This window comes from Pseudomonas sp. LPH60 (assembly GCF_030718165.1).
Lineage (GTDB): Bacteria > Pseudomonadota > Gammaproteobacteria > Pseudomonadales > Pseudomonadaceae > Aquipseudomonas > Aquipseudomonas danubii.
In genome coordinates, this window is record NZ_JAVAJH010000009.1 from 112,839 (window position 1) to 170,509 (window position 57,671).

Annotated in this window: 41 protein-coding genes and 2 pseudogenes (2 of these 43 cut by a window edge); 30 read left to right on the forward strand and 13 right to left on the reverse strand. The window is 65.2% G+C overall.

Translation table 11 applies throughout. The features are described from left to right. On the forward strand, nt 1-581 hold the 3' portion of the coding sequence (locus Q8O96_RS27500) for a FecR family protein (protein ID WP_102863465.1). Its footprint begins 421 nt before the window's first position; 581 of the gene's 1,002 nt are visible here — the last part of the coding sequence; the start codon falls outside the window, past its left edge; it ends in the stop codon at nt 579-581. Between the two features lie 52 nt (nt 582-633). Here Q8O96_RS27500 and Q8O96_RS27505 read toward each other — a convergent pair whose 3' ends face one another. Beyond that, a complete protein-coding gene (locus Q8O96_RS27505) occupies nt 634-2,967 on the reverse strand; it encodes an acylase (protein ID WP_207165914.1) in 2,334 nt (777 codons plus the stop codon). Between the two features lie 465 nt (nt 2,968-3,432). On the opposite strand from Q8O96_RS27505, the gene Q8O96_RS27510 reads away from it, so the two are divergent. After that, nucleotides 3,433-3,813, forward strand: coding sequence for a fe2+ zn2+ uptake regulation protein (locus tag Q8O96_RS27510; RefSeq protein ID WP_102863463.1), 381 nt, complete (start codon nt 3,433-3,435; stop codon nt 3,811-3,813). Nucleotides 3,814-3,830: 17 nt separating this feature from the next. On the opposite strand, the gene Q8O96_RS27515 is transcribed toward Q8O96_RS27510, so the two are convergent. Both Q8O96_RS27515 and Q8O96_RS27520 read right to left on the reverse strand, forming a co-directional pair. Then, nucleotides 3,831-4,019: a hypothetical protein gene (locus tag Q8O96_RS27515; protein WP_042941707.1), complete on the reverse strand. Its 189-nt coding sequence runs from the start codon at nt 4,017-4,019 to the stop codon at nt 3,831-3,833. A gap of 205 nt (nt 4,020-4,224) precedes the next feature. Next, a complete protein-coding gene (locus Q8O96_RS27520; protein WP_102863462.1) occupies nt 4,225-5,139 on the reverse strand; it encodes a LysR family transcriptional regulator in 915 nt (304 codons plus the stop codon). 118 nt (nt 5,140-5,257) lie between these two features. Here Q8O96_RS27520 and Q8O96_RS27525 point away from each other — a divergent pair, with 118 nt between their 5' ends. Next, on the forward strand, nt 5,258-6,253 hold the full coding sequence (locus Q8O96_RS27525; RefSeq protein WP_115580120.1) for an aldo/keto reductase: 996 nt from the start codon (nt 5,258-5,260) through the stop codon (nt 6,251-6,253). A gap of 48 nt (nt 6,254-6,301) precedes the next feature. On the opposite strand, the gene Q8O96_RS27530 is transcribed toward Q8O96_RS27525, so the two are convergent. Beyond that, complete coding sequence (locus tag Q8O96_RS27530) at nt 6,302-6,838, reverse strand: hypothetical protein (protein ID WP_102863460.1); 537 nt, start codon at nt 6,836-6,838, stop codon at nt 6,302-6,304. A gap of 551 nt (nt 6,839-7,389) precedes the next feature. Between Q8O96_RS27530 and Q8O96_RS31385 the strand changes: the two are divergent. The 20 genes and pseudogenes from Q8O96_RS31385 to Q8O96_RS27625 form a co-directional block, all read left to right on the forward strand. Beyond that, nucleotides 7,390-8,427, forward strand: a pseudogene (locus Q8O96_RS31385) (cache domain-containing protein); the annotation flags it as partial. Nucleotides 8,428-8,766: 339 nt separating this feature from the next. Next, nucleotides 8,767-9,288, forward strand: a pseudogene (locus tag Q8O96_RS31390) (methyl-accepting chemotaxis protein); the annotation flags it as partial. A gap of 79 nt (nt 9,289-9,367) precedes the next feature. Continuing rightward, nucleotides 9,368-9,823: an SRPBCC family protein gene (locus Q8O96_RS27540; protein WP_102863458.1), complete on the forward strand. Its 456-nt coding sequence runs from the start codon at nt 9,368-9,370 to the stop codon at nt 9,821-9,823. Nucleotides 9,824-9,908: 85 nt separating this feature from the next. Next, nucleotides 9,909-11,660 carry a copper resistance system multicopper oxidase gene (locus Q8O96_RS27545; RefSeq protein ID WP_250330575.1) on the forward strand — a complete coding sequence of 584 codons (1,752 nt, stop codon included), beginning with the start codon at nt 9,909-9,911 and terminating at the stop codon, nt 11,658-11,660. Continuing rightward, nucleotides 11,650-12,579 carry a copper resistance protein B gene (locus Q8O96_RS27550; RefSeq protein WP_305949775.1) on the forward strand — a complete coding sequence of 310 codons (930 nt, stop codon included), beginning with the start codon at nt 11,650-11,652 and terminating at the stop codon, nt 12,577-12,579. Before Q8O96_RS27545 ends, Q8O96_RS27550 begins: the two co-directional genes overlap by 11 nt. 154 nt (nt 12,580-12,733) lie before the next feature. Further along, on the forward strand, nt 12,734-13,183 hold the full coding sequence (locus Q8O96_RS27555; RefSeq protein ID WP_102863455.1) for a DUF411 domain-containing protein: 450 nt from the start codon (nt 12,734-12,736) through the stop codon (nt 13,181-13,183). Next, nucleotides 13,180-13,617 carry a YqaA family protein gene (locus tag Q8O96_RS27560; RefSeq protein WP_102863454.1) on the forward strand — a complete coding sequence of 146 codons (438 nt, stop codon included), beginning with the start codon at nt 13,180-13,182 and terminating at the stop codon, nt 13,615-13,617. Before Q8O96_RS27555 ends, Q8O96_RS27560 begins: the two co-directional genes overlap by 4 nt. A 501-nt stretch (nt 13,618-14,118) precedes the next feature. Further along, the gene (glgA, locus tag Q8O96_RS27565; RefSeq protein WP_305949776.1) at nt 14,119-15,687 is read left to right on the forward strand and encodes a glycogen synthase GlgA; all 1,569 of its coding nucleotides are present in this window, start codon (nt 14,119-14,121) and stop codon (nt 15,685-15,687) included. A gap of 14 nt (nt 15,688-15,701) precedes the next feature. Then, complete coding sequence (treZ, locus tag Q8O96_RS27570; protein WP_305949777.1) at nt 15,702-17,498, forward strand: malto-oligosyltrehalose trehalohydrolase; 1,797 nt, start codon at nt 15,702-15,704, stop codon at nt 17,496-17,498. Then, nucleotides 17,495-19,576, forward strand: coding sequence for a 4-alpha-glucanotransferase (gene malQ, locus Q8O96_RS27575; protein WP_305949778.1), 2,082 nt, complete (start codon nt 17,495-17,497; stop codon nt 19,574-19,576). Before treZ ends, malQ begins: the two co-directional genes overlap by 4 nt. Beyond that, the gene (locus tag Q8O96_RS27580) at nt 19,573-22,359 is read left to right on the forward strand and encodes a malto-oligosyltrehalose synthase (RefSeq protein ID WP_305949779.1); all 2,787 of its coding nucleotides are present in this window, start codon (nt 19,573-19,575) and stop codon (nt 22,357-22,359) included. Before malQ ends, Q8O96_RS27580 begins: the two co-directional genes overlap by 4 nt. A 21-nt stretch (nt 22,360-22,380) precedes the next feature. After that, nucleotides 22,381-22,680, forward strand: coding sequence for a DUF2934 domain-containing protein (locus Q8O96_RS27585; RefSeq protein ID WP_102863449.1), 300 nt, complete (start codon nt 22,381-22,383; stop codon nt 22,678-22,680). A gap of 115 nt (nt 22,681-22,795) precedes the next feature. Next, the gene (gene glgX, locus Q8O96_RS27590) at nt 22,796-24,955 is read left to right on the forward strand and encodes a glycogen debranching protein GlgX (RefSeq protein ID WP_207816126.1); all 2,160 of its coding nucleotides are present in this window, start codon (nt 22,796-22,798) and stop codon (nt 24,953-24,955) included. Nucleotide 24,956: 1 nt separating this feature from the next. Next, entirely contained in the window at nt 24,957-25,970 is a 1,014-nt protein-coding gene (locus tag Q8O96_RS27595; protein ID WP_305949834.1) for an acyl-CoA dehydrogenase family protein, read from the forward strand. Beyond that, entirely contained in the window at nt 25,967-26,725 is a 759-nt protein-coding gene (locus tag Q8O96_RS27600; protein ID WP_305949780.1) for a PIG-L deacetylase family protein, read from the forward strand. Before Q8O96_RS27595 ends, Q8O96_RS27600 begins: the two co-directional genes overlap by 4 nt. Then, nucleotides 26,722-27,321, forward strand: coding sequence for a class I SAM-dependent methyltransferase (locus Q8O96_RS27605; RefSeq protein WP_115580133.1), 600 nt, complete (start codon nt 26,722-26,724; stop codon nt 27,319-27,321). The genes Q8O96_RS27600 and Q8O96_RS27605 overlap by 4 nt, the downstream gene beginning before the upstream one ends. Next, nucleotides 27,318-27,971 (forward strand): glycosyltransferase family 2 protein, encoded by a 654-nt coding sequence (locus tag Q8O96_RS27610; protein WP_305949781.1) that lies wholly within the window; start codon nt 27,318-27,320, stop codon nt 27,969-27,971. The genes Q8O96_RS27605 and Q8O96_RS27610 overlap by 4 nt, the downstream gene beginning before the upstream one ends. A 291-nt stretch (nt 27,972-28,262) precedes the next feature. Further along, complete coding sequence (locus Q8O96_RS27615) at nt 28,263-29,021, forward strand: PIG-L deacetylase family protein (protein ID WP_102863443.1); 759 nt, start codon at nt 28,263-28,265, stop codon at nt 29,019-29,021. Between the two features lie 84 nt (nt 29,022-29,105). Next, complete coding sequence (locus tag Q8O96_RS27620) at nt 29,106-29,924, forward strand: endonuclease/exonuclease/phosphatase family protein (protein WP_305949782.1); 819 nt, start codon at nt 29,106-29,108, stop codon at nt 29,922-29,924. A 402-nt stretch (nt 29,925-30,326) separates the two neighbouring features. Beyond that, nucleotides 30,327-31,304, forward strand: a complete 978-nt coding sequence (locus Q8O96_RS27625; RefSeq protein ID WP_207816122.1) for an autotransporter outer membrane beta-barrel domain-containing protein — start codon at nt 30,327-30,329, stop codon at nt 31,302-31,304. 57 nt (nt 31,305-31,361) lie between these two features. On the opposite strand, the gene glgB is transcribed toward Q8O96_RS27625, so the two are convergent. From glgB to Q8O96_RS27640, 3 genes are all read right to left on the reverse strand, one after another. Further along, entirely contained in the window at nt 31,362-33,596 is a 2,235-nt protein-coding gene (glgB, locus tag Q8O96_RS27630) for a 1,4-alpha-glucan branching protein GlgB (protein ID WP_305949783.1), read from the reverse strand. Beyond that, complete coding sequence (treS, locus tag Q8O96_RS27635) at nt 33,593-36,943, reverse strand: maltose alpha-D-glucosyltransferase (protein WP_305949784.1); 3,351 nt, start codon at nt 36,941-36,943, stop codon at nt 33,593-33,595. Before treS ends, glgB begins: the two co-directional genes overlap by 4 nt. A 156-nt stretch (nt 36,944-37,099) precedes the next feature. Then, nucleotides 37,100-39,094, reverse strand: a complete 1,995-nt coding sequence (locus Q8O96_RS27640; protein ID WP_305949785.1) for an alpha-1,4-glucan--maltose-1-phosphate maltosyltransferase — start codon at nt 39,092-39,094, stop codon at nt 37,100-37,102. A 204-nt stretch (nt 39,095-39,298) separates the two neighbouring features. On the opposite strand from Q8O96_RS27640, the gene Q8O96_RS27645 reads away from it, so the two are divergent. The 7 genes from Q8O96_RS27645 (at nt 39,299) to Q8O96_RS27675 (ending at nt 46,236) form a co-directional block, all read left to right on the forward strand. Continuing rightward, nucleotides 39,299-39,478 (forward strand): hypothetical protein, encoded by a 180-nt coding sequence (locus Q8O96_RS27645; RefSeq protein WP_102863437.1) that lies wholly within the window; start codon nt 39,299-39,301, stop codon nt 39,476-39,478. 172 nt (nt 39,479-39,650) lie between these two features. Beyond that, complete coding sequence (locus tag Q8O96_RS27650) at nt 39,651-39,884, forward strand: DUF3203 family protein (protein WP_102863436.1); 234 nt, start codon at nt 39,651-39,653, stop codon at nt 39,882-39,884. 208 nt (nt 39,885-40,092) lie between these two features. After that, entirely contained in the window at nt 40,093-41,508 is a 1,416-nt protein-coding gene (gene ccoG / locus Q8O96_RS27655) for a cytochrome c oxidase accessory protein CcoG (protein ID WP_102863435.1), read from the forward strand. A gap of 155 nt (nt 41,509-41,663) precedes the next feature. After that, a complete protein-coding gene (gene mapR / locus Q8O96_RS27660) occupies nt 41,664-43,073 on the forward strand; it encodes a GntR family transcriptional regulator MpaR (protein ID WP_053151441.1) in 1,410 nt (469 codons plus the stop codon). 697 nt (nt 43,074-43,770) lie between these two features. Then, a complete protein-coding gene (locus Q8O96_RS27665) occupies nt 43,771-44,826 on the forward strand; it encodes a hypothetical protein (RefSeq protein ID WP_305949786.1) in 1,056 nt (351 codons plus the stop codon). A 14-nt stretch (nt 44,827-44,840) separates the two neighbouring features. Next, nucleotides 44,841-45,635: a PoNe immunity protein domain-containing protein gene (locus tag Q8O96_RS27670; protein WP_102863433.1), complete on the forward strand. Its 795-nt coding sequence runs from the start codon at nt 44,841-44,843 to the stop codon at nt 45,633-45,635. Nucleotides 45,636-45,681: 46 nt separating this feature from the next. Then, nucleotides 45,682-46,236: a hypothetical protein gene (locus tag Q8O96_RS27675; protein ID WP_207165935.1), complete on the forward strand. Its 555-nt coding sequence runs from the start codon at nt 45,682-45,684 to the stop codon at nt 46,234-46,236. Between the two features lie 109 nt (nt 46,237-46,345). Here Q8O96_RS27675 and Q8O96_RS27680 read toward each other — a convergent pair whose 3' ends face one another. From Q8O96_RS27680 to Q8O96_RS27705, 6 genes are all read right to left on the reverse strand, one after another. After that, nucleotides 46,346-47,092 (reverse strand): SDR family oxidoreductase, encoded by a 747-nt coding sequence (locus Q8O96_RS27680; protein ID WP_305949787.1) that lies wholly within the window; start codon nt 47,090-47,092, stop codon nt 46,346-46,348. Between the two features lie 126 nt (nt 47,093-47,218). Then, entirely contained in the window at nt 47,219-49,294 is a 2,076-nt protein-coding gene (locus Q8O96_RS27685; protein ID WP_102863430.1) for a bifunctional diguanylate cyclase/phosphodiesterase, read from the reverse strand. A 221-nt stretch (nt 49,295-49,515) separates the two neighbouring features. Continuing rightward, nucleotides 49,516-51,009 (reverse strand): efflux transporter outer membrane subunit, encoded by a 1,494-nt coding sequence (locus tag Q8O96_RS27690; protein ID WP_102863429.1) that lies wholly within the window; start codon nt 51,007-51,009, stop codon nt 49,516-49,518. Next, nucleotides 51,006-54,113 carry an efflux RND transporter permease subunit gene (locus tag Q8O96_RS27695; RefSeq protein ID WP_102863428.1) on the reverse strand — a complete coding sequence of 1,036 codons (3,108 nt, stop codon included), beginning with the start codon at nt 54,111-54,113 and terminating at the stop codon, nt 51,006-51,008. Before Q8O96_RS27695 ends, Q8O96_RS27690 begins: the two co-directional genes overlap by 4 nt. Before the next feature lie 37 nt (nt 54,114-54,150). After that, nucleotides 54,151-57,249, reverse strand: a complete 3,099-nt coding sequence (locus Q8O96_RS27700; RefSeq protein ID WP_102863427.1) for an MdtB/MuxB family multidrug efflux RND transporter permease subunit — start codon at nt 57,247-57,249, stop codon at nt 54,151-54,153. Further along, nucleotides 57,246-57,671, reverse strand: the end of a protein-coding gene (locus Q8O96_RS27705; protein ID WP_115580141.1) for an MdtA/MuxA family multidrug efflux RND transporter periplasmic adaptor subunit. Its footprint extends 897 nt past the window's final position; the window shows 426 of its 1,323 coding nt (coding positions 898-1,323); its start codon lies beyond the right edge, outside the window; its stop codon occupies nt 57,246-57,248. The genes Q8O96_RS27700 and Q8O96_RS27705 overlap by 4 nt, the downstream gene beginning before the upstream one ends.

Here is a 57,671-nt window from a genome sequence, read left to right on the forward strand (position 1 = left end):
GCCTGACCTACAGCAACTACAAGGATCAGCGCCGGGTCACCCTGAAGAAGGGCGAGGCGTTCTTCAAGGTCAGCCACGACAGCAGCCATCCGTTCGTGGTCAAGGCCGCCCAAGGCCAGATCAAGGTCACCGGCACCCAGTTCAACGTGTGGATGTATGAGGATCAGGTACGGGTCACCCTGCTGCAGGGCTCGGTGCTGGTCACCAGCAATACCGCGCTGCCCGGCGAAGGTTTCCGCCTGGAACCGGGCATGCAGGCTCACTACAAGGATGGCGATTACGCGCCGCAGATCAGCCAGACCTACAGCAACGACAGTTCACTGGCCTGGCGCAACGGCAAACTGGTGCTGGACAACCTGGCCCTCAGCGATGCCCTGCCACTGATCAATCGCTACCTGGACACTCCGGTGCAGCTGGCTGACAGCTCGACCGGCAAGATCCGCGTGGGCGGCATCTACAACACCCGGGAAATCAGGAGCCTGCTGACTTCGTTGCCCAAGGTGCTACCGGTCTACCTGACGCGCAATCGCGACGGCAACCCGGTGATCAATTCGTTGCCCCAGTCCCCGCCAAAAAGCTGAAGGCCGCCCCGTTACGGGGGCGGCCTCGATTCCAGTCAACCTCTGACACCCACTACTTGGCCAATGGCTGCGAATCCCGGCGCGGCTCCTGGATCAGTTGCGACTGATACTGGCCATCGGCGCGGATCTGCGCCTCGGTAAAGGGCAGCACACTCCACTGATTCCGGGCAAAGGCCTCGGTCTGGTCGCGAAAGTGCGGCGACGCCGGATCGCTGGACAGGGAAAACGCCAGCAGGCCCAGGGCCCGCGGCCCCTGCTCATCGAAACTGACCACATTCAGGTAGCTGGTGCCGCTCACCACCTCGCGCTTGCCATCGGCACCCGGCACGCTCTGGATAGCGTTGTACACCCCCAGGCTTTCCGGGCCGCCAGGCACCGGGGTCGGCCGCCCGCCCTGGCTCACCTGCTGGATATCGCCCCAGCGCACATCGGCACCCAGCCCGGCCTGCGCCACTTGCTGCGCCGAGGCCAGCATCGCCTCACGCAGGGCCTGGGCCACTGCTGGACGGCTGATGGCCAGGCCCCGTGGCGTGTGCTGCGGGTCCTTGGGGTCGAAGGCGACACGCCAGATATCCGGACGCTGCAACAGCGGCTGCATGATGCCCTGGAAATGCACGAAGCCCAGGCCCGTCTGCAACCCGGCGCTGCGGTCCCAGGACTTGAGGCTGGCGCACAGCGCGGCCAGTCGCTGGGCGTCGGGGCCCAGGTCCTGCGCGCAGAATTGCAGCAGGTCCGGCATCACCTGACCGGCCAGGTACACCTGATCATCGGTGACCATATGCTGCAGATCGCTGACCTGGGCCTTGGGCATCCGGCTCAAGCGATCCAGGGCGAAACGCGCACGCATCTTCAGGGGTACGTCCTGCTGGCTGATCACCGGCGAGAAGCCCTGCAGCGGCGCCGCCGGGTTGACCATCCAGGCCGAGTCATTGGAGTGCTGCAGGTAATCGTTGCGCGCCAGTTGCGGCAATTGGCCAGCGGCAAAGATCCCCGGCTGGGCCGCCGCCGGGTCGATGTCCCAGGCGCAGGTGCTGCGGGAACCATCAAGGACGATGACCTGGGTGCCGACCCGCGGATCGCTGCACTGGGCGAGCTTGGCCTGGGTGACGTTGGGCACCACCGACTGGTTCATGTACAGCGCACGGCCCTGGTCATCTGCCGCCAGGGTGTTGACCCAGGGAATGCCCTGCAGCTGATGCACGCTGTCTTGCAGGCCCGTCACGCTGTCGGCCTGGTTCATCGCGTACCACTGGGCCAGCACCCGGGTGTTGTCGAGGTTGGCATCACGCAGGCTGTAGGCATGTTCGCGGTCCCAGTCCAGCTCCCCCGGCCACTGCACCACCGGGCCGAAGACCGAGCTGTAGAGGGTCCGCGACTCGCTATGCAACTGGCCATCCGCGCCTTTGACCTGCACCGTCACGGTCTGGCGCTCCAGGGGTTGCGAGCGGCCATCGAGCAGATAGCGGGTCGGGTCCTTGGGGTCCAATTGCAGGCGGTACAGGGTGAAATGCTTGGACGCATCCACCGTGTGGGTCCAGGCCAGGTGCTGGTTGAAGCCGATATTGATCAGCGGCAGGCCGGGCAAGGCGGCCCCCATCACATCCAGCTGGCCGGGGATGGTCAGGTGCATCTGATAGAAACGCATGGCGCCGCCCCAGGGGAAATGCGGGTTGGCCAGCAGCAGACCGCGACCGTTGAACGAACGCTCGCTGCCGATGGCCACCGCATTGCTGCCACGGTCCAGGGCGAAACCTTGCTGGCGGGCTGCCGCCAGTTGCCAGTGCCCCTTGCTCAGTGCCGCCTGGGCCGTGACGCCCGGGGGCGTGGCTCCCGCCAGGGCCTCGGCGAACTGCCCGGCGCCGCCTTCCACCAGCAGGCGCCGGGTCAGCTTCACCAGGTCCGAGGTGGCCAGCGGCCGTACCCAGTCACCCTGGCACTGCTCGGGCAGCCCCCGAACCCGGCGCTCCGCCAACTGGCGGTTGTAGCCCTCGACATAACCCTGCATGCGCTCACGCACCGCCGGGGTCTGTGCCTGCCAAAAGCCGGCCACCGCCTGGGGCGTGTTCAGCCAACTGAAAAACACATCGCTGCTCAGGTTGTCCCGCTGCTCCAGAGTCTGACCTTCGGCACCGAAGTACCTGGCCCGCTCGGCGTTCACCGTCAGCACTTCATTGGCCATCAGGCACAGATTATCCTGGGCATAGGCGTAACCGATGCCATAACCCAGGCCGCGCTCGTCGCTGGCACGGATATGCGGGACACCAAAGCTGGTGCGGCGAATCTCGGCACGGGTCGGTTCGGGCTGCGCCTGTGCATGGGCACCGCAACTGAGACTTAGAAACAGGGCTGCAAGGCAAAAATGCGGTAACTGCCTGGAAATGATCACGCCGACTCCTGATGCAAAAATACAGAACCAGGACTGGTGTGCAGGAAGGGTTTGGCAACGCCGCCAGTCTGGGAATCCGGCCGCGCACGGATCAACCGACGCCTGCCTGCCCCTATGGACGAATGGCCGCTGAAAAAATTACCCCCCGCAGGACAACACCGACCTGGCGATGACAGGTCAGTGACTTGATACCGACAATTTTTCTACATCCCGGGCTTCATGATTCGCCGTGCTCGTTCGTCTAGTTACTAGGATCTGTACGAAAGCTCACCGAGCAAAGATCAGGCAAGGCAAAAACAGGCGAGGAAGCGGAGTGTAGGGACCTACATGAGCATTCCGAGCCTGTTTCTACGTCGCGCCGAAGGCGCGAAGTGCGCAGCATGATCGAAGCGCAGGTCGTTTTCGGACAGAACCTAGAGCACCCATCATTCTTTTCCTGATACGGCTCTGCTAAGGAGTTTTTGCATGTACAACCCGCAACTGCCAATGGACGGCATCACCGTGAACAACACGCCTTCCCTGAATGCCGGCGCCGGTGTCTTCGGCAAGAACGCCGAGCGCAACAGTAACGAACGGATCAAGCAGCTGCTGAAAAGCTTTGGCCTGCGCACCAGCCTGATTCGCCTGAAAGTCATCGACGCCCTGCTCACCGCCGCCCAGAGCGAGCGCTCCCTGGGTGTGCGGGGGGTCCACAGTCAACTGCTGGAACTGGATATTCCGCTGTCGTTTCTAAGCGTGCGGGAAGTCTTGAAGCGCCTGTGCAGCGAGGGCGTGCTGACCCTCAACGCCGACAAGAGCTACAGCCTGCACCAGCAGGCTGCGGCAGTGCTCGACGGTCTCTCCTGAGACGGTCGAGCCACGGCTCAGGGCTTGACCTTGCGGCGCATCACGCCATTGATCACCACCACGACCACCGCCACACCAATGGCGATGTACTGGAACAGTTTTTCACTGATGACGCCGTGGTTCTGCAGGTAGGAAAGGCCAAGCATGATCCCCAGTACCACCAGGGAAATCAGGATCGAGTATTTCAAGCGTTGTGACTGGGTCATTGCGGGGTCCTGAAGCTGAAAATGTATCCGCCGTGTATCAAGAACGATGCCAAGCACCTACCCGGATTCGGGGATGCGCCGGGGAAATCGGGGTCACATGGTACAGGCGCGAAAGAGATTTTTCTCCTTCATCGTCCTGTCGAGTTCCCTGTGCCCCAACCAACGCCCGCCCTGCCGCGGGCGTTCTGCTGTCTGTGGCCCGCCTTCAGGGGCGCGAGGTGCCATTGCCAGGGCGGGCGAACAGCTCCAGCAACCAGTCGACGAAGACCCGCACCCGGGTCGACAGATGACGCTGGGGCGGATACATCGCGGTCAGCGGTAGCGACGGCACCGGAAAGTCCTCCAGGACCTCGCGCAAGACCCCGGCCCGCAACTGTCGGGCTACGTTGTAATACGGCGTCTGCACCAGTCCGTAACCGGCTTCGCAGGCCGCCAGGTAGCCGTCGGCGCTGTTGACCGCCACCTGCTTGGGCAACTCCATCGGGCGCAACTGACCATCGATGTAGAACTCCAGGCCATAACGCTTGCCGCTGACACTGGAGAAATACTCCACCATCCGATGCCCTTGCAGGTCGGCCAGCGATTGGGGCGTTCCCTGTTGCTGCAGGTAGCCCGGGCTGGCGCACGTCACTTGCTGCAACTGCACCAGCGGCCGGGCCACCAGGCTGTCATCCAGGGTCGGGCCGCCCCGCAAGGCGCAATCCACGCCCTCACGGATCAAGTCCACGGGACGGTCATTGAGGCCGATCTCCAACTCGATCAGCGGGTAGCGGGCAGAAAACTCCGGTAACGCGGGAATCACGATCAGCCGACCGATGCCCACCGGCATATCGATGCGCAAGAGCCCCCGAGGGTTGTGCCGGGTCACGGAAAATGCCGCTTCGGCCTCCTCCAGGTCCGCCAGCAGGCGCACGCAGCGCTGGTAATAGGCGGCGCCGTCCAGGGTCGGGCTCACCTGACGGGTGGTGCGGTGCAGAAGCTGCACGCCCAGATGAGCTTCCAGTTGCTTGATCAGGATGGTGACCGAAGCCGCCGGCATGTGCAGATCCTCGGCGGCCCTGGCAAAGCCGCCCAGCTCGACAATCCGGGTGAAGACACGCATGGCATTGAAACGGTCCATGAAACAGGCTCACGATTATTTAGATAATGATAATAGTGATAGCGCTTTTAGCCTGTTTATACAGATTTTGTCGAGTAGCACACTGAGCGCTCTTTCCCCCTCATCGGAGTATTGAGCGATGCACACTCGACAACTGGGCCATCAGGGTCCGCAGGTTTCCGCCATTGGCCTGGGCTGCATGGGCATGAGCGATTTCTACACCACCGGCAACGACCCCAAGGAGGCCGTCGCCACCCTGCACCGCGCCCTGGAACTGGGGATCAACCTGCTGGACACCGCCGATATGTACGGCCCCCACAGCAACGAGGAACTGATCGGCCAGGCGATTCGCGGCAAGCGCCAGCAAGTATTCCTGGCCAGCAAGTTCGGCATCGTCCGCGATCCGGGCGATGCGCAGGCTCGCGGCGTCAACGGCCGTCCCGAATACGTGCGCGCCTCCATCGACGGCAGCCTGCGGCGCCTGGGCGTGGACACCCTGGACCTGTATTACCTGCATCGGGTTGACCCGGACGTGGCCATCGAAGAAACCGTCGGCGCCATGGCGGAGCTGGTCCAGGCCGGCAAGGTGCGCTATTTGGGCTTGAGCGAAGCCTCGGCCAGCACGCTTGAGCGCGCTCATCAGGTGCATCCCATCAGCGCCCTGCAAAGTGAATACTCGCTGTGGAGCCGGGATCAGGAAGACAACGGCTGCCTGGCCGCCTGCCAGCGCCTGGGAATCGCCTTTGTCCCTTACAGCCCGCTGGGCCGTGGCTTTCTGACCGGCGCCCTGAACAGCCCGGAGGACTTTGCCGCCGACGATTTCCGGCGTTCCAACCCGCGTTTCCAGGGCGAGAATTTCCAGCGCAACCTGCAACTGGTGAAGCAGGTGCAGCAACTGGCGGCGGACAAACAGGTCAGCGCCGGGCAACTGGCCCTGGCCTGGGTGCTGGCACAGGGCGACTACCTGATCCCGATTCCCGGAACCAAGCAACGGCGCTATCTGGAGGAAAACGTGGCAGCGCTGCAGATCCGCCTGAGTGCTGCGGAGCTGGCTTCGCTGGAGGGCATTTTCAGCCCGCAGGCCACCGCCGGTCTCCGGTACACCGAGGAGGTGATGGCGCTGCTGGATCGCTGACGCAAAAAACGCGGCGCGGGCTCGGCAAGAGCGCGCGCCGCGGCTGGATCAGGCTTTGGCGGAGACGTTCTTGTCGGTCACCGTAGTGCCGTTGCCCTTGCCATAGTTCTGCAGGCTCTGCAGAACGTAGATGGCCTTCTTGTACTCGGGAACCAGGTAGTTGGCGTACTTGTTGCCCTTGATGTTGTTGTTCTGGATGTCATCGAGCTTCATCGCGAAGTATTCCAGGGCATTGAACGGCTCATCCGGGTTCTTCGGAATGCCGAAACGGTCGAACTTGTCGCCGGCGTTGATCAGGTTCAACGCGGTGATGTCGGAAATCAGGCCGTTGTTCTTGAGGAAGGTACTCATGCCACCCAGGGACTTGGTGGTCACGTTGGTCGGGTCGAAACCCTTGATCTGCTTGTGAAGCTTCAACTGGTCCATCTTGCGGATATCCAGCACGGTGGGGTTGCTTCCCACCAGGCTCAACATCTGCCGTACCTTGGCACTTTGCGAGACCGGCTTGGAGGAACCGCTGCCACCGCCGTCCTGCACCAACAGACCCGCCTTGCTGGTCCAGCCTCCAACGTATCCGATTGCCATGCTGACACTCCTGTAGTCCGGCTTGCCAATCCTCCTGTTCAGCCTGGCCCAGAGAGGACCGAAAAAGTCTTATCTGGCGTCTGAAACTGGGTGCAAGCCGTGTTGAATCATCTGAATGGGCGCAAGTATCAACGCCAGGACGACCTCCCAACAACGCTTTATTTCCACAAATTACAATTTCTGTACAAACTCGACACAATTAGCCGGAAGGCCCGATTTAAGCGGCGCCGGCTGTTTGCAGCACCCGCAAACCGTGATCTTTTCCTGCTGGCGATCGAACCGTTCAGCGGCTGCCTGCCCCTCCTCTGTGTCACCTGAGACACTTTTCAACGACATCGAAGTTTTTTTGGACGATCGTACTAAAGAGCAGAAAAACCGCGCCGACATCCTGAGGATGCCCCGACAAGGCTCCCCCCTCTCCAAATAATAAAAAACGCTCGGTAAGGACAGGTCCCATGCCCGCTTTGCGCACGATTCAAGCCCGCTACACGCTCTTTCTGGTCCTGTTCATTGTCCTGATGCTGGTACTCACGGTCGTGGGCATCAGCCAAATGGTGGCGCCCAAGCTGCGCCATACCGAGGAACAGGTGGTCCTCAATCGCATCGCCGAAGTGGCGCAGCGCATCCAGGGCGAGTTGAACAAGGTCCAGGCCCAGCAACGCAGCATCACCCAGACCGTGCCCCTGCTCGACAGCGACAGCATCGACAAGGTCCTGCCCGGCCTGGTGGACCAGTACGGCGAGCAGAAGGTCTTCGGCGGCGGAATCTGGCCCCTGCCCGGCCAGCGCACTCCGGGGCGCAACAAGCACAGCACCTTCTGGCACCGTGATGCGTCGGGCAAGCTGGTGGTCAACACCTTCTGGAACAGCGACCCGGCCCCCAACTACTACGACCAGTCCTGGTACAAAGGCGGCCTGCAGAGTGCTCCCGGCCAGTGCGCCTGGGCCGCGGCCTACAAGGACGACGCCAGCGCCGAGCCACGCACCAACTGCGCCATGGCCATCCGCCGCGACGGCCAACCCTGGGGCGTGGCCACCATCGACGTCACCCTGGGTTTCTTCAACGACCTGGTGGCCCGCCAGGAGAAAGAGCTCGACGCCCAGATGCTGATCGTCGAGGCCGACGGCAAGGTCATCAGCAACAGCTCGCGGATCAATGGCCCGATCGTGCTGAAGAACATCCGGGAACTGGCCGCCGGCTCGCCCTTCGCGGCCCAGGTGCAGAGCGCCCTGGAACGTCGCGACAACAGCGCCCAACGTATCGAGTTCGATAACGCCGGGGTGCCCAGCACCTTCTTCATGCGCGCCATCGAAGGCACCCCCTGGTTCCTCGCCAGCGCCCTGCCCACCCAGCTGATCACCGCACAGCGCGACGATGTGCTGAGCACCCTGAGCCTGTTGCAGATCCCCATGGTGATCCTGCTGGTGCTGCTGCAGGTCTATGCGATCCGCCAACTGGTGCAGCGGATGAAGATCCTCAAGGGCAATATCGATGCCCTGGCCACCGGTGACGCCGACCTGACCCGGCGCATCGTGATCCGCGCCGAGGACGAACTGGGGGCCATCGGGCACTCGGTCAACCACTTCATCCAGTACCTGCAGAACATGATCGGCGAAGTCACCCAGGCCACCGAAGCCATGGCCGGCAGCCTGGCGCAGTTGCAGCAGACCTCGGCCCACAGCCAGCAGATCCTGATGCGCCACGCCTCGGAAACCGACCAGACCGTGACCGCCATCACCCAGATGAGCAGCACGGCCGACAGCGTCGCAGCCAACGCCGCCCAGACCGCGGACTTCACCCGGCGCGCCAACGAGCATGCCGAACACTCGCGGGTGGTGGTGGGCGAAGCCTCCGGCAGCGTGATTGCGCTGATCGACGAAGTGGCCGATGCCACCCACAAGGTCGAGGCCATGCAAGCCGACGCCCAGCGCATCACCGAGATCCTCGGGGTGATCGGCGCGATCGCCGGGCAGACCAACCTGCTGGCCCTCAACGCCGCCATCGAAGCAGCCCGGGCCGGGGAACAGGGACGCGGCTTTGCCGTGGTCGCCGATGAGGTCCGGGCCCTGGCCGCGCGGACCCAGGACAGCACCTCGCAAATCAACGAAATGCTCAGCCGCCTGACCCAGGGCGTGAGCTCCTCGGTCAGCGCCATGGAAAACACCCAGGCCAGTTGCCAGTCCGCGGCGGACGCCACGGCCCGGGTCAACAGCGGCCTGGATGAAATGGCCGACTCGGTGAACCAGATCAACAGCCTGAGCACCCAGATCGCCACCGCCGCCGAACAGCAGAGCGCGGTGACCGAGGAGATCAACCGCAGCATGGTCAGCATCCGACACATGGTCGAGGAACTGGTGGAGAGTGCCCGGGCCGGTGAAAGCAATACCCAGAGCCTGTTGCAGGCCAATGCCCAGGTCAGCCACCTGATGAGTCGCTTCAAAGTCCGCTGAACGGTCTGCCGCCGCCGCTGGCACCCCCAGGCGGCGGGACTATATTGGAGGCTCCGGTCACAAGGAAGTGGGGTGCATCATGGGCCAGCGCCAATCACATCTGCTGCAAGAGCGGCTCAGCCACGAGCTGTATATCCAGGCCGATATCGACACTGTCTATTACTACGTGACCCAGCCGGACCGCTGGCCGGAGTGGCAGCCCTCCTGCCTGCGGGCCGACACCGGCTTTTGTGGCTCGCTGCCGGCGGGTCACCGCTTCAGCGAAGTCATGAATCTCCTCGGAATACAGATCCCCATGAGCTATCGCGTGCTGAACGCGGTATTTCCCAAGGAGTTCAAGGCCGTCTTCAGCTCCGCAGCGCTGGACGGCACTGTCCATTACCAACTGAACAAGCACAGCGACGGCACGCTGTTGCGGCACACGCTGGACTATTACACCGACCTGCAACTGAGCGGCCTGCGGGCGCGCATGGAACAGCTGTCGGCCCAGGCCCTGGACAATCTCAAGCAACATCTGGAGCATCCGGGCGACTGACAAATCTGTAATGCCCGCCTCAGTTTCCTGACAGCCAGCGCTGATTAGAGTCCCCTCCAATCCGCTGACCGACTGGAAGCCTGCCATGCCGTTCCCCCCATCAAGACACAGCCCGTCCCGCCGCACCTTCGTCAAGGCCCTGGCGGCCGGAGGCGCTCTCGCCGGTCTGGGGCTGTGGCGCAATCCGGTCTGGGCCATCAGCAGTCCGGGTCAGCCCGAGGTCGCGGCAGGCACCGATTTCGACCTGTCCATTGGCCAGTTGCCGGTGAACTTCAGCGGCCAGCCGCGCCAGGCCATGACGGTCAACGGCAGCCTGCCCGGCCCCCTGCTGCGCTGGCGCGAGGGCGACCGGGTCACCCTGCGGGTGCGCAACCGGCTGCACCAGATGACGTCGATCCACTGGCACGGGATCATCCTGCCCGCCGACATGGACGGCGTACCCGGCCTGAGCTTCGAAGGCATCGAGCCCGGCGGTCTGTATCGCTATTCATTCCCGGTCAAGCAGCACGGCACCTACTGGTACCACAGCCATTCCGGACTCCAGGAACAACTGGGGGTGTACGGGGCACTGGTGATCGACGCCCGGGAGCCGGAGCCCTTCACCTACGACCGCGACTACGTGGTGCTGCTATCGGACTGGAGCGACGAGGCGCCGGAACAGATCCTGCGCACCCTGAAAAAGCAGTCCGACTACTACAACCGGCACAAACGCACCCTCGCTGACTTCATCGAAGACGTCGGCCGCGACGGCTGGGCCGCCACTGTGGCCGAACGCACGATGTGGGCGCAGATGAACATGACCCCCACCGACCTTGCCGACGTCAGCGGCGCCACCTACACCTACCTGCTCAACGGCCAGGCACCGGACAACCACTGGACCGGGCTGTTCCGCCCCGGCGAACGCCTGCGCCTGCGGCTGATCAATGCCTCGGCCATGACCTACTTCGACCTGCGCATTCCCGGCGTGAAAATGACCGTGGTGGCCGCCGATGGCCAGCACGTGGAGCCGGTATCGGTGGATGAGCTGCGGATCGCCGTGGCGGAAACCTTCGACGTGCTGGTGCAGCCCAGCGCCGGTGCCCATAGCCTGTTCGCTCAGGCCATGGACCGCAGCGGCTATGCCCTGGGCACCCTGGCCAGCGCCCCCGGGCTCAAGGCCACGGTGCCGCCCATGGACCCGCGCCCGTTGCTGAGCATGGCGGACATGGCCATGGGCGCCATGGATCATGGGGCCATGCCGGGCATGAACCACGGAACCATGGCCGCGATGGAGCACAACGCGGTGAACGCCGCGATCCGCCACCCGGCCTCGGAAACCAACAACCCGCTGGTGGACATGCAGACGCTGAACCCCACGCCGCGCCTGAACGACCCCGGCCTCGGCCTGCGCCACAACGGCCGTCGGGTGCTGACCTACGCCGATCTGAAAAGCACCTTCGCCGACCCCGACGGCCGCGAACCGAGCCGTACCCTGACCCTGCACCTGACCGGCCATATGGAAAAGTTCGCCTGGTCTTTCGACGGCATCGCCTTTGCCGAGGCCGAGCCCCTGCGCCTGGAGTATGGCGAGCGGGTGCGGATTGAACTGGTGAACGACAGCATGATGAGCCACCCCATCCACCTGCATGGCATGTGGAGCGACCTTGAGGACGAACACGGCCGTTTCCAGGTGCGCAAGCACACCATCGACATGCCGCCGGGCACCCGCCGCTGCTACCGGGTCACGGCCGATGCCCTCGGGCGCTGGGCCTTCCACTGCCATCTGCTGTACCACATGGAGAGCGGCATGTTCCGCGAAGTCCGGGTCGAAGAACGGGAGGTGCCCCATGCCGATTGAGACGCCCCTGCTGCCACTGCTGCCGGGCGGGCTGACCGGTCTCGGCCTGGGCATCGTCCTGCTGGCCTGGCCCGGTATCCCGGCCCATGGTCAGTCCATGCCCGGCATGGACCACGACACCCGGGCACCACAACAGATGCCCGGGCACGACATGCGCGGCATGGATCACTCCGCGATGCCGGACCTGCCAGTCACAGCCCCCTTGCAAAGCCGTACGCCGATTGCGCCGTTGACCGATGCCGATCGCCGGGCGGTCTATCCAAGCGCGGCCGGTCACGTCCTCCACGGCAAGTCGCTGAACAGTTTTTTCCTGGTGGAGCGGCTCGAATGGCAGGACGCCGAGCGCGGCACGAGCCTGGGCTGGGAGGTCAATGGCTGGATAGGTGGCGACCGTGACCGGCTGTGGCTGCGCAGCGAAGGTGAACGCACCCGGGGCGTCACTGAGCATGCCGAGCTGCAAGCCCTCTGGGGCCATGCCATCAGCCCCTGGTGGGATCTGGTCAGCGGCCTGCGTCAGGACTTCAAGCCCGGCACGGCCCAGACCTGGGCAGCCCTGGGCCTGCAAGGCATGGCGCTGTACAACGTCGAAAGCCAGGTCACCGCCTATCTTGGAGAAGGCGGCCAGAGCGCCTTGCGGGTCGAGGCCGACTACGACCTGCTGCTGACCCAGCGCCTGATCCTGCAGCCGTCGGCGCAACTCAACCTGTATGGCCGCAACGATCCGCAACGGGGCCAGGGCGCCGGCCTGGCCGACAGCGAAATCGGCCTGCGGCTGCGCTATGAACTGCGCCGGGAATTCGCACCTTATATAGGTGTGACCTGGAACCGCAGCCACGGGCGGACCGCCGACTACGCCCGCAACGACGGCGAACCGGACAACGGCGCCCGCCTGGTGCTGGGGCTGCGAATGTGGTTCTAGAACCCTTGCTGCGCGCCCGGGGCTTGGTATCAACTTGAAACAAAAGCCGTCGGCAGCTGGCAAAAAAAGCCGCAAAATGCACCACCCCCAGCGTGTCCCCACAAGGGCCGGCCCTGCCAGCGCCCCTTATTCAACAGCGACAACGAGACTTTCGATGAAAACTTCACTGCGTCTGGCGGCCCTGTCCGCCCTGCTGATCGGCTCCCTGGCTCAGGCGAGCGAACTGATCCCCATCGACGTGCACCGCGACGCCAACTGCGGCTGCTGCAAAAAGTGGATCGAGCACCTGCAGGATAACGGCTTTGCCGTCACCGACCACGTGGAAAGCAACATGAGCGCGGTCAAACAGCGCTTGGGCGTGGCCCCGCGCCTGGGCTCCTGTCACACCGCAGTGATCGACGGCAAGTTCGTCGAAGGCCACGTGCCCGCTGAACAGGTCCTGGCCTTGCGCAAGCGCGACGACCTGCTGGGCATCGCCGCCCCGGGCATGCCCATGGGCTCCCCCGGCATGGAAATGGACGGCATGGGCGCCGACGCCTTCCAAGTCATCGGCCTGACCCGTGACGGCCAGGATGTCGTGGTAGCGGACTACCCGGCCCGTTGATCGCCAGCGCCTACCTCGGCCTGTTTCTCGCCGCCTTCGCCGCCGCCACCCTGCTGCCCCTGCAGTCGGAAGCGCTGCTGGTGGGCCTGCTGCACAACAGCCAGCTGACGGTACTCGGGCTCTGGCTGGTAGCAACCCTGGGCAACGTCCTGGGCTCCCTGGTCAACTGGTGGCTGGGGCAGCGCCTTGACACCTACAAGGAGCGTCGCTGGTTTCCCGTTAGTCCGAAGCACCTGGAGCGGGCCCGGGTGCACTACCAGCGTTACGGCCACTGGACGCTGCTGCTGAGCTGGATGCCGGTGATCGGCGATCCGCTGACCCTGGTGGCAGGCGTCATGGGCGAACCCCTCAAGCGTTTCCTGCTGATCGTCAGCCTGGCCAAGGGCGCCCGCTACGCCGTGCTGGTGTGGCTGACCCTGGGCTGGCTCGGCTGAGCCGCTCCGTGCTCAACCGGGCCTTGGGTCGCCAACAGATCCCCGGGGCCCTGCCCATTTTCGGGCAAGGCCACCAACGATCTGCACCAACCCCTGGCGCGCCCTCACCGTTTTCGCGCCGAGGCCATTTCAGCCGCGCTCTGCTGCGGTGCACGGCCGACCTTTCGTCGGGATGGATCCGTCGCCCTGCGCCCACGCCAAATCAACGCCCCGCCCTGCCCGACGCCGCTCTAGGTTCTGTCCTAGACTGATTTTCGCATTGTGACCGAGCGGTCACTTTGGCATTGAAAAAGTCGAAACTTTTCGCGTCGGCCCAAGGTCAGGTTAAAGGTAGGGTCGCTGCCACTGGTGCATTCCTTGCAACGGCTCCTCCACCCTTTCTGCTGCAGCGCTCGAGCAGCTCAGGCTGATCGATGTGTGGCGCAATTGCGCCCGGCCACAGGAATGGCCCGACAGTAGCGTTTGAGACAGCAGAACAGATCAATAAAACGGGAGAGACCTATGATCAGCGCCGCATTGGACACTCAGGGAGAGCATCCTCAACAGCAGGCCGGTGAACGTGCCCCCCAGGCGATTTCCATCCCTGGAGGCAAGACCCTACTGCCGCTGGCTCGTCAGAATCCCAACCGCAAGCGGGTGCTGTTCGTCACTTCGGAAATCGCCGATCTGGTGAAAACCGGCGGCCTGGGCGACGTCTCCGCCGCCCTGCCCCGGGCCATGGCCCACCTGCACGATGTGCGGGTGCTGATTCCCGGCTATCCCCAGGTGCTGCACAGCGAGAACCCCATCCATATCATCGGCGAGCTGGGGGGCCACGCGGCGCTGCCGGCCTGCAAGATCGGGCGCATGGACATGCCCGACGGCCTGGTGATCTATGTGCTGATCTGCCCGGAGCTGTACGAGCGCGAAGGCACGCCCTACGGCGCCAACAATGGCCGCGACTGGCCCGACAACCACATTCGCTTTGCCCGCCTGGGGCTGGCCGCCGCCGACATCGCCGCCAACCTGGCTCAGATCCACTGGCGCCCCGACCTGGTGCACGCCCACGACTGGCCCGCCGGGCTGGCCCCGGCCTACATGCACTGGCGCGGGCAGCGCACCCCGACCCTGTTCACCATCCATAACCTGGCCTACCAGGGCGTGGTCAGCCTGGCCTCGTGCCCGGAGCTGGGCATCCCCGAACACGCCCTGCAACAGGAAGGCATGGAGTTCTACGGCAAGCTGTCGTTCCTCAAGGCCGGCATGGCCTACGCCAGCCACATCACCACGGTGAGCGCCACCTACGCCCAGGAAATCACTACCCCGGCCTTCGGGTGCGGCCTCGACGGTTTTCTCGCCAGCAAGACCCAGCAAGGCTTGCTCAGTGGCATCCCCAACGGCATCGACGAAAGCTGGGACGCCGCCACCGATGCGCACCTGTTCTGCCCCTTCAGCATGGGTGATTGGGACGGCAAGGCGGCCAACGCCGCCCATGTACGGCAGATGTTCGGTCTCGACCCCAGCAACGGCCCGCTGTTCGCCGTGGTCTCGCGGCTGGTCTACCAGAAGGGCCTGGACCTCACCGAAGGCGTGGCCGAATTCATCGTCGCCAACGGCGGCCAGATCGCCATCATCGGCCGCGGGGAACCGGAAGAGGAACAATCCATGCGCGCCCTGGCCCGGCGTTTTCCCGGGCGCATCGGGGTCAATATCGGCTTCAATGAAACCGACGCCCGGCGCATGTTCGCCGGCAGCGACTTTCTGCTCATGCCGTCACGCTACGAGCCCTGCGGGCTGAGCCAGATGTACGCCCAGCGCTTCGGCTCGCTGCCGGTGGCGCGCAACACCGGCGGCCTGGCGGACACCATCGAGAATGGCGTCACCGGCTTTCTGTTCGACGAATCCACGGTGGCCAGCTACCAGGAGGCGCTGACCCGGGCGTTCAAGGTCTTCGCCTATCCAGCGCTGCTCAACGCCATGCGCTGCCGGGCCATGGCCGCCCCGTTCAACTGGTGCAAGGCGGTGGAACCCTACGCCGAACTCTACGAACAACTGGTGGCCAAGGCCCTGGGGCAGGCCACCCGACAATAAAGGGGCCTGGACCCATGCCATCAAGCACCCTGCACAGCTGGAGCCACGGCGCAGTGATGCTGGATAGCGAGCACACCCGGTTCGCCCTGTGGGCACCGGATGCCCGTGAGGTCAGCGTTGCACTGGCGGACGGCCGGTCATTGCCGATGCGGCCCGAGGCCGACGGCTGGTTCGTGATTCAGGCCCGCTGCCCGGCGGGCAGCCGCTACCGCTACACCATCGATCGACAGATCCAGGTGCCGGACCCGGCCTCCCGAGCCCAGGACGGTGATGTGCATGGCCCCAGCCTGGTGGTCGACCACAACGCCTACGCCTGGCAGCAGCCCCAGTGGCGTGGCCGGCCCTGGCACGAGGCGGTGATCTACGAACTGCATGTCGGGGTCATGGGCGGCTACCTGGCGGTGCAGCAGGCCCTGCCGGCCCTGGTGGACCTGGGGGTGACCGCCATCGAGCTGATGCCCCTGGCGGAGTTCCCCGGCGAGCGCAACTGGGGCTACGACGGCGTCCTGCCCTACGCCCCGGAAGCCTCCTACGGTGCTCCCGACGACCTCAAGGCCCTGATTGACGCCGCCCACGGCCTGGGCCTGGCGGTGATCCTCGACGTGGTCTACAACCACTTCGGCCCCGACGGCAACCACCTGCAGCGCTACGCCAAGGGCTTCTTCCGCGAGGATCTGCACACCCCCTGGGGCGCGGCCATCGACTTCCGCCGGCGGCAGGTACGCGACTTCTTCATCGACAACGCCCTGATGTGGCTGCTGGAGTACCGTTTCGACGGCCTGCGCCTGGACGCCGTGCACGCCATCGACGACCCGGACTTTCTCCATGAACTGGCCCAGCGGGTACGCCAGGCGGTGCCGGCGTCGCGCCAGGTGTGGCTCAACCTGGAAAACGAGTTCAACCAGGCCAGCCTGCTGCAGCAGGGTTTCGACGCCCAGTGGAACGACGACGGGCACAACGCCCTGCACGTGCTGCTCACCGGGGAGACCGACGCCTACTACGCCGACTTCGCCGACGACCCCACCGCGCAACTGGCCCGCTGCCTGAGCCAGGGCTTCGCCTTCCAGGGCCATGCCAACCGCCACGGCCAACCCCGGGGTGAACCCAGCGGCCACCTGCCCCCCAGCGCCTTTGTGCTGTTCCTGCAGAACCACGACCAGATCGGCAACCGGGCCTTTGGCGAGCGCCTCAACCAGCTGGCGCCGACCCAGGCGCTGCAGGCAGCCACGGTGTTGCTGCTGTTGTCACCGATGATCCCGCTGCTGTTCATGGGCGATGAAGTGGCGGCCCAGGAGCCGTTCCTGTTCTTCACCAGCCATCAGGGGGAACTGGCCGAAGCCGTGCGCCAGGGCCGGCGCAACGAGTTCGCCGCCTTCAGCGCCTTTGCCGACGCCGCCCAGCGCCAGCGCATCCCCGATCCCAACGCCCCCTCGACCTTCCAGGCATCACGGCCCCGCCCCCAGTCGCAACAGGCCGAGACGACCCGTGAGCTGTACCGCAGCCTGCTGCGTATCCGCCACCGCGAACTGATCCCGCGCCTGCCCGGCGCCCAGGCCCTGGATACCCGGGTACTGGCCGAAGGCGCCCTGAGCGCACGCTGGCGCCTGGGTGACGGCAGCCTGCTGCGCATCGACCTCAACCTCAGCCCACACCGGATCGAACTGGAGCCCGAAGCAACAGCACAACTGTGGTTTGAACACCCACCGCGAGCCCTTGAACACTGGCAGCAGGGCTGGTTACCCGCCTTCAGCGCAGTGGTGCAACTGCACAGCGGGCCTTGCCCCACCGCCCCCCATGGAGAACGCCGATGAGCGATGCGCAACTGGAAATACTCGCCAGCCGCGCCGGCCTGGCAGTGGACTGGATCGACGCCAACGGCCGACCGCAAAAGGTTGAGGCCCGGGTGTTACGGGCCGTGCTGGCGGGCCTGGGCCACCCTGCCGACAGCGACCAGGAAATCGCCGACAGCCTGCAGCAGTTGCATCAGCTGCAGCAAAGCCGGCACCTGCCACCGCTGCTGACCGCCGACGTCGGCCAGGGCCTGGACCTGGCCCGGTACTTCGCGCCCGGGACCCGCTGTGCCATCGAGCTGGAAAACGGCGCACCGCTGTCGTTGCAGCTCGATGAAAGGAGCGTGCTGCCAGGACAGATCCCGGTGGGTTACCACTCGGTGCGCATCGAGGAGGAACACTTCACCCTCGCGGTGGCCCCCGCACGCTGCTACAGCGTGGCCGACGCCGTGGGCCAGCCGACCCCGCGAGCCTGGGGCCTGAGCGTACAGCTGTATGCCCTGCGCCGCCCCGGTGACGGTGGATTCGGCGATACCCAGGCACTGGAAGAGCTGGCCCGGCAAGCCGCCGAGCGCGGCGCCGATGCCCTGGCCATCAGCCCGCTGCACGCCATGTTCAACAGCGATCCTGAGCGCTACAGCCCCTACTCGCCCTCCAGCCGGCTGTTTCTCAACAGCCTGTACGCCGCTCCCGGGGCCATTCTCGGCGACCGGGCCTGGCGCAGCGCCATCGAATCCTGTGGCCTTGGCCAGACCTTGCAAGCCCTGGAACAGCAACCACTGATCGACTGGCCCCAGGCGGCCCAGGCCAAGCAACAAGCACTGCGCGCCCTGTACGAAGGCTTCTGCCACGGCCAGCACCCCCTGCACGAGGACTTCGCCAGCTATCGCCGCAGCGCCGGCGAAGCCCTGGAAAACCACTGCCGGTTCGAGGCCATCCAGGCCGAGCGCGCCGCCCGCGGCGAAGACCTGGACTGGCGTCACTGGCCGCAACACTGGCGTAACCCGGCGAGCCCGGCCCTGGCCCGGTTCGCCGAGGAGCAGGCCCATGAGATCGGCTTCCATGCCTTCTGCCAGTGGCTGATCGCCCGCAGCCTGGAACGGGCCCAGAGCGCGGCCCACAGCAGCGGCATGGGCATCGGCCTGATCGCCGACCTGGCGGTGGGCGCCGACGGCGGTGGCAGCCAGGCCTGGAGCCGCCAGGAACAGTTGCTGGCGTCCCTGACCGTGGGTGCGCCACCGGACATCCTCAATCGCCAGGGCCAGGGCTGGGGCATCTGCGCCTTCTCTCCCGAAGGTTTGCAGCGCCATGGTTATCGCGCCTTCATCGAAATGCTCCGGGCCAACTTCGCCCATGCCGGCGGCTTGCGCATTGACCATGTGATGGGCTTGCAACGGCTCTGGGTGATCCCGTCGGGAGCGCCGCCCTGCGACGGTGCCTACCTGTACTACCCGGTGGACGATCTGCTGCGCCTGCTGACCCTCGAATCCCATCGGCACCAGGCCATTGTCCTCGGCGAGGACCTGGGGACGGTGCCCGACGGCCTGCGGGAAAAGCTCGCCGCCCGGGCCATGCTCGGCATGCGCGTGCTTTTGTTCGAACAGGACCACAACTGCTACTTCAAGCCGATCCTGGACTGGCCGGACAACGCCCTGGCCACCACCAGCACCCACGATCTGCCCACCCTCAACGGCTGGTGGCAGGGCCGCGACATCGACTGGAACCTGCGCCTGGGCATGGTGGATGAACAGGGCGCGCGGCAATGGCGCGAACACCGCCTGCGCGAGCGTGACGGCCTGCGCCAGGCCCTGGCCCAGGACCCACAGAACGTTCACCAAGAGGCCCACGAAGCCGACCAAGTGCTGGACGCCAGCGTGCGCTTTCTTGGTCATACCCGTGCGCCCCTGGTGCTGCTCCCCCTGGAAGATGCCCTGGGCATCGATGAACAGGCCAACCTGCCCGGCACCCTCGACAGCCACCCCAACTGGCGCCGGCGCCTGGCCAGTGCCAGCCGGCGCCTGCTGGACGACAGCGATGCCGCGCGGCGCCTGGAACTGCTGGCCTGTGCCCGGCAACAAGCCCTAGAGCGTGACCGATGAACCTGCCGTCCCTGCCCTTGCTGCGGGCCAGCCTGCGCCTGCAGTTTCATCAAGGCTTCACCCTCGACGACGCCGTCCCCCTGGTGCCCTACTTCGCCCGCCTGGGCATCAGCCATCTCTATGCCTCACCCCTGCTCCGGGCCCGGGCCGGCTCCCAGCACGGCTATGACGTGGTGGACCCGACCCAGATCAACCCGGAGCTGGGGGGCGAAGCGGCCCTGCGGCGCCTGGTGGCGGCCCTGCGTCAACAAAGGATGGGGCTGATCCTCGACATCGTGTCCAACCACATGGCCGTGGGCGGCAGCGACAACCCCTGGTGGCTGGACCTGCTGCAATGGGGGCGACTGAGCCCCTATGGCGAATTCTTCGATATCCAGTGGCACTCCGCGGACCCGCTGATGGAAGGTCAGTTGCTCCTGCCGTTCCTCGACAGCGACTATGGCGTGGCGCTGCAGGAAGGCCGCTTGGAGCTGCGCCTGGACGACGACCTGGGCGGCTTTCACGTACAGCACCACGAACATTGCTTTCCCATCTGCCCCTGGGACTACGCACCACTGCTGCGACTTGCGGAGCCGCTGGACGCCGAGTCCAGCGGCGCCCTGAAATCCCTGGCCGACGGTTTTGCGGCGTTGCGCTTCAACGGCGCCGCCCATGCCCAGGCCCGGCCCCTGCAACAAGCACTGGCACAGCAACTGCGCCAGCCGTCAGTGCGCCAGGCCATCGACGCCCACTTGCAAGGCTACGACTCGCGCCAGGCCGACGGCTTCACGCGTTTGCATCAGTTGCTGGAACAACAGAGCTACCGCCTGGCCAGCTGGCGCACCGCGGCCGATGACATCAATTGGCGGCGTTTCTTCGACGTCAATGAACTGGGGGCCCTGCGGGTCGAACGCCCGGCCGTGTTCGAAGCCACCCACGCCAAGGTCTTCCAGCTGATCGAAGAAAACCTGGTGGATGGCCTGCGCATCGACCACATCGATGGCCTGGCCGATCCCCGGGGTTACTGCCGCAAGCTGCGGCGCCGGGTCGACCGCCTGCGTCCGGGCCAGCACCTGCCGATCTACGTCGAGAAGATCCTCGGTGCGGGCGAGACCCTGCATCGCGACTGGGGCGTGGACGGCAGCACCGGCTACGAATTCATGAACCAGCTGTCGCTGTTGCAACAGGCCCCCGCCGGCCAGGCGCTGCTGGCAGAGCTGTGGAGCCGGCACAGCCAGCGGTCGCCGCAGTTCGGCGAGGAAGCCCTGCAGGCACGCCAGCAGATCCTCAACGGTTCCCTGGCCGGTGACTTTGAAAACGTGGCCCAGGCGCTGCTGCAAGTGGCGCGGCTGGACCTGATGAGCCGCGACCTGACCCTGGGGGCCATCCGCCGGGCGCTGCAGGAGCTGATCGTGCACTTTCCGGTGTACCGCACCTACATCGGTGCCCAGGGCCGCGGCCCCCAGGACCAGCGGTTTTTCCAACAGGCCATGGCCGGCGCCCGAGGCCGCCTGAGCGAGATCGACTGGCCGGTACTCGATTGCCTGGAGCGCTGGCTCGGCGGCCAGGGCTGGCGCCGGCAACCACCGGGCCGGGCGCGCAAGCTGCTGCGCCACGCCTGCGTGCGCTTCCAGCAACTGACCTCGCCGGCCGCGGCCAAGGCCGTGGAAGACACCGCATTCTACCGCTCGGCGGTGCTCCTGGCGCGCAATGACGTGGGCTTCAACAGCGAACAGTTCAGCGCGCCGATCTCGGCCTTCCACAGCGCTTGCCAGCAGCGCCTGGACAGCTTCCCCGACAACCTGCTGACCAGCGCCACCCATGACCACAAGCGTGGCGAAGACAGCCGCGCGCGCCTGGCCCTGCTCAGTGAGCGGGCCCCCTGGTATGCCCGCCAAGTGGCCAGCTGGCGGCTGTTGGCTGCCCCCTTGCACCAGCACCCCGACGTCCCTTCGGCAGGCGATGAACTGATCCTCTATCAAACCCTGCTGGGCAGTTGGCCCCTGGATTTGCGGGCCGAGGATCAGCCGGGCCTGGAGCGCTATGCCCGGCGCATCTGGCAATGGCAACTCAAGGCCCTGCGTGAAGCCAAGCTGCACAGCAGTTGGGCAGCCCCCAATCCTGATTACGAAGAGGGCGTTCAGGCGTTTGTCAGCGCCGTGCTGGTCTCGCCGCAAGGCCTGGCCCTGCGCCAGTCGCTTGCGGCGGCAGCCAACAGCATCGCCCCTGGCGGCGCCCTCAACAGCCTGGCGCAAACTTTGCTGCGCATGACCGTACCAGGGGTGCCGGACCTGTATCAGGGCAACGACCTCTGGGACTTCAGCCTGGTGGACCCGGACAACCGCCGACTGCCGGACTACCCGGCCCGGCAACGGGCCCTGGACAGCCCGCGCGATCCTCGGCAGTGGCTGGCCCAGTGGCGTGACGGACGCATCAAGCAGGGCCTGATTGCCCGCGTCCTGGGCCTGCGCGGTCAATACCCGGAGCTGTTCCAGCGCGGCAGCTACCAGCCGCTGACGGTGCTGGGGCAGGAAGCCGGCCGGGTGCTGGCGTTCATGCGTGAATACCAGGAGCAACGAGCCGTGGTGATAGTGCCGATCCAGGTCGCCGGCCTGCTGGATGACAGTGCAATCCCCAAGGTGGATGCGCAGCGATGGGGCGATACCCGGGTGCAACTACCGTTCACCGCTTCGGGCCGCAACCTGAATGGACTTTTTTCAACCAGAGCAGTCACACCCCACAAGGAATTGCTGATCAGCGCCGTATTGCAAGACTTTCCACTCAACCTTTTGATTCAACATTGAGTTCAGTCCAGGAGCATTGCGATGAGTACCGACGACAAACGCATACGTGAATTCGCCTATCAGATCTGGGAGTCGGAAGGGAAACCGGAGGGCCACGAAGCCCGACACTGGGAAATGGCCCGCAAGCTCGCCGAGGCCGAGGCCCTGGCCCCGAGCCAGCCGCCCAAGGGCGCCAAGAGCAAATCTGCCGCCGCCAGTGCGCCCAGCAAGAGCGCCAGCAAACCCAAGGCCAAGTCGGCCGCCGCGGTGGTAGTGCCGCCAGGAGAGAAGCCTGCGGCGCCGAAGAAACCCCGGGCACCGCGCAAGCCGCCAGCCCACTGACGACACTCCCGCCTCTCTATCGCCCTGAACCGGTGGCGCGCCCGCACGCCACCCTGGATGGCTTCGCCCTGAAAAACCCACGGCCGGCCCCCTGATCCTTTTTGCAGGAGCAACCATGAGCAGATCCAAGCAGACTCCGCCGACTCCCGAGAACGAACCCTCGCGCATCCGTGAAGGCCTGCCCTTCCCTCTGGGCGCCACCTGGGATGGCCTGGGCGTCAACTTCGCGCTGTTCTCGGCCAATGCCACCAAGGTCGAACTGTGCCTGTTCGACGCCGCCGGCGACGTGGAGCTCGAACGTATCGAACTGCCCGAGTACACCGACGAAATCTTCCACGGCTACCTGCCCGACGCTCACCCCGGGCTGATCTACGGCTACCGAGTGCACGGCCCCTATGAGCCGGCCAACGGCCACCGTTTCAACCCCAACAAACTGTTGATCGACCCCTATGCCAAGCAGCTGGTGGGCCAATTGAAATGGTCCGAGGCGCTGTTCGGCTACACCATCGGCCATCCTGACGCCGACCTCAGCTTTGACGAACGGGACAGCGCGCCCTTCGTGCCCAAGTGCAAAGTCATCGACCCGGCCCACACCTGGGGCCACGACCATCGGGTCAGCGTGCCCTGGGACAAGACCATCCTCTACGAGACCCACGTGCGCGGCTTCACCATGACCCATCCCGCAGTGCCGGAACACCTGCGGGGGACCTTTGCCGGGCTGATGGTGGACGACGTGCTGGAGCACATCCGCAAGCTTGGCGTCTCGTCGGTGGAGTTGCTGCCGATCCATGCCTTCGTCAACGACCAGCACCTGCTGCACAAGGGCATGACCAACTACTGGGGCTACAACAGCATCGCCTTCTTCGCCCCCGACCCGCGCTACCTGGCCAGCGGCAAGATCGCCGAATTCAAGGAAATGGTCGCGCACCTGCACGAAGCCGGGCTGGAGGTGCTGCTGGACGTGGTCTACAACCACACCGCCGAAGGCAACGAACAAGGCCCGACCCTGTCCATGCGCGGCATCGACAACGCCTCCTACTACCGCCTGATGCCCGACGACAAGCGCTTCTACATCAACGATTCCGGCACCGGCAACACCCTGGACCTGAGCCATCCCTGCGTGCTGCAGATGGTCACCGACTCCCTGCGCTACTGGGCCACGGAAATGCACGTGGACGGTTTCCGCTTCGACCTGGCGACCATCCTCGGCCGCTACCACGATGGTTTCGACGAGCGCCACAGCTTCCTCGTGGCCTGCCGCCAGGACCCGGTGCTGCGCCAGGTGAAGCTGATCGCCGAACCCTGGGACTGCGGCCCCGGCGGCTACCAGGTGGGGCGCTTTCCGCCGGGCTGGGTGGAATGGAACGACCGTTTCCGCGACACCGTGCGGGCCTTCTGGAAAGGCGACGACGGCCAGTTGGCGGACTTCGCCGGGCGCATGACCGCCTCCGGCGAGATGTTCAACCAGCGCGGCCGACGGCCCTATGCGTCGGTCAATTTCGTCACCGCCCACGACGGCTTCACCCTGCGCGACCTGGTGTCCTACAACGACAAGCACAACCAGGCCAACGACGAGAACAACCAGGACGGCAGCGACAACAACCTGTCCTGGAACCATGGCGTCGAAGGCCCCACCGACGACCCCGAGATCAACGCCCTGCGCCTGCGCCAGATGCGCAACTTCTTCGCCACCCTGCTGCTGGCCCAGGGCACGCCGATGCTGGTGGCCGGCGACGAATTCGCCCGCACCCAGCACGGCAACAACAACGCCTACTGCCAGGACAGCGAGATCGGCTGGATCAACTGGGAGCTGGATGCCGACGGCAAGGCGCTGCTCAAGTTCGTCAAGCGCCTGATCAAGCTGCGCCTGAACTACCCGATCCTGCGCCGCGGGCGTTTCCTGGTGGGCAGCTACAACGAGGACCTCGGGGTCAAGGACGTCACCTGGCTGGCCCCGGACGGCAACGAGATGAGCACCGAACAATGGCAAGACCCCCACGGCCGTTGCCTGGGCATGCTGCTGGACGGCCGCGCCCAGGAAACCGGCATCCGCCGCCCCGGGGCCGACGCCACGGTGCTGCTGGTGGTCAATGCCCATCACGACATCGTCAATTTCCGCCTGCCCGAGGTGCCGGCCGGCGAGTTCTGGAGCTGCATGCTCGACACCAACCAGCCGGCGGTGCGCGGCCAGGAGCGCTTCGCCTTCGGCCACAGCTACTCGGTGACCGGGCGTTCACTGCTGCTGTTCGAGTTGCAGCATGAGGAAGAAGACTGAAATGGACCTGCAAGCCTTCCTGCGCCATTACCCCGACCTGGGGCACGCCGATGCCCCGGCGCTGGGCCTGTGCCTGGAGGCTCTGATGGCCGCCGGCCTGGATCGCCTGCCGCGGCCGGCGGGCGGTGCCACCCTGCAGCGTTGGCAGGCCCTGGCCCGGGTCGCCGGACATGACCTGGGCCTGTGCAAGCTCTACGAGGGACACACCGATGCCCTGGCGATCATGCAGGAGCTGGACTGCGTCGTCGCCCCCGGCACCACCTGGGGCACCTGGGCCGCCGAACCGCCCCGGGCCCGGGTTCAGGCCGACGCCGACGGCCCGCACTGCCGCTTGCGCGGGACCAAGGCCTGGTGCTCGGGAGCCGCGGTGCTCAGCCATGCCCTGCTCACCGCCTGGGACAGCGCGGGGCGCCAGCGCCTGGTGGCGGTGGCCCTGGACCAGCCCGGGGTGCAGGTCGAGCGCGGCGGCTGGCAGGCGGTGGGCATGGCCAATACCGATAGCCGGCAGGTGCGGTTCGACCAGGCACGGGGCCATTGGGTCGGCGGGCCGGACGACTACCTGCAGCGCCCGGGTTTCTGGCAGGGCGCCATGGGCATCGCCGCCTGCTGGCTGGGCGCGGCCCAGGCCATCGCCCTGCCGCTGCGCGAACACTGCGCCAAGCACGACGAGCCCCACGCCCAGGCGCATCTGGGGGCGGTGGACAGCGCCCTGCATCAGGCCGCCTGCGTGCTGCGCCACAGTGCCCGGCAGCTGGACCAGGCCCCCGACGCCGATTGCCAACTGCTGGCCCGGCGCACCCGGGCCGTGACCGAAGCCAGCGTCGACAGCCTGCTGCGGCATGTCGGTCGGGCCCTGGGCGCGGGCCCCTACTGCCTGGACCGGCACTTCGCCCGGCTGCTGGCCGACCTGCCGGTATTTATCCGCCAGAGCCATGCCGAACGCGACCTGGCCCAACTCGGCCAACAGCTGGCCAGCGAAGCCGCTGCGGCGGACCGGGGAGGATGGTGCCTGTGAAAGCCAATCCGATTGTCGGCCGCGGCACTTCACTGAAGGCATGGCAGGCCTCCTCGCACCTGCGGGCGATGGCCTGCGTGGATATCCAGACCCTGGTTGCGCCCGGTTCGCGGGCGGTGATCGTGGCCCCGCACCCGGACGACGAAATCCTCGGCTGCGGCGGCCTCCTGCAATTGCTGGCGGCCGCGGGACGGGAACTGTTGCTGATTTCGGTCACCGATGGCAGCGCCAGCCATCCCGGCTCACCGCGCTGGCCCATCGAGCGCCTGAGCCTGGTGCGGCCCCAGGAGTCCGCCGAAGGCCTGCGCCGCCTGGACCTGCCACTGGCGCGGATCACATGGCTGCGCGGCGGCTTCCAGGACAGCCGCGTGGCCCGGGACGAAGCGGCCCTGGCGCGCTACATCCAGGCGTGCCTGCGGCCGGACGATGTGCTGTTCAGCACCTGGTGCGAGGACGGCCACTGCGACCACGAGGCCGTGGGCCGGGCCAGCGCCCTGGCCGCCCGGGCCGCGGGTGCGCGCCTCAGGGAGTTGCCCATCTGGGGCTGGCACTGGGCCGACCCCGAGGGCCGCCAGTTGCCCTGGGAGCGCGCCCGCAAGGTGCTGCTCAGCCCCGCCCAGGTGGCACGCAAGCGTCACGCCATCCACGCCTTCACCAGCCAGCTGGAGGGCGACCCGGACATTGGCCTGGCACCGGTGCTGGCGCCACACATCATCGAGCGCCTGCTGCAACCCTTCGAGGTGGTATTCCTATGAGCGTCGACAGTCACTATTTCGAAGGGCTGTTCGCCCGGGACCAGGACCCCTGGGCCTTTCGCCGACGCTGGTACGAACAGCGCAAGCGCGCCATCACCCTGGCCAGCCTGCCGCGGCGCCATTACCGGAGCATTTTCGAACCCGGATGCGCCAACGGCGAACTCAGCGCCGAACTGGCGACCCGCTGCGACAGCCTGCTGTGCTGCGACACCGCACAGACTGCGGTCGGCCTGGCCCGGCAACGCCTGCGCTCGATGCCCCAGGCCCGGGTGGAATGCGCGCGCCTGCCCGAGGACTGGCCCGACGGCCCCTTCGAGCTGATTGTCATCAGCGAGCTTGGCTACTACCTGGACCCCGGCGATCTGGCGCGCCTGGTGACTCGGGCCCTGGGCTCCCTGGCCGCCGACGGTCAGTTGCTGGCCTGTCATTGGCGTCCGCCCATCGCCGGCTGTCCCCTGGAGGGCGGGCAAGTGCATGCAATGCTCCACCGGCAGTTGCAGCTGCCACGCCTGCTGGAACATCAGGACGCGGATTTTCTCCTCGACCTCTGGGGTCGCGACGCGGATTCGGTCGCGACCCTGGAGGGCCTGCGATGATCGGTGTGGTGATTCCCGCCCATAACGAAGAGCAACTGCTGGCCGACTGCCTGCAATGCGCCCTGACAGCCGCCAGCCACCCCGACCTGAAGGAGGACGTGCTGATCCTGGTGGTGCTCGACAGCTGTTCCGACCGCTCCCTGAGCATCGCCCGCCAGTACCCCGTGCAGCACCTGCAATTGCAGGTGCGCAATGTCGGACGGGCGCGCGCCGCCGGCGCGCAATGGCTGCTGCAGGCCGGGGCTCGCTGGCTGTCGTGCACCGACGCCGACAGCCGGGTGCCCGCGGACTGGCTGGTGGCCCAGCTGGCCCAGGGCACCGACGCCGTCTGCGGCACGGTCACCGTCGACTGCTGGAGCGAAGGCTTCGCGCCCCAGGCCCAGGCCCGCTACCACAATGCCTACCAGAGCGCCGATGAGCATCGGCATGTCCATGGCGCCAACCTGGGCATCAGCGCCGCGGCCTATGTTCGCGCCGGCGGTTTCGAAGCCCTGGCGTGTCACGAGGACGTGCAACTGGTGCGACAGCTGCAGCGCAGCGGCGCCAGCATCGCCTGGAGCCGGCACCCGCAGGTGATTACCAGCGGGCGCCTGGACAGCCGGGCCCGGGGCGGCTTTGGCGATTACCTGCAAAGCCTGGTCGAACCTTGAAGGGCGAGGTAGTTGCGCACGACTTTCGTCTTGTGGCCTCCCCCGGGGAGCAATTGCCGTCTACCCTGTGACAGGGTTCGTAATGCTCGAACAAAGCTTGGGCCGCCCCTACGTGGACGGTTCCAGGCTGTGTATGATGAGCCCCGCATCGCGGCGCCCCAAAGGGATGGAGCGCCGGTACTTCACGCTGAGGCGGATGCCAGAATCAGCGTACGTGCAAACCCAGGGTCGCCACTGAACGGATGTTCAGGCCTCATTGCCGTGACCCGGAAAACAGGGATGTGACACCTCATGAAAGCCATAACCGCAATAGACAACAGCTGGCCCAGCCAGATCTGGAACGGCGCCCGCCACCTGGCCGACGTTCCCCCCATCAACCTCGGCAATCTGGTTCCCCCCGGCTCTCGGGCCGTGATCATCGCCCCTCACCCCGGCGATGAAGTGGTAGCCAGCGGCGGCCTGCTGCAAGTGCTGGCCCACCATGGCCACCCCCTGCAACTGATCTCCATCAGCGACGGCAGCGCCAGTCACCCAGGCTCCGAACTGTGGCCCAAGCGCCGCCTCAGCGTGTTCCGGCCCCAGGAAAGCGCCGAGGCCCTGCGCCGCCTGGGGCTGCCCCTGCACAGCCTGAAGTGGATTCGTGGTGGCTTTGCCGACAGTGCCCTGAGCGAGCGCGAACAGCAATTGGCACCATTCATCAGCCGTTACCTGCGCGACAGCGATGTGGTGTTCAGCACCTGGCGCGGCGACGGCAACCTCGATCACGAAGCCGTGGGCCGGGCCGCGGCCAAGGCGGCCGGCCAGGTGGGCGCACGCTTCTACGAGATTCCGATCTGGGCCTGGCACTGGTCCTCGCGCGAGGAGCACCAGATTCCCTGGCAGCGGGCACGCAAGCTGCGCCTGGACACCTGGACCGTGGCCCGCAAGCGCCACGCGGCCCACGCCTACGCCAGCCAGCTGCAGGGCGAACCGGAAATCGGCCTGGAACCGTCGCTGTCGCCGATTCTGCTGGAGCGCCTGCGCCTGCCCTACGAAATCATCCTGATGTAGGCCGGGCCCGGGCGGAAAATAACCTGAACGCGAGTGCCGGCCATCAGTCCCATGAGAAACCGTCACTGATTCACAGGAGTGAGCGTGAGCAGCGAGTCCACCCGCCAGCCCCAGCCGGGAAGCATCCAGCGTCTGCAGATCCTGACCGTCAACACCCACAAGGGTTTCACCGCCCTCAACCGACGCTTCATTCTCCCGGAGCTGCGCGAAGCGGTACGCAGCACCCAGGCCGACCTGGTGTTTCTCCAGGAAGTGCTGGGCGAGCATGAACGCCATGCGTCGCGCCTGGACAACTGGCCGCAGCAATCGCAGTACGAGTTTCTCGCCGACAGCATGTGGAGCGATTACGCCTACGGACGCAATGCGGTGTACCCCGACGGTCATCACGGCAACGCCCTGTTGTCCAAGTACCCGATCCGCCAGTACCGCAATCTGGATGTCTCCATCACCGGCCCTGAGCGCCGCGGCTTGCTGCACTGCGTCCTGGATGTACCCGGATATGCCGAGGTGCACGCCATCTGCGTGCACCTCAGCCTGCTGGAAAACCACCGGCAACTGCAGTTGGCACTGCTCTGCCAACTGCTCGAATCCCTGCCCGAGGAAGCACCGGTGATCATTGCCGGCGACTTCAACGACTGGCAGATGCACGGCAATGTCGCCCTGGGCCGGCGCGACGACCTGCACGAAGCCTTCGAACGCCATCACGGCCGCCCGGCCAAGACCTACCCCGCGCGCTGGCCCTTGCTGCGCCTGGACCGGGTCTACCTGCGCAATGCCAGCAGCCACCGGCCACAGATCCTCGGCAACAAGCCCTGGACCCACCTCTCCGATCACCTGCCCCTGGCGGTGGAGGTGCAACTGCCGCCTGTAGCCGCACCGCGGACATCGAGCGATGAACGCTAAAACCGCGATCGTCCCGGCTCACGGATTGCGGGGCGGTGCCGCCCAGTGGCAGCAGGTCTGGTCGACCTGCTGAACCCTGGCGACGAGCAGATCCACGCGCTGGAGTCGCCCCTGATCCCCCCGCCCGCCGCACATCCCTGGCATTCGGACAAAGTGCCATTTTTCAGTGATTTGGCCGCCCAAAAATAACCCTTCCGTTTGTCAGTCATTTTCTTGACGAGCCCCCTGCTCTCTCCTTAGCTACCAATGACCACCCCTGGAAAAAGTAACCGGGAAAAGGCCGAAAACACCTGCTGCAGAGCGGGTCGGCGGACTTTACCCGATTGAATCCGGCTGCCTCTCGAACGGGGGTGGGAGAGGCGCCCCAACGAGATAAAGCATGCATTTGCAAGGTAGACCTCCATGAATACCTCACTCACCTCAAGCCCTCTGCCATTCGCCTTGTGCAGCCTGTACACATCCTTGCTGTTGTGCTCCATGGAGGTCGCGGCGTCCCCGGGGGAGGACACCGACAACACCGGATACCCCCCAACCCTGAGCAGCCTGCCGATCAGCGCCTCACCCCTGGGCAGCCCGCGCCCGAGCGACTTCGCGGTTCTGGACCGGCCCGGACTGCCGACGCACCTTGAAGTCGGCTACCTGGCGCTGCCCGGCGCTGGCGGCGAACCGCGCAAAGGCCCCCTGCTCTACAGCATCCAGAACAACGGCACCACCCAACAGATCGGCCTGCTGAGTACCCCCAACACCTACACCCTCACCCAAGGCGGCGCCCCGAGCACCGTCAACGACCCACGCAATGCCGGGCTCAGCGTCCAGGGACAAGGCCTGGGCGCCTTCTGGCGCCTGCAGGGTGCCGAGGGCTGGCACCTGGACATGTCCGCCAGCGGCGGCCGGGTCAGCGGTTTCAGTCGCAATGAGCAGGGCCGGGGCATGACCACCGAAGGCAACGCCATGACCTTTTCCGTGCAGGGCGGCGTGGCCATAGGCCTGAGCGACAACTGGGTGATCGAACCCCAGGCCCAGGTGATCAACCAACGCATTCGCCTGGACGGTGGCAATAGCAGTAACGACCTCAATGCCTGGAGCGGCCGGGTCGGCGCGCGCCTGCAAGGGCGCTATGACGTCCATGGCCTGCCCCTGGAACCCTATGTGCGCACCAACCTCTGGCATACGGTCTACAGCGGCGAGACCCTGAGCCTGGACCAGGTGGACAAGATCAGCAGCAGCCGCAAATCCTCCACCGTAGAGGTTGGCCTGGGGCTGGTGGCCAGGGTCACCCCCGCCGTGAGCCTGTACGTCAGTGCCGACTACAGCAGCGATGTGGATGACAACGACCTCAACGGCCTGATCGGCAGCCTGGGCGTGCGCATGCGTTGGTGATGCGCCCCTGAAGGTGCCGGTAATGGCCTGATGTTGACCATTACCGGCCACCCGCGGCTATAGACTGTCGGGGCGCAGGATCAACACCGCCAGGGGCGGCAGGTTGAGCACCAGGGACAGGGCCTGGCCATGGCTGCCCTGTTCTTCACTGAAGGCTTCGCCGCCATTGCCATAGTTGGAACCGGCATAGAGTTGCGAATCGCTGTTGAGCAGCTCGCTCCAGCGTCCCGCCATTGGCACGCCGACGCGGTAGGCCTGGCGCGGTACCGGGGTGAAGTTGGCCACCACCAGCAAGGGCTCGCCGGTTTTGCTCCAGCGCAACCAGGCATAGACGCTGTTGATCGCATCGTCGCCGATCAGCCACTGGAAACCCTGGGGCACGTCGTCCTGGTCATGCAACGCCGGGTACTGGCGATACAGCCGGTTGAGGTCGCCCACCAATTGCTGCACGCCCCGGTGCTCCGGGTACTGCAGCAGGTACCAGTCCAGTTGCTGGTCGTGGTTCCACTCACGCCACTGGCCGAACTCGCAGCCCATGAACAGCAGTTTCTTGCCCGGATGGGCCCACATGAAGCTCAGGTACGCCCGCAGGTTGGCGAACTTCTGCCAACGATCGCCCGGCATCTTGTCGATCAGCGAATGCTTGCCGTGCACCACCTCATCATGGGAGATCGGCAGGATGAAACGCTCGGACCAGGCGTACACCAGGCCGAAGCTCAGTTCGTTGTGGTGATGGGCGCGGTACACCGGGTCCTGCTGGATGTAATGCAGGGAGTCGTGCATCCAGCCCATGTTCCATTTGTAGGCAAAGCCCAGGCCGCCCTGGTCGGTGCGCTGGCTGACCCCGGGCCAGGCGGTGGATTCCTCGGCGATCACCAGGGCGCCCGGCGCTTCCAGGGCCACCACATCGTTGAGGTGGCGCAGAAAGTCGATGGCTTCCAGGTTCTCGCGGCCGCCGTGGCGGTTCGGCACCCATTCACCAGCCTTGCGCGAATAGTCGCGATAGAGCATCGAGGCCACCGCATCCACCCGCAGACCGTCGACATGGAAATGCTTGAGCCAGTGCAGCGCCGAGGCCAGCATGAAACCGTGCACTTCCGTGCGCCCGAGGTTGTAGATCAGGGTGTCCCAGTCCTGGTGAAAGCCTTCCAGGGGGTTGCCGTACTCATAGAGCGCGGTGCCGTCGAACTGGGCCAAGCCATGGGTATCGGTGGGAAAGTGCGCCGGCACCCAGTCGAGGATCACACCGATATCCGCCTGGTGGCAGGCGTCGACAAAAGCGGCGAAATCCTGGGGCGAGCCATAGCGGGCACTGGGGGCGAACTGTGACAGCGGTTGATACCCCCAGGAGCCGCCGAAGGGGTGTTCCATGATCGGCATCAGCTCGATATGGGTGAAGCCCAGGTCCTTGACGTAGGGGATCAGGCGTTCGGCCAGCTCGGCCCAGCGGTACTGGCGGGCCACCTCCCCCAGGTCATCCACTTCGCACTGCCAGGAGCCGGCGTGCAACTCGTAGATGGACAAGGGCGCATCGGTTCGCTGATGTTCGCCCCTGGCCTGCATCCATGCCTGGTCCTGCCAGTGGAATTGCAAGGGCTCGGCGACCCTGGACGCGGTGTCCGGCGGCAACTGGGTGGCCAGGGCCATGGGGTCGGCCTTGAGCGGCAGGATGCCCTGGGGCCCGAGAATCTCGTACTTGTAGGCCTCTCCAGGTTGCAGGCGCGGAACGAACAGTTCCCAGACCCCGGAGGGATGCCGCAGGCGCATGGGGTGGCGCCGCCCGTCCCAGATATTGAAGTCCCCCACCACCGAGACCCGCCGGGCGTTGGGCGCCCAGACCGCAAAGCGCACGCCCTGGACGCCGTCCACGGTGGTCGGTTGCGCCCCCAGGCAGGAGCCGAGGTCACGATGATTGCCTTCGGCGAACAGATACAGATCCATCTCCCCCAGCAACGGGCCGAAGCTGTAGGGGTCTTCACTGACCTGCTCGCCACCGGCCCACTGCACCCGCAGCAGATAGGGCCGGCTCTGGCTGAAATGCCCGGCAAACAGCCCGGGCACTTCGGCGGCGTGGAGGCTGCCGAGCACTTGCTGCTGCTCCCGGTCCAGCACCTGCACGCTCAGGGCGCCGGGCAGATAGGCCCGGATGAATTGCCCGCCGGCACCGTCTCCGTGGGGCCCGAGCACAGCGAACGGATCAGGATGCTCGGCCCGCACCAGGGCATCGATGACCTCGGCTGACGGGAGCAATGCCGGTTGGTTCTTTCCCTGTTCCTTGTTCGAGACACTCATGACTGCTCTCCATCACGCTCAAGATCGGAAAAGGGTTCCAGTTCACGCAACAGCCCCACCAGGCCGTGCAAGGGCACAGGCAGCCAGGTGGGCCGGTTTTCCGCTTCATAGGCCAGCTCATAGGCGGCCTTCTCCAGACTGAACAGGGCCAGTGCGGCATCCGCAGCCGCCGGGTCCTGCCACTCATGGGCAAGACTAGCCGTCGCCAGCCGATACGCCTGGACAAAGGCTTGCCGCGCCTCCTGTAGATAACGACGGACCACCCGTTGCCGGGCCTGCTCGGCCATCTGCGCGCCCTCCACTGCTGGCGTCTCCAGGGCCATGGCGGCAGCGTAGTCGAAGGAGCGCAACACCCCGCTGACATCCTTGTATGGGCTGTGCTTGCCCCGACGCTCTGCCAGAGGCCGCGCCGGCTCACCCTCGAAGTCGATCAGGTAGGCATCGCCCTTGACCACCAGCACCTGCCCCAGATGCAGGTCACCATGCACCCGGATCCGCAGCCCACCCACCAACTGCCTGGCCAGTTGCTGGATGTGACCGAGGATTTTCGTCTTGTGCTGCAACAATCGGCTCACCCGTTTCTGGTCGCCGGGACTCAGCTCGCCCTGACGCTGCTGGAGCAACTGCAACCCCCGTTCCACTTGTGCCGCCACCTGACGATTCCAGGCCTGGGTGTCCTTGAGGGTGCTCACTTGCGGTGCAAAGTCCGGGGGGCTGTCGGGGGCCGCCAGCAACAGGTGCATTTCTCCCAGGCGCTGCCCCAGCAGGCCGGCAAAATCCTCAAGCTCCCCCAGGGCGTTGTAGTGTTGTTCCTGCTCGGACATGGCCTGCGCCCACTCATCGCGGATGGCCCGCTCCAGGTTGTTCTGGGTCCATTCCCAGGCATCCCCCTGATTGCTCAGGTAGCCCTGGGCGATCATCAGCAGATGATCCTCGCCCTGCTCATCGCGGCGCACCACCGAGCCCAGCAAGGGCGAGATATGGCGGAATCCGGCGGCAGTGAGGAAGGCGCCCATTTCCAGTTCCGGGTGAATGCCTGCTTCCACCCTGCGAATCAGCTTGAGCACCAGACTGCCCCCCACCACCACCGAGCTGTTGGACTGTTGCGCCGAGAGGTAGCGCACCTCGGAGTCAGCGCTGAGCCCCGACTCGGCCAGTAACCCGGTGCCGTCGAAGCGGATCTGCCCGGCAGCGCTGTCCAGCCGGGTCTGCGCCTGCAGGGCCAGCAGCACGTTGCGCACGAAACTGTCCTGGGCGAAAGCATCGGTGATCAGCCCGACCTGGCGCCCGCGCCGCACCCGGGCCATGGCCAGTTGCTGAGGCAAGGCACTGCCGAGCGGCTCTTCCCCGAGCAGGCCGAAGGGCAGTTGATAGCGCTGGCGCTGCCCATCGCTGGTGACCTCGATCTCGCTGAGCAGCACGGGATGCTGGGGATCGCCAAAACCTACACCGTAGGCGATCTGTGCCTGCTCGATGGCGCTGTCCTTGCCAGCGAACCAGCGGCGCTTGGGCAGCCAGTGGGGCAAGACGCTGTGCTCCAGCGTGGTGCGCGATGGCGCTTCGAGCAATTCTTCGAGGCGTTTTTTCAGCACCAGGGTGGTGAAGTCCGGCAGGCTCTGGGCCGGTTCCACATGCCAGCTGGGCATCTGGTTTTCTGCCGCTAGAACGAACCAGTAGAAACCGTAAGGCGCCAGGGTCAGGAGGAAATGCATCTGGCCGATAGGGGGAAAGGCATTTCCGCCGAGCATCTCCACCGGCACCATGCCGGCGAAGGCCGACAGGTCCAGTTCCGCCGCCTGGGCACTGCGCGAGACGTTGGCCACGCAGAGGATGATTTCCTGCTTGCCGTCAGGCCCCGTGTATTCCCGGGTATAGGCCAGAATCCGCCGGTTGCTCGGCGACAGCATCTTCAGCGTGCCCCGGCCAAAGGCCTTGGACTGCTTGCGCACCGCCAGCATGCGCCGGGTCCAGTTGAGCAACGAGTGGGGATCGCCGGACTGGGTCTCGACGTTGACCGACTGATAGCCATACAGCGGGTCCATGATCGGCGGCAGCACCAGGCTCGCCGGGTCGGCGCGGGAAAAGCCGCCATTGCGGTCGATGGACCACTGCATCGGCGTGCGCACGCCGTCGCGGTCCCCCAGGTAGATGTTGTCGCCCATGCCGATCTCGTCGCCGTAATACAGGGTCGGGGTGCCGGGCATCGACAGCAGCAGGCTGTTGAGCAGTTCGATGCGCCGCCGGTCGCGCTCCATCAGCGGTGCCAGGCGCCGGCGAATCCCCAGGTTGATCCGCGCCCGGCGGTCGGCGGCGTAGTAGTTCCACAGGTAGTCGCGCTCCTTGTCGGTGACCATTTCCAGGGTCAGCTCATCGTGGTTGCGCAGAAAGATCGCCCACTGGCAGTGGGCCGGAATCTCCGGGGTCTGGCGCAGGATATCGGTAATGGGGAAGCGGTCTTCCTGGGCCAGGGCCATGTACATGCGCGGCATGAGTGGAAAGTGGAACGCCATGTGGCATTCGTCGCCGTCGTCGCCATTGGTTGATTGGCCAAAGTACAGCTGGGTGTCCTCCGGCCACTGGTTGGCCTCAGCCAGGAGCATGCGGTCCGGGTAGTGGGCGTCGATCTCGGCGCGGATCTGCTTGAGCACCTCGTGGGTCTCGGGCAGGTTCTCGTTGTGGGTGCCATCGCGCTCGATCAGGTAGGGAATGGCGTCCAGGCGCAGGCCGTCGATGCCCATGTCCAGCCAGTAGCGCATCACCGAGAGCACCGCCTTCATCACCTGGGGATTGTCGAAATTGAGGTCCGGCTGGTGGGAATAGAAACGGTGCCAGAAGTACTGCCCGGCCACCGGGTCCCAGGTCCAGTTGGACGTTTCGGTATCCAGGAAGATGATCCGCGTGCCGGCGTATTTCTGCTCGTCGTCGGACCACACATAGAAATTGCGCGCCGCCGAGCCCGGTTTGGCCTTGCGCGCCCGCTGGAACCAGGGGTGCTGGTCCGAGGTGTGATTGATCACCAGCTCGGTGATCACCCGCAGCTCGCGCTTGTGGGCCTCGGCGATAAAGCGCCGGACGTCGGCCAGGGTGCCGTAGTCGGGGCTGACCCCGCGGTACTCGGCGATGTCGTAGCCGTCATCACGGCGTGGCGAGGGGTAGAACGGCAACAGCCAGAGGGTGTTGACCCCCAGTTCCTTGATGTAGTCGAGCTTGGCGATCAACCCGGGAAAGTCGCCGATCCCGTCGTTATTGGAATCGAAATAGGACTTCACATGCACCTGGTAGATCACCGCGTCCTTGTACCAGAGCGGGTCCTTGATAAAGGTCGCTGAGCGGGGTTTCTTGGCCATGTCGGTCTCCTGAAAAAATGAATTCGCAGCCGCCACACAGCACGCCCTTGGTTGGGGTTGGCTGGCCAGCGAAGGCGTCGCCCGCCCTGCACAAGGCTCGCGGGCCGATTCGCCGGCAAGCCGGCGCCTATGAGGAAAAACGCGGCAAGCCGCCGTCTACGTGGGGGTGATGCGCCAGATGCCGAAGGGCTGCGCCGGTTCCAGGCGCATGAATTGGGTCTTGCCGTACCAGGTCCAGCGATGGCCGTTCATCAGGTCCTCCCCCTGGGTGGCGGCATCGTCGGCCAGCCCCAGCTCCCACAGCGGCAGTTCGAAATGGGCCTCCTGGGCATTGAAGGGATCGAGGCTGACCGCCACCAGGACGAAGTTGTCGCCCTCGGCGTTGCGCTTGCCGAAGTACAGGATCTGATCGTTCCAGGCGTTGTACAGCTTGAGCCCCAGGTGACTGTGCAGCGCCGGGTTCTGCCGGCGGATGCGGTTGAGCTGGGCGATCTCGGCAATGATGTTGCCGGCGGCGTTGAAGTCCCGGGGCCGGATCTCGTACTTCTCCGAATCCAGGTACTCCTCCTTGCCCGGCACCGGTGCCGATTCACACAGCTCAAACCCGGAGTACATGCCCCACAGTCCCGAGCCCATGCTGGCCAGCACCGCGCGGATCAGAAACCCCGGGCGCCCCGAGTCATGCAGAAACGCCGGATTGATGTCCGGGGTGTTGACGAAGAAGTTCGGCCGGAAGCACTCGCGCCACGGCGACTGATTGAGCTCGCTGAAATAGCTGGCCAGCTCGCTCTTGGTGTTGCGCCAGGTGAAGTAGGTGTAGCTCTGGGTGTAACCGACCTTGCCCAGGCGCGCCATCATCGCCGGGGTGGTAAAGGCCTCGGCGAGGAAGATCACCTCCGGGTACTGGCGGCGCACGTCGCCGATCAGCCATTGCCAGAACGGCAGCGGCTTGGTGTGGGGGTTGTCCACGCGAAAGGTCTTGACCCCCTCCTCGACCCAGCCGATGACGAGGTCCCGCAGCTCCAGCCACAGGCTGGGTATGGCATCAGCGGCATAGAAGTCGAGGTTGACGATGTCCTGATACTTCTTCGGTGGGTTCTCGGCGTACTTGATGGTGCCGTCCGGGCGCCAGTTGAACCAGCCCGGGTGCTGCTTGAGCCAGGGATGGTCCTGGGAACACTGGATGGCGAAATCCAGGGCGATCTCCAGGCCGTGGTCGGCAGCGGCGGCGACCAGACGACGGAAGTCATCCAGGCTGCCCAACTGCGGATGGATCGCCTCGTGGCCGCCCTCCTCGCTGCCAATCGCGTAGGGACTGCCGGGGTCGTCCGGGGCCGCCGTCAACGCGTTGTTGCGCCCCTTGCGGTGGCTGCGGCCAATGGGATGGATGGGTGGGAAATACAGCACGTCGAAGCCCATGTCATGGATCATCGACAGTCGCGAGTGGACGTCGTTGAACGTGCCATGGCGAGACGGATGCTCGGTGATCGAGCGGGGAAACAGCTCGTACCAACTGGCGAACTGCGCCTGTACCCGCTCCACATCCAGGGGGTATTCAGGGCTCAGGCTCAGGTAGGGCCGGTGGTCGGCCTCGGCCATCAGCCGGGCACTGGAATCCTTGAGAAACAGGGCGACCTGCTCGGTCTCCAGCAAGCCGGCAAGCTCTTGTAGCAGCGCCAGCAACCGCTCGCGCAGCGGCCCTTCGCTACGCTCGGCGGCTTGCTGCACCGAAGCCCGCCCCTCTTGCAACTCCAGGCTCACCGGCACCCCGGCCCGGTGTTTTTTCTCCAGTTCGTAACAGAAGCTGGCGAACTGATCGATCCAGGCTTCGATACAAAAGCGATAGCGGCCCACGGTGGGCACGGGAAAGCGCCCCAGCCAGCCATCGTTGCCCTGGTCCTCAAGGGCCTGGCTGCTCCAGGCGTCCTGCTGCTCCTCGCGCCAGCGCACCCGCACGGCCAGTTTGTCGTGGCCGTCGGCGAACACCTTGCACGTCACCTCGACCTGTTGGCCGGCCACCGCCTTGACCGCGAACTGCCCGCCGTCGAGGACCGGGCGGGTGTTCTCGATGGCAATGCGAGGCAGCAACAAGGCCTGAGACAAGGGCAACTGCGCCTGGTATTGCTGTTCAGTCGGTTTTTCTGCAGTCATTGAGCATCACCCCTTTAACGCGCCATGGACGCTCTGGTCGCAGGGCGCCCAGCGCCCCGATGAATCAATGCACCTTGTTTCCGAGCCACCGGCATCGGCGAAAGTTCACCGCGATCGCTGGCCAAATCGACGGGAATCAATTCCCTGCTCCCAGGGTCCACCCAGAGAGCCCGTGCATCGACAAGCACAAAGGAGGCCACAGCGATGAATATCCCGATCCCGGCAGAAACTCCCGATCCGAACATCGACCAACCGACCCTGCCCCCCAGCGAGCCGCAACCGGTTCCCGAGCAGGAACCACCAGAGACCACCCCACCGCCCAAGGGCGATCCTCCCAATACCATGCCGCCGGTGGTGGTCACGCATGGAGCGTCGACCCGCTGACACCACAGCAGCCAGCTTGCCGGCCAAAACGCCCGCCCTCTTGACGGGCCTGTTCGCCGGCAGCCGGCTCCTGCACCCGCCGGCCTGCAACGACCACCGTTGATCGCCGCGACCGAACCCTGGCCAGGCCCTGCAGCCCAATCTGTACGCCCATTGCCAAGAGGTACGCATCATGAGCCTGCGCATCGAAAACCAGACCTGCTACATCGACACCGACACCCTCCACCAACGCCTTCCCGCCAGCGCCCTGACCGTCATCACCGACGCTGCCAAATCCATGTCGGCGGTGGAGCTGGCGGGAGAACGCCTCTACATCACCGAAGCAGAAGCCGATGCTTTGACCGTAGCAGGCGCCACCGACGGTCGGCGCCATCTGAAGGCCACCGACGGTGATTCGGTGATTTGACTGATCTGGATCAGGGCTCGCCGCGAAGGCCTGTGCCAGAGGCCCCTGCGGCCTTCCCTGGTAGCTCTTGAGGGGGTGCAGCAAGTTGTCGCAGGGGCACCGTAAAGGCTCATCTGATACGGTTTTTTATCAAATACCTGAGTCTGTTATGCAAACAGATCCGTGGTCATAGTTGCGCGGCCTGATGGAGGCTGATGAGCGAACGACCATGAGCGAAAGAATCCCCGTCCGATTAGTAGAGACCTTCGAACCTTCACCCCCTAAACAGATGAAGTCGAAGACCACCGACAAACACGTTTACACCCGCAGCTTCACCGGTTTGTTCCGTACCCTGCGCATGACCGGCGCAGGTTTCCTGTTCCTGCTGTTCTTCGGCACGGTCTGGTTGAACTGGGGCGGCCGCCAGGCGGTGCTCTGGGACCTGGCCGAAAGCAAGTTCCACATCTTCGGCGCGACCTTCTGGCCTCAGGACTTCATCCTCCTCTCGGCGCTGCTGATCATCTGCGCCTTCGGCCTGTTCGCCATCACGGTGTTCGCCGGCCGGGTCTGGTGCGGCTACACCTGCCCGCAAAGTTCCTGGACCTGGCTGTTCATGTGGTGCGAGAAGGTCACTGAAGGTGAACGCAACCAGCGCATCAAGCTGCAAGCTGCGCCCTGGGGCCTGAACAAGCTGGCCCGCCGGGCCATGAAGCACACCTTGTGGCTGGGCATCAGCCTGCTCACCGGCCTGACCTTCGTTGGCTACTTCACCCCGATCCGCCCTCTGGCCCAGGAACTGCTGACCCTGCAGATCGGTGGACTGAGTCTGTTCTGGGTGCTGTTCTTCGCCGCGGCCACCTACATCAACGCCGGCTGGCTGCGCGAGGCGGTGTGCATGCACATGTGCCCTTATGCGCGCTTCCAGAGCGTGATGTTCGACAAGGACACCCTGACCATCTCCTACAACCCGGTGCGCGGTGAAAGCCGCGGCCCGCGCAAGCGTGACGTCAAGCCCGCCGACGTCGGCCTGGGCGACTGCATCGACTGCCAGGTGTGCGTGCAGGTCTGCCCTACCGGCATCGACATTCGCGACGGCCTGCAGATGGAATGCATCGGCTGCGCCGCCTGCATCGACGCCTGCGACTCGATCATGGACAAGATGGGCTACGCCCGGGGCCTGATCGCCTACACCTCGGAACACCAACTGCAAGGGGGCAAGACTCACCTGCTGCGGCCGCGCCTGGTGGGCTACAGCGCGGTGCTGCTGGTGATGATCGGCGCCCTGGCCCTGGCCCTGGTGCAACGGCCGATGGTGTCCCTGGACGTGAGCAAGGACCGTGGCCTGTTCCGCGAAAACGCCCTGGGGCAGATCGAGAACATCTACAGCCTGAAGATCATCAACAAGACCCAGGAGCGCCAGAACTACCGCCTGGCCCTGGTGGATGGCGATGGCTTCGAACTGCAGGGCAAGACCGAACTGAGCCTGGCCCCGGGCGAAATCACCGACCTGCCGGTCTCGGTGGCGATGACCCAGGACCGCCCACAAAGCAGCTCCCAGGCCATCAGCTTCAAGGTCGCCGACAGCGATGAGCCAAGCGTTTACGCCATCGCCAAAAGCCGTTTTGTTGCGCCGATGAACCGCTGAGCCTCTAGAATGCCGTGGCCAGGGAGCCTGCTGCCGTCCCTCGGCCACGGGAACCCTGTACTCGACGCCGCCATGGGCACCACCCTGGCCGTCGAGCCTTCCCTTGCGAATCTGAACACCTAGACCCGATGACCAGACTGGATCTTGCACCGCAGATGAAACGCTACGAAAAATTCGCCGACGACATCGCCGAACTGATCCGCTCCGGGGTACTGGGCCCTGGCCAGCGCGTGCCTTCGGTGCGCTACGCCAGCCAGACCTACGGGGTCAGCCCGTCAACGGTGTTCCAGGCCTATTACCTGCTGGAGCGTCGCGGCCTGATCCGTGCCCGCCCGCGCTCCGGCTACTTCGTCAATGCTCACGCACCGAGCCCGTTCTCCGAGCCGGTGATCAGCAGCGAAGTCAACGAATCCACCGAAGTCGATGTCAGCGAACTGGTGTTCTCGGTGCTCGACTCGATCAAGGACCCGAGCACCGTGCCCTTCGGCTCGGCCTTCCCCAGCCCGACCCTGTTCCCCTTGCAACGCCTGTCCCGCTCCCTGGCCAGCGCCAGCCGCGAGATGGACCCGCGGGTGGTGGTCACCGACATGTCCCCGGGCAACCCGCAACTGCGCCGCCAGATCGCCCTGCGCTACATGGTGGCCGGGCTGATGCTGCCCATGGAGGAACTGCTGATCACCAACGGCGCCCTGGAGGCCCTGAACCTGTGCCTGCAGGCCGTGACCGAGCCCGGCGACCTGGTGGCCATCGAGGCCCCGGCCTTCTATGCCAGCCTGCAAGTGCTGGAACGGCTCAAGCTCAAGGCGGTGGAAATACCCGTGCACCCGCGAGACGGCATCGACCTTGGGGTCCTGGCCCAGACCCTGGAGCGGCACCCGATCAAGGCCTGCTGGTGCATGACCAACTTCCAGAACCCCATGGGCGCGAGCATGCCCGAGGCCAAGAAGCAGGAATTGGTGGAACTGCTGCGCCAGCATCAAGTGCCACTGATCGAAGACGACGTCTACGCCGAGCTGTACTACGGCCAGCAAGCGCCAAAACCGGCCAAGGCCTTCGACACCGAAGGCCTGGTGATGCACTGCGGCTCCTTCGCCAAGAGCCTGGCCCCCGGCTACCGCATCGGCTGGGTGGCCGCTGGGCGTTACGCGCAGAAAATCGAACGGCTGAAACTCATGACCTCGCTGTGCGCCTCGATGCCGGCCCAGGCGGCGATTGCCGACTACCTGCAGCACGGCGGCTACGACCGCCACCTGCGCAAACTGCGCTACGCCCTGGAAGAACAGCAGAGCGCCATGCTGGCGGCAATTGCCCGCTACTTCCCGGCGCAGACCCGGGTCAGCCAGCCGGCGGGCGGCTACTTCCTGTGGCTGGAACTGCCACCGCAGATGGACTCGTTGAAACTGTTCCAGATGGCCCTGGCCCAGGGCATCAGCATCGCCCCCGGGCCGATCTTTTCCCCGACCCAGCGCTTTCGCAACTGCATCCGCCTGAACTACGGCAGCCCCTGGAACGAAGCGGCGGAACAGGCCATGGAAACCCTGGGGCGGATCATCCGCTCCTTTTGAGTGGTGCAGGCGCACGGGGAGTCGGGCGATGGGGTGTATCAGGTGCATCGGGGTGGCAGGTTTAGCGCCTGCTGCGTCGGCCGTTCGCAGCCTGCGGCAGCGGCTACAGAGCCCTATATTGTTCTGTAGCCGCTGCTGAGCCTGCGAAGCTGCGAAAAGGTCCGCAGGACCTTGCCTGACGATCGCCCGCCGATCTTGGGCAGCCTCAAGATCCCTGCGTCTCCTGCGGAGCCGTTCGCAGCCTGCGGCAGCGGCTACAGGGCCCTATGTTGTTCTGTAGCCGCTGCTGAGCCACGGCGAAGCTGCGAAAAGGTCCGCAGGACCTTGCCTGACGATCGCCCGCCGATCTTGGGCAGCCTCAAGATCCCTGCGTCTCCTGCGGAGCCGTTCGCAGCCTGCGGCAGCGGCTACAGGGTCCTATGTTGTTCTGTAGCCGCTGCTGAGCCATGGCGAAGCTGCGAAAAGGTCCGCAGGACCTTCGGCCCTGCCAAGCGCAACGTCGCCCTGTAAAGGACAAATGAAACCAGGCCGGTAGGCCGCCGTCTTGCTTAGGCTTTTGATCTGCCTGCCCCTTTAGACACGATGGGCGTTTGTCTGGGTCGGCATTCCAGCCCCTGAAAGAACCAAAACTCCCTTGCCCCACCCCCTCGTTTCCTTCAGCATCCGCACTCCAATTTTCCAGGGAAAGGAACACGTCATGGTCGAAGACCTGTATTACGACGACTACCCAGAGGCCAAGGCCGAACTGCTCAAGGCCATCGAACGCGGCCGCCTGCCCCTGCTGACCCAGGAACTCAACGCCTACGACTGCATCCAGGCGATCTTCGAACTGGACGCCATCAACAACCCCAAGGACGAGGAAGACGCCTTCTTCGACCTGGCCCTGGCCCTGATCGGCTGGATCCCCGGCCCGGGACAAGGCCTGAAGATCCTCCTGCGCCTGATCAACCGCGCGCCCCAGCGCCACGCCGAAAAGCTCTTCGACATGATCCGCTACGCCCTGATGGCCTGCCGCCTGAAAACCAGCCCCGAACAGCTGCTGGAAAAGTGCCTGGACCCAATGCGCCTGGCCGAAGAACTGCCCGAGATCATCCGCGGCGTGAGCGCCTCCAGCACCTTCAACGGCCTGACGCCCCAGCAGCAGCGCCTGGTGCTGCACAACCTCAACGAAGCCTGCGAACACACCGAATTCCTCATGGCCTCGGTGCAAGAGCGCATCGCCCCGTGGATCGCCGAGCAGCGCAACAACTCGGCCGCCGCCCACAGCCGCGGCCCGGCCCTGGTGCCCAAGCCGCAGTCTTCCCTGGAGCCGCGCGCAACCACCCTCTCCCCCGCGCCGCAGCCGGCAAGCCAGGACGCCGCGAGCCTTGCCCAGGACATCAACCAGGGCCTGGAACACCTCACCGGCGAAGGTCACTGGCTGGAGCTGAACCTGCACTACCCCAACCTGGAACCGGTGTCCGGCGCCGCTTACCGAGCGGTGTTCAGTGACGGCTCGCAAGCCGAGGGCAGCCTCGACGAAGAGGGTTTTGCCCGCCTGGAAGGCATCCCTGAGGGCCCGGTGAAGATCTACTACGGCGAAGACCCGCGCCCCTACCTGCGCCAGCCGATCAAGGCCCTGGCGGCCGATGCGCAGCAACTGGAAGAAGAGCTGGAAGCGCTCGACCTGGAGCCCGCCGAAGTCGACCTGGCGACCCTGCTGCTGGAAACCTCGCAGCGCAAGGCGCCCTTCACCCTGATTCCCGTGTACTGAGACAAGGCACCGACATGAACCGCAGACAAGTGTTTCTCAGCCACAAGCAGTACCACGACTTCCTCGAAAGCCTGGCCGGCGAAGAGGCCCATTGGCAGACCCATTCGATGATGGCCGACAGCCCCGAGCAGGAAGCCTCCCTCAAGGCCTCCACGGTGCGAAGCGCGCGCCTGCACCATTTGATCCTGGGCTACACCGGCGGTGCCCCCATGGAGCAACTGGCCCGGGAGCTGGACGGGGTGATCGAAGGCTACGAGGACTACCAGCGCAAGCTGGAGGTTTATGAAGAACGGCCGGATATCGCGCCACTGAACATCGAAGACTACCCCGACGAGTACGAGGAATATGTCCAGGTGATCAGCCTGTGCATCCTCCTGCAACGCAGCGACCTGCTACCGCGTCTGGTGCTGCTGCAGGACCGCGCCGGCTTTGGCGGCCAGGACACCCTGATCGAGGACCTGCTCAAGCCCTACCTGCCGGATCGCGCCGAGCTCGATGAGTGGTACCACAGCCTCTACTCGCCCCTGATCTGGGCGATCTACAGCGAAGACCCGGACGAGCCGCGGCAACTGCTGGTGGAGTACTGCAACCAGTGGTACGAGGCGTTCGAACAGGCTCCCTGGCACGACTCCCACCTGCAAGGCGACGAGGGTTCCTACTTCGGCTACTGGGCCTTTGAAGCCGCTGCCGTGGCCTACCTGTTCGGTCTGGACGACAGCGCGGTCAAGCACATGATCTTCCCCCGGGAGATGCTCGAATACGCCCGACGCTTTACCCCGCCAATTTCCCAAGGGGTGATACCGGACTGATACGCCCCGTTGACCTCCCCTGCTTAAAAAAGGTGATGCACTGCCCATGAAATCCTGGATCAAGACCCTGCTGATCACTCTGCTTGCGGCGGCCTTGTGCCTGCTGTTCGCCCGCGTTGTCCTGCCACTGCTGCTGTCGTTCCTGGTACCGCCAAGCTTGGAAGGCGCCCCCTGGTACTGGATCAATCTGCTGCTGGCCGGTTTCTTCGCCGGGCTGCTGGTGGCGCCCCTGCTGCGCACCCGGCGCTACTACCCGGTGCCTCTGCTGCTGTTGTTGTCGACCCTGGTGGTGGTGGGCAGTTGGGCGCAAAGCCGCTGCAACGACGCCCAGTTGCAGGCCATCGAACAGCTGGAAAGGCGCAGCGCGAGCCATTCGAACCTGGGGTTCTCCGAGGAGCAGCCCGAGCCTTCGGCACCCGTGGACCTGGGCGCCACACCGGACGTCTGGGCCCATGAACAAGGCTACGGATATGGCTACAGCTGCACCCGTCCGGGGGAAACCCTGGGGTACCTGGCGCCGTTGTTGATGGGCTTTGCCATCAACGTGCTGGGGCTGTTGCTGGCGTTGCTGATCGGCCCCGGCCGCCGCCGCGCCAACTGAAGGAACCCGCAGGGACTGGCTTGCCAGCGACGAACCCTGCAAGGTCGGCACAAGGCTCAAGGGCCTCTTCGCCGGCCAGCTGGCTCCTGCAGGGAAGCGCGGTCGGAGCTCAGCGGCCGCCGCCCAGGTCGACGAAGGTGCCGGTGGCGTAGGAAGCCTTGTCCGACAGCAGCCAGAGAATGGCTTCGGCCACTTCGTCGGGACGTCCGCCACGCCCCATGGGAATCGCCGTTTCCAGTTTGCTGACCCGGTCGGCATCGCCGCTCAGGGCATGAAAATCGGTGTAGATGTAACCCGGGCGCACCGCATTGACGCGGATACCCTCGCCCGCCACTTCCTTGGACAGGCCGATGGTAAAGGTGTCCAGCGCGCCCTTGGAGGCGGCGTAGTCGACGTACTCGCCCGGAGACCCCAGGCGCGCGGCCACCGACGACACGTTGACGATGCTGCCACCCTGCCCGCCATGGCGCGGCGACATGCGCAGCACCGCGTGCTTGGCGCAGAGGATCGGCCCCATGACATTGGTCTTCATGATCTTCTGGATACGGAATTCGGACATTTCGTCGAGACGGGACTTGTGCCCCACGGTGCCAGCGTTGTTGACCAGTGCAGTGACCCGGCCCAGTTCGTTGTCGACCCGGTGAAACAGGCCAATGACCTCGTCCTCGATGCTGACATCGGCCCGCACCGCAATGGCCAGGGCGCCCAGAGCGCGGACCTGCTCCAGAACCTGCTGAGCCGACTGTTCATCGGCCTGATAGTTGATGCACACCTTGAAACCCTGCTGAGCAGCCAGCAACGCCGTGGCTGCGCCGATTCCCCGCCCGCCACCGGTGATGACGATGACTTTGTCCATGCTGCCGACTCCCTGACTGATCGTTTCAACGCCCGTCATTAAACACTGCACCGGCAGCGATGAAAACCGCAGTGACATCAATCAGCCCTCATCCAAAGGTCGCAGGAACTGCCGCCAGGGATTCGCTCAGGACTTGTGTTCAGCCAGCTGAATGCCCTGCATGAAGCCTTCGGGCGGCAATGGCTGGCCCAGGTAATAGCCCTGCAACGAATCGCAGCCCAGTTGGGTGAGGAAGGTCTGCTGCACCCCGGTTTCCACCCCCTCGGCGACGATGCGCAGGCCCAGGGCCTGCCCCAGGGCGACAATCGCCGAGACGATGGCGGCGTCGTCGCTGTCGTGCTCCAGGTCGCGGACAAAGCCACGGTCGATCTTCAGCTCGTTGGCCGGCAGGCGCTTGAGGTACATCAGGCTCGAATAGCCGGTGCCGAAGTCGTCGATGGACAGGTCCACCCCCATGTCCGCCAACTGCTGCAGGACGATCATGCTGACGTCGGCGTCGTTCATCGCCGTGGTCTCGGTGATCTCCAGGGTCAGGTTATTGGCCGGCAACTGGTAGCGCTGCAAGGCCTCCTGCACGCTCTTGACCAGCCCCACGTGACAGAACTGCAGGGCCGAGAGGTTCACCGCGATCCGCCAGTGGGTATAACCCAGGACATACCACTCGCGCATCTGTCGGCAGGCTTCCTGGAGCACCCAGTCGCCGATGGCGATGATCAGTCCGCTCTTCTCCGCCAGTTCGATGAACTTGTCCGGCAGCAGCAGGCCGTGCTGCGGATGTTCCCAGCGCAACAGGGCCTCGGCCCCCACCGGACGACCATTGCTGGCATCGAACTTGGGTTGGTAATACAGGCGGAACTGCTGATGTTCCAGGGCATTGCGCAGGTCCTGAAGCAACTGCAGTTGACGCCGGGCATTGGTGTTCATCGATGCGTCGAAAAAACTGTAGCCGTTCTTGCCGGTGGCCTTGGCGTGATACATGGCCGCGTCGGCGTTCATCAACAGTTCCTGGGCGGTCAGGCCATTGCCCGGATACACCGCGATGCCGATGCTGGCGGAAATCTGCAAATCGTGGTCGGCCACGCGGAACGAACGGGACACCAGGCCCACCTGGCGTGCCGCCAGCCGCAGGGCATCTTCCGGCTCGCCGAGCTGTACCAGCAGCACGAACTCGTCGCCACCGATCCGCGCCAGGGTGTCCTCAGTGCGCAGGTCCTCGCGCAGGCGCTGGGCCACTTCTCGCAGCAACTGGTCGCCCATGTGGTGACCGAAGGCGTCATTGACCGGCTTGAAGCCGTCCAGATCGATGAACATCAGCGCAAAGCAGCCACCATGGGCGGTGACCCGGTGCATGGCCTGATCGATGCGGTCCGCCAGCAGGATGCGATTGGGCAGCCCGGTCAGGGTGTCGTGCAGGGCCAGCTGGGTCAGTTCTTTGTTGGCCTCGGTCAAGGACTGCGCCAGCACCGCGGTGCGGGCTTCCAGCCGCGCATCCAGCACCGAGGTCAGCAAGGCAATGATCAGCACCGCCAGGGTGGTGATCAGCACCAGATTGTCCAGGCCGTTGCCGCTCAAGCCATTGCCCAGCGCACCGCAGAAGCTGCCATCGGCGAAACGCGCCGCGGCCATGCCGGTGTAGTGCATACCGACAATGGCAAAGCCCATCACAATCGCCGCGCCGGTACGGGCAAGACGCACATGGGGCGTGTTCTGGCGCAGGTGAAAGGCGATCCACAGCGCCGCCAGCGAAGCACCAAAGGCAATCAGCAACGAGGCGCTGAACAGGCTCGGGTCGTAGTCGATACCCGGCTGCATGCGCATGGCCGCCATGCCGGTGTAGTGCATGCCGCTGATGCCGGTGCCCATGATCAAGGCACCGAACAGCAATTGCCCCAGCGGCAGGCGCGGCTGGCTCACCAGCCACAGGGCAAAACCACAGGACAGGATGGAAATCAGCAACGACAAGGCGGTCAGCACGATGTCGTAGCCCAGGTCGATGGGCAGCGAGAACGCGAGCATGCCGATAAAGTGCATCGACCACACACCAACGCCCATGGCCAGGGCTCCGCCGCACATCCATAGATAGGCTGCACGGCCTTTGGTGGTGGCAATGCGACCGGTGAGATCAAGGGCGGTATAGGAAGCGAGGATCGCCACGAAAATGGAAATCACGACCAGTGCGGGGGAGTAACTACCGATGAGCATGGGGCATCTCTTGGTCGTTGTGCCGACAGTTTGCTCGGCGGGAAAAAGCGCAGATTGTACTGATTGCGTAGAAGAACGCATCTACAAAGTGAGCAAAAAGCCAGTAGCCAGACAGAACGTCTGGCACCGGCCCTTAATACCCCTACAGCCCTTGTGGCCAAAGGCTTTGCCCATGTCGCAGGGGGCATGCATCTGCCCCTGCGCAAAGCCCTGGCGGCGGCCTATTTCTGCCCTTCGCCCTGCACCTGACCATCCCAGCCACCCCCCAGCGCGGCGATCAATTGCACGCTGGCAATCAACCGGCTCTGCAGCAAGCTGAGGACGCTGCGCTCGTTGCTCAGGGCAGTGGCCTGGCTGGTGACCACGTCCAGGTAGGCGATCAATCCGGCCTTGTACTGGTTCTCGGTCAGGCGCAGGGCCTCACGCGCCGAATCCAGGGCCTGCTGGCGCACCTGGGCTTCGTCTTCCAGAACCTTGAGCTGGATCATGTAGTTCTCCACCTCGCGGAAACCGTCGAGCACAGTCTGTCGGTACTTGGCCACAGTCTGGTCGTAGGCGGCTTCAGTGCGATCCACTTCCGCCGAGCGCTGGCCACCATCGAACAGGGTCATGGCCAGTTTCGGCCCCACCGACCAGAACCGGTTCGGCACGCTGATCCAGTCGGCGTAGGTACTGCTGCTGTAGCCTCCGGCCAGGCTCAGGGTCAGGTCCGGGTAATAGGCGGCCTTGGCCACGCCGATATTGGCGTTGGCCGCGATCACCGAACGCTCCGCCGAGGCGATGTCCGGACGCCGCTCCAGCAACTGCGAGGGCAGCGCCAGGGGCACCTGGGGCAGCGCCGGAATCTGCGGGGTTTCTGCCAGGTTGAACTGCGCCGGCGGCACGCCGATCAACACCGCGATGGCGTTCTCGAACTGCGCCCGCTGCCAGATCAGGTCGATCAGGTCGGCCTGGGTGCTTTTGAGCTGGGTCTGGGCCTGGGCCACCGCATCCTTGCCGGATACCCCGGCCTGATACTGGTTCTGCGTCATGGTCAGGGAGCGCTGGTAAGCCGCCACCGTGGCTTCCAGCAAGCGCTTCTGCTCATCGATCACCCGCAGTTGCAGGTAGTTCTGCACCAGCTCCGACTGCTGGCTCAGGCGCATGGCCGCCAGATCGGCGAAGCTCGCCTCGGCACTGGCCTGGTTGGCCTCCAGGCCGCGGCGCAGCTTGCCCCAGATGTCCGCCTCCCAGCTCACCCCCAATTGGGTGTTGTAGGTGTCTCGAATGCCGCTGCTGGAACTGCTCAGCCCCGAGTTGCTGCTGCCGGTGCCCTGGCTGGCCCGGGTCTTGCCGGCGCTCAAGTCGACACTGGGAAAGAACGCTCCCCGGGAGCTGCGCACCAGGGCCTGGGCCTGACGGTATTGCGCTTCCGATTGGGCGACGCTCTGGTTGGAGTTGTTGAGCTTCTCGATCAGGCCATTGAGCTGAGTGTCACCGTACAGCTCCCACCAGGCGCCACGGGCCAGGGCATCGCTGGGGTTGGCCTGACGCCAGCCCTGGGCCTCCTTGTACTGCACCGGTTCGGCCACCTGGGGGCGCTGATAGTCGGGACCGATGGCGCAGGCACTGAGCAGCGCCACGCACAGGCCCAGGCTCAAGGCCCGCGAACCCCGGGCCATGGCCAGGCGCTGGGCGGACAGCGGAGAAACAGGACGGGACGATTGGTCGGTCATAGCGGCGTTTCCAGAGCAGCATCGGTACGGACCCCACGCCAGTGGTTGAACTTGTGGCGCAGGCGATCGAGGTAGAGGTAGACCACCGGGGTGGTGTAAAGGGTCAGGATCTGGCTGAAGACCAGGCCGCCAATGATGGTCAGGCCCAGGGGCTGGCGCATTTCCGAGCCTTCGGCGTTGCCCAGCAACAGGGGCAAGGCACCCAGGATCGCCGCCAGGGTGGTCATCAGGATCGGCCGCAGGCGTTGCAGGCAGGCGCTGCGGATCGATTGCAGCGGGTCCAGGCCCTGGTGGCGCTCCAGTTGCAGCGCCAGGTCGATCATCAGGATCGCGTTCTTCTTCACCACCCCGATCAGCAGGAACAGCCCCAGCAGCGAGATCAGGCTGAACTCGCCGCCCAGCACGTAGATCGAGAGCAAGGCGCCGACCCCGGCCGACGGCAGCGTGGAGAGGATGGTCAGCGGGTGAATGTAGCTTTCATAGAGCACCCCAAGCACCAGGTACACCGCCAGCAATGCCCCGAGAATCATGAACGGCTGGCTCTTCTGGGTGGCGGCGAAGGCGTCGGCGGTGCCGGCCATCTTGACGATCACGTCCTCGGGCATGCCCAGCTTGGCAATCGCCCGCTCGATGGCCGCGGTGCCCTGCTCCACCGTCACGCCTTCGGCCATGTCGAAGGAAATGCTTTCCGAGGCGAACTGCCCTTCGTGGCTGACCCGGTCGTCTTCCAGGCTGTTTTCATAATGGGCGATGGTCGACAAGGGAATCCGCGCGCCCTCGCTGGTGATCACCTGCACCTGATTCAGGGTAATCGGGTCCCGGGCGTATTTCGGGTTGACCTCCATCACCACCTGATACTGGTTGAGGCTGTCGTAGATGGTGGAGATCTGCCGCTGGCTGTAGGCGTTGTTGAGCACGGCGGTGACCATGTCCATGTCCACCCCCAGGCGCTTGGCCTGGTCACGGTCGACGATCAGAGTCACTTGCTGGGCGCCGTGGCCTTCGCGGGCGTCGATGGCGGTCAGCTCAGGCAAGGCGCGCAGCGCGGTCACCACTTTCGGGTACCACTGGCGCAGCTCGCCCAGATCGCCGCTTTGCAGGATGTAGGAATACTGCGAGGTGGTCTGCTCGCGGCCGCCGCCGAACTGCAGGTCCTGGTCGGCCATCAGCATCAGTTGCGCGCCGGGCACCTTGGGCATTTCCTTGCGCAAACGCTCGATGACCTTCTGCGCCGAGATGTCGCGCTCCTTGATCGGCTTGAGGCGCACCAGCATGAAGGCGTTGTTGGTGCCGTTGCTGCCGCCGATAAAGCCGGCCACGCTTTCCACCGCGGCGTCCTTGAGCACCGCGCGGCGGAAGATCTCCATCTTCGGCTGCATCACGCTGAAGGACAGGCCGTCGTCGCCGCGCACGAAGCCGATCAACTGGCCGGTGTCCTGCTGCGGCATGAAGGTCTTGGGCACCACCACGTACAGGGCCACGTTGACGCCGATGGTGACCAGCAGGCTGAGCAGGGTCAGGCGCTTGTGCCGCAGCACCCAGTCCAGGCTGGTGGCGTACTTGCCCACCATCCACTCGTTGCTGCGCCGGCTCCAGCGTTGCAAGGCGTTTTCCTGGCCCGGGGTGTGGGGCTTGAGCCAGCGCGCGCAGAGCATCGGGGTCAGGGTCAGGGACACCACCAGGGACACCACGATGGCCGCTGCCAGGGTGATGGAGAACTCACGAAACAGGCTCTCGATGATCCCGCCCATGAACAGGATCGACAGGAACACCGCCACCAGCGACACGTTCATCGACAGCAGGGTGAAGCCCACCTCCTTGGCCCCCAGGTATGCCGCCTTCATCGGCGCGATACCTTCGTCGATGTGCCGGGAAATGTTCTCCAGGACCACGATGGCGTCGTCCACCACCAGCCCGGTGGCGAGGATCAGCGCCATCAGCGACAGGTTGTTCAGCGAAAAACCGTACAGGTACATGATGGCGAACGTGCCCACCAGGGACACCGGCACCGCCAGGGTCGGGATCACCGACGCGCGGAAATTGCCAAGGAACAGGAACACCACCAGGATCACCAGGGCCACGGCGATCAACAGGGTCATCTCCGCCTCGTGCAGGGTGGCCTTGATCACCGGCGAGCGGTCCATGGCCAGGTTGAGCTTGACGCTGGCCGGCAGCACCGCCTGCAACGCCGGCAGCTGGGCCTTGATCTCGTTCACCGTCTCGATGATGTTGGCCCCGGCCTGACGGTTGATCACCAGCAGCACCGCCGCATCGTCGTTGAAGAAACCGCTGTTGTAGCGGTCCTCCACGCCGTCGCTGACCTTGGCCACGTCTTTCAGACGCAGGGCCGCACCGTCCTTGTAGTGGATGATCAGCGGCTCGTAGTCGCGGGCCTTTTCCAGCTGATCGTTGGCCTGGATCTGCCACAGCCGCTGGTCATCCTCCACCGAGCCCTTGGGCCGACGCTGGTTGGCGTTGGCAATGGCGTTGCGCACGTCGTCCAGGGCCACGCCGTACTGGTTGAGCAGTTGCGGCTCCAGCTCGATGCGCACCGCCGGCAAGGAGCTGCCGCCGATCTGCACTTCGCCCACGCCCTGCACCTGGGACAGGCTCTGGGACAGGATGGTCGAGGCCAGGTCGTAGAGCTGGCCCTTCTCCAGCACATCGGAGGTCAGCGACAGCACCATGATCGGCGCCTGGGACGGGTTGACCTTCTTGTAGGTGGGCATGCTGCGCATGCCGCTGGGCAGCAGGTTGCGCGAGGCGTTGATGGCCGCCTGCACTTCCCGGGCCGCACCGTTGATGTCGCGGTCCAGGTCGAACTGCAGGATCACCCGGGTCGAGCCCTGGCTGGAGCGGCTGCTCATGGTGTTGACCCCGGCAATCGCGCCGAACGAGCGCTCAAGCGGCGTGGCCACGGTGGACGCCATGACCTCGGGGCTGGCTCCGGGCAGGCTGGCCTGGACCACGATCACCGGGAAATCCATCTGCGGCAGCGGCGACACCGGCAGCAGGCCGAAGCTGACCCCGCCCAGTAGCATGATCGCCAACGACAGCAGCATGGTCGCCACCGGGCGTTTGATGAAAGGTCCGGACAGGTTCATGGCTGAACGCCCCGGGCTGGAGGCTGGCTGCGGCCCTTCATGCCTCCACCTCTTGGGCGTCTTCACCTTTGCCGAAGCGCCGACCCAGGCGGTCGAAGTACAGGTAGATCACCGGCGTGGTGAACAGGGTCAGCACCTGGCTCACCAGCAGGCCGCCGACCATCACCAGGCCCAGGGGCTGGCGCAGCTCGGCACCTGAACCCGTGGCCAGCATCAGCGGCACGGCGCCGAACAGCGCCGCCAGGGTGGTCATCAGGATCGGCCGGAACCGCAGCAGCGCCGCCTGGTAGATCGCCTGCTCCGGGGCCATGCCCTGGTGGCGTTCGGCGTCGAGGGCGAAGTCGATCATCATGATCGCGTTCTTCTTGACGATGCCGATCAGCAGGATGATGCCGATGATCGCGATCATGCCCAGGTCATTGCCGCTGAGGATCAGCGCCAGCAAGGCCCCCACCGCCGCCGAAGGCAGGGTGGAGAGAATGGTGATCGGGTGGATGTAGCTCTCGTAGAGCACCCCCAGGACGATGTACATGGTCACCACCGCCGCCAGGATCAGCAGCAAGGTGCTCGACAGCGACGCCTGGAAAGCCTCGGCGGCGCCCTGGAAGCGGGTCTGCACTCCCACTGGCATGCCAATGTCCTGCTGCACCTGCTCGATGACGTTAACCGCCTCCCCCAGGGCCACACCGGGCGCCAGGTTGAAGGACATCATCACCGCCGGGAACTGGCCGATATGGGCGATGGCCAGTTGCGCCTGGCGCTCCTCGACATGGGCCAGGCTCGACAGCCGCACCTGCCCGCCGTCGGTGGTCTTGACGTGGATCTGCTCCAGGGCCTGGGGTCCGATGCGCTCGCCAGCCTGGGCCTGGAGCACCACCCGGTACTGGCTGGCCTGGGTGTAGATGGTGGAAATCTGCCGCTGGCCGAAGGCGTCATACAGGGCGTCGGTGATGTTGGCCACCGAAACCCCGACCCGGGACGCCGCATCGCGGTCGATCACCAGGTACACCTGCAGGCCCTTGTCCTGCAGGTCGCTGGCCACGTCGGTGAGTTCCGGGCGCTGGGCCAGGGCTTCGCTCAGGCGCCCGCTCCACAGGGCCAGCAGCTCGGCGTCCGGCGAAGACAGGCTGAACTGATACTGGGTACGACTGACCCGGTCCTCGATGGTCAGATCCTGCACCGGCTGCATGAACAGGCGGATGCCCAGCAGTTTGTCCACCTCGGGCTGAATCCGTGCAATCACCTGGGCCGCGCTCAGGTCACGCTGGTTGTGGGGCTTGAGGTTGATCAGCAGACGGCCACTGTTGAGGGTCGCGTTGTCGCCGTCGACGCCGATGTAGGACGACAGGCTTTCCACGGCCGGGTCCTGCAGGATGATCTTCGCCAGGTCTTGCTGGCGTTGGCTCATGGCGGCGAAGGACACCGACTGCGGCGCCTCGGAAATGCCCTGGATGACCCCGGTATCCTGCACCGGGAAGAAGCCCTTGGGCACCACCAGGTACAGGAACACGGTCAGGCCCAGGGTGCCGACGGCCACCATCAGGGTCAGGAACTGGTGCTTGAGCACCCATTGCAGCTTGCGCCCGTAGCTTTCGATCAACCAGTCGATCCAGGCGCCGCTGGCGCGGTAGAAGCGCCCCTGCTCCTCAGGCTTGGGCTCACGCTTGAGCAACCGCGCACACATCATCGGCGTCAGGGTCAGGGACACCACCAGGGAAATCAGGATCGCCACCGCCAGGGTGATGGCGAACTCGCGGAACAGCCGGCCCACCACATCCGCCATGAACAGCAGCGGGATCAGCACCGCAATCAGCGACAGGGTCAGGGAGATCAGGGTGAAGCCGATCTGCTTGGCGCCCTTGAGCGCCGCCTGCATCGGGCTGTCGCCCTCCTCGATAAAGCGCGAGATGTTCTCCAGCATGACGATGGCATCGTCCACCACGAAACCGGTGGCGATGGTCAGGGCCATCAGGGTCAGGTTGTTCACCGAAAAACCGGCCAGGTACATCACCCCGAAGGTGCCGATCAGCGACAGCGGCACGGCAATCGAAGGAATGAGGGTGGCGCTGGCCCGACGCAGAAAGAGGAAGGTCACCATCACCACCAGGGCGATGGCGATGAACAGCTCGTGCTGCACATCCTTGACCGAGGCGCGGATGGTCTGGGTGCGGTCGGTGAGCACCGTGACGTCCAGGCCCGCCGGCAGGTTGTCGGTGATGCTCGGCAGCAGCGCCTTGATCCGGTCCACCACCTCGATCACGTTGGCCCCGGGCTGGCGCTGGATATTGAGCAGCACTGCCTGGTTTTCGTTGGCCCAGGCCGCCAGGCGCTCGTTCTCGGCGCCGTCGACGATCTCGGCGACATCCTTCAGGCGCAGCGGTGCACCATTTTTGTAGGCCAGGATCAGCTCGGCGTAATCCTTGGGCGAGGTCAGCTGGTCGTTGGCATCGAGCATCGAGACCCGGGTCGGGCCGTCAAAGTTGCCCTTGGGCTGATTGACATTGGACGCGGCAATCAAGGTGCGCACGTCCGCCAGGTTCAGGCCGTTGGCCGCCAGGGCCTCGGGATTGACCTTGATCCGCACCGCCTGGCGCTGGCCGCCGGCAATGCTGACCATGCCGACGCCGCTGATCTGGGCGATCTTCTGTGCCATGCGGGTGTCCACCAAGTCATTGAGCTTGGGCAGCAGCATGGTCTTGGAGGTGATGGCCAGGGTCAGCACCGGGGTGTCCGCCGGGTTGACCTTGTTGTACACCGGCGGCGCCGGCAGGTCCTTGGGCAGCAGGTTGGTGGCGGCGTTGATGGCCGCCTGCACCTGTTGCTCGGCCACGTCCATATTGATGTCGAGGCTGAAACGCAGGGTCAGCACCGAGGCGCCACCGGAGCTGGTGGAGGCCATCTGGGTCAGGCCGGGCATCTGTCCGAACTGACGCTCCAGGGGCGCGGTGACCGCGCTGGTCATCACGTCCGGGCTGGCCCCGGGGTACAGGGTCATGACCCGGATGGTCGGGTAGTCCACCTGGGGCAAGGCCGAGACCGGCAACAGGCGATAGGCGATCAGGCCGGCCAGGACAATGGCCAGCATGCTCAGGGTGGTGGCTACCGGACGCAGGATGAACAGTCGCGAGAAATTCATGCGCCGACCTTTTGCGCCTTGCCATCAACCGGCTTGCCATCCGCGGCCGGCGCAGCGGCGGGCTTGCCCTGCAGGTGTTCGGTGGGGCTGGTGGGCACTTCACTGCTGTCGTTGACCACTTCCACCTCGCTGCCGTCCTTGAGGCGGTCGGTGCCTTCCATCACCACCCGGTCGCCGGCCTTGAGGCCGTCCTTGATCACCGTCAGGTCGCCGTTGCTGTCGCTCACCTGCAGTTGGCGGATCTTCACCTTGTTATCACCATCCAGGGCGTAGACGAAGGTGCCGTTGGTGCCGAACTGGATCGCGGCCGAAGGTGCCAGCACCACATTCTTCAGGGTGTCGGCCAGCAGCCGCACATTGACGAACTGATTGGGAAACAGGCCCTGGTCGCGGTTATCGAAGCGCGCCTTGAACTTCAGGGT

What these genes read in the sequence shown, in the direction of transcription:
- Q8O96_RS27670 (WP_102863433.1), top strand. Translation starts at nt 44,841, where the DNA reads ATGAACCGCAGACAAGTGTTTCTCAGCCACAAGCAGTACCACGACTTC.
- Q8O96_RS27610 (WP_305949781.1), top strand. Translation starts at nt 27,318, where the DNA reads ATGATCGGTGTGGTGATTCCCGCCCATAACGAAGAGCAACTGCTGGCC.
- Q8O96_RS27615 (WP_102863443.1), top strand. Translation starts at nt 28,263, where the DNA reads ATGAAAGCCATAACCGCAATAGACAACAGCTGGCCCAGCCAGATCTGG.
- Q8O96_RS27515 (WP_042941707.1), bottom strand. Translation starts at nt 4,019, where the DNA reads ATGACCCAGTCACAACGCTTGAAATACTCGATCCTGATTTCCCTGGTG.
- Q8O96_RS27625 (WP_207816122.1), top strand. Translation starts at nt 30,327, where the DNA reads ATGAATACCTCACTCACCTCAAGCCCTCTGCCATTCGCCTTGTGCAGC.
- glgA (WP_305949776.1), top strand. Translation starts at nt 14,119, where the DNA reads ATGATCAGCGCCGCATTGGACACTCAGGGAGAGCATCCTCAACAGCAG.
- glgX (WP_207816126.1), top strand. Translation starts at nt 22,796, where the DNA reads ATGAGCAGATCCAAGCAGACTCCGCCGACTCCCGAGAACGAACCCTCG.
- treS (WP_305949784.1), bottom strand. Translation starts at nt 36,943, where the DNA reads ATGGCCAAGAAACCCCGCTCAGCGACCTTTATCAAGGACCCGCTCTGG.
- Q8O96_RS27555 (WP_102863455.1), top strand. Translation starts at nt 12,734, where the DNA reads ATGAAAACTTCACTGCGTCTGGCGGCCCTGTCCGCCCTGCTGATCGGC.
- Q8O96_RS27550 (WP_305949775.1), top strand. Translation starts at nt 11,650, where the DNA reads ATGCCGATTGAGACGCCCCTGCTGCCACTGCTGCCGGGCGGGCTGACC.
- Q8O96_RS27690 (WP_102863429.1), bottom strand. Translation starts at nt 51,009, where the DNA reads ATGACCGACCAATCGTCCCGTCCTGTTTCTCCGCTGTCCGCCCAGCGC.
- Q8O96_RS27595 (WP_305949834.1), top strand. Translation starts at nt 24,957, where the DNA reads ATGGACCTGCAAGCCTTCCTGCGCCATTACCCCGACCTGGGGCACGCC.
- Q8O96_RS27700 (WP_102863427.1), bottom strand. Translation starts at nt 57,249, where the DNA reads ATGAATTTCTCGCGACTGTTCATCCTGCGTCCGGTAGCCACCACCCTG.
- Q8O96_RS27530 (WP_102863460.1), bottom strand. Translation starts at nt 6,838, where the DNA reads ATGGCAATCGGATACGTTGGAGGCTGGACCAGCAAGGCGGGTCTGTTG.
- glgB (WP_305949783.1), bottom strand. Translation starts at nt 33,596, where the DNA reads ATGAGTGTCTCGAACAAGGAACAGGGAAAGAACCAACCGGCATTGCTC.
- Q8O96_RS27585 (WP_102863449.1), top strand. Translation starts at nt 22,381, where the DNA reads ATGAGTACCGACGACAAACGCATACGTGAATTCGCCTATCAGATCTGG.
- Q8O96_RS27685 (WP_102863430.1), bottom strand. Translation starts at nt 49,294, where the DNA reads ATGCTCATCGGTAGTTACTCCCCCGCACTGGTCGTGATTTCCATTTTC.
- Q8O96_RS27645 (WP_102863437.1), top strand. Translation starts at nt 39,299, where the DNA reads ATGAATATCCCGATCCCGGCAGAAACTCCCGATCCGAACATCGACCAA.
- mapR (WP_053151441.1), top strand. Translation starts at nt 41,664, where the DNA reads ATGAAACGCTACGAAAAATTCGCCGACGACATCGCCGAACTGATCCGC.
- malQ (WP_305949778.1), top strand. Translation starts at nt 17,495, where the DNA reads ATGAGCGATGCGCAACTGGAAATACTCGCCAGCCGCGCCGGCCTGGCA.
- Q8O96_RS27525 (WP_115580120.1), top strand. Translation starts at nt 5,258, where the DNA reads ATGCACACTCGACAACTGGGCCATCAGGGTCCGCAGGTTTCCGCCATT.
- Q8O96_RS27665 (WP_305949786.1), top strand. Translation starts at nt 43,771, where the DNA reads ATGGTCGAAGACCTGTATTACGACGACTACCCAGAGGCCAAGGCCGAA.
- Q8O96_RS27640 (WP_305949785.1), bottom strand. Translation starts at nt 39,094, where the DNA reads ATGACTGCAGAAAAACCGACTGAACAGCAATACCAGGCGCAGTTGCCC.
- Q8O96_RS27545 (WP_250330575.1), top strand. Translation starts at nt 9,909, where the DNA reads ATGCCGTTCCCCCCATCAAGACACAGCCCGTCCCGCCGCACCTTCGTC.
- Q8O96_RS27510 (WP_102863463.1), top strand. Translation starts at nt 3,433, where the DNA reads ATGTACAACCCGCAACTGCCAATGGACGGCATCACCGTGAACAACACG.
- treZ (WP_305949777.1), top strand. Translation starts at nt 15,702, where the DNA reads ATGCCATCAAGCACCCTGCACAGCTGGAGCCACGGCGCAGTGATGCTG.
- Q8O96_RS27680 (WP_305949787.1), bottom strand. Translation starts at nt 47,092, where the DNA reads ATGGACAAAGTCATCGTCATCACCGGTGGCGGGCGGGGAATCGGCGCA.
- Q8O96_RS27675 (WP_207165935.1), top strand. Translation starts at nt 45,682, where the DNA reads ATGAAATCCTGGATCAAGACCCTGCTGATCACTCTGCTTGCGGCGGCC.
- Q8O96_RS27650 (WP_102863436.1), top strand. Translation starts at nt 39,651, where the DNA reads ATGAGCCTGCGCATCGAAAACCAGACCTGCTACATCGACACCGACACC.
- Q8O96_RS27695 (WP_102863428.1), bottom strand. Translation starts at nt 54,113, where the DNA reads ATGAACCTGTCCGGACCTTTCATCAAACGCCCGGTGGCGACCATGCTG.
- Q8O96_RS27520 (WP_102863462.1), bottom strand. Translation starts at nt 5,139, where the DNA reads ATGGACCGTTTCAATGCCATGCGTGTCTTCACCCGGATTGTCGAGCTG.
- ccoG (WP_102863435.1), top strand. Translation starts at nt 40,093, where the DNA reads ATGAGCGAAAGAATCCCCGTCCGATTAGTAGAGACCTTCGAACCTTCA.
- Q8O96_RS27605 (WP_115580133.1), top strand. Translation starts at nt 26,722, where the DNA reads ATGAGCGTCGACAGTCACTATTTCGAAGGGCTGTTCGCCCGGGACCAG.
- Q8O96_RS27580 (WP_305949779.1), top strand. Translation starts at nt 19,573, where the DNA reads ATGAACCTGCCGTCCCTGCCCTTGCTGCGGGCCAGCCTGCGCCTGCAG.
- Q8O96_RS27540 (WP_102863458.1), top strand. Translation starts at nt 9,368, where the DNA reads ATGGGCCAGCGCCAATCACATCTGCTGCAAGAGCGGCTCAGCCACGAG.